The 57,155-nt window shown below is 64.9% G+C and carries 49 protein-coding genes, 1 other RNA gene and 1 pseudogene; 32 read left to right on the top strand and 19 right to left on the bottom strand.

From position 1 onward, the window contains the following. Window positions 1-66: 66 nt before the first annotated feature. The 5 genes from QA645_RS05640 to dapE all read left to right on the top strand — a co-directional run bounded on the left by QA645_RS05640 (window position 67) and on the right by dapE (window position 5,033). Entirely contained in the window at window positions 67-1,053 is a 987-nt protein-coding gene (locus QA645_RS05640) for a DUF1036 domain-containing protein (protein WP_283048783.1), read from the top strand. Between the two features lie 188 nt (window positions 1,054-1,241). After that, window positions 1,242-1,967 (top strand): pyrimidine 5'-nucleotidase, encoded by a 726-nt coding sequence (locus tag QA645_RS05635; RefSeq protein WP_283048781.1) that lies wholly within the window; start codon window positions 1,242-1,244, stop codon window positions 1,965-1,967. Window positions 1,968-2,139: 172 nt separating this feature from the next. Then, the gene (gene dapD, locus QA645_RS05630; protein WP_283048780.1) at window positions 2,140-2,985 is read left to right on the top strand and encodes a 2,3,4,5-tetrahydropyridine-2,6-dicarboxylate N-succinyltransferase; all 846 of its coding nucleotides are present in this window, start codon (window positions 2,140-2,142) and stop codon (window positions 2,983-2,985) included. Window positions 2,986-3,213: 228 nt separating this feature from the next. Next, a complete protein-coding gene (locus tag QA645_RS05625) occupies window positions 3,214-3,870 on the top strand; it encodes a DUF805 domain-containing protein (protein WP_283048778.1) in 657 nt (218 codons plus the stop codon). Beyond that, a complete protein-coding gene (dapE, locus tag QA645_RS05620; protein WP_283048776.1) occupies window positions 3,867-5,033 on the top strand; it encodes a succinyl-diaminopimelate desuccinylase in 1,167 nt (388 codons plus the stop codon). Before QA645_RS05625 ends, dapE begins: the two co-directional genes overlap by 4 nt. A 176-nt stretch (window positions 5,034-5,209) precedes the next feature. On the opposite strand, the gene truA is transcribed toward dapE, so the two are convergent. The 3 genes from truA to def all read right to left on the bottom strand — a co-directional run bounded on the left by truA (window position 5,210) and on the right by def (window position 7,599). Beyond that, window positions 5,210-5,947 carry a tRNA pseudouridine(38-40) synthase TruA gene (gene truA / locus QA645_RS05615; protein ID WP_283048774.1) on the bottom strand — a complete coding sequence of 246 codons (738 nt, stop codon included), beginning with the start codon at window positions 5,945-5,947 and terminating at the stop codon, window positions 5,210-5,212. Continuing rightward, window positions 5,947-6,870 carry a methionyl-tRNA formyltransferase gene (gene fmt / locus QA645_RS05610; RefSeq protein WP_283048772.1) on the bottom strand — a complete coding sequence of 308 codons (924 nt, stop codon included), beginning with the start codon at window positions 6,868-6,870 and terminating at the stop codon, window positions 5,947-5,949. The genes truA and fmt overlap by 1 nt, the downstream gene beginning before the upstream one ends. Before the next feature lie 204 nt (window positions 6,871-7,074). Then, a complete protein-coding gene (gene def / locus QA645_RS05605; protein ID WP_254191544.1) occupies window positions 7,075-7,599 on the bottom strand; it encodes a peptide deformylase in 525 nt (174 codons plus the stop codon). 171 nt (window positions 7,600-7,770) lie between these two features. On the opposite strand from def, the gene rmuC reads away from it, so the two are divergent. Together rmuC and QA645_RS05595 are read left to right on the top strand one after the other, a co-directional pair. Next, window positions 7,771-8,970 carry a DNA recombination protein RmuC gene (gene rmuC / locus QA645_RS05600; RefSeq protein ID WP_283048770.1) on the top strand — a complete coding sequence of 400 codons (1,200 nt, stop codon included), beginning with the start codon at window positions 7,771-7,773 and terminating at the stop codon, window positions 8,968-8,970. Between the two features lie 86 nt (window positions 8,971-9,056). Further along, a complete protein-coding gene (locus QA645_RS05595) occupies window positions 9,057-10,421 on the top strand; it encodes an MFS transporter (protein ID WP_283048769.1) in 1,365 nt (454 codons plus the stop codon). A gap of 103 nt (window positions 10,422-10,524) precedes the next feature. On the opposite strand, the gene QA645_RS05590 is transcribed toward QA645_RS05595, so the two are convergent. The 5 genes from QA645_RS05590 to ffs all read right to left on the bottom strand — a co-directional run bounded on the left by QA645_RS05590 (window position 10,525) and on the right by ffs (window position 14,035). Further along, on the bottom strand, window positions 10,525-10,962 hold the full coding sequence (locus QA645_RS05590) for a hypothetical protein (RefSeq protein ID WP_283048767.1): 438 nt from the start codon (window positions 10,960-10,962) through the stop codon (window positions 10,525-10,527). Window positions 10,963-11,050: 88 nt separating this feature from the next. After that, complete coding sequence (gene recR, locus QA645_RS05585) at window positions 11,051-11,653, bottom strand: recombination mediator RecR (protein WP_027561562.1); 603 nt, start codon at window positions 11,651-11,653, stop codon at window positions 11,051-11,053. 1 nt (window position 11,654) lies between these two features. Beyond that, on the bottom strand, window positions 11,655-11,975 hold the full coding sequence (locus QA645_RS05580; RefSeq protein ID WP_212303945.1) for a YbaB/EbfC family nucleoid-associated protein: 321 nt from the start codon (window positions 11,973-11,975) through the stop codon (window positions 11,655-11,657). Between the two features lie 27 nt (window positions 11,976-12,002). Continuing rightward, the gene (locus QA645_RS05575; protein WP_283048756.1) at window positions 12,003-13,844 is read right to left on the bottom strand and encodes a DNA polymerase III subunit gamma/tau; all 1,842 of its coding nucleotides are present in this window, start codon (window positions 13,842-13,844) and stop codon (window positions 12,003-12,005) included. A gap of 94 nt (window positions 13,845-13,938) precedes the next feature. Beyond that, window positions 13,939-14,035, bottom strand: an RNA gene (gene ffs, locus QA645_RS05570) — signal recognition particle sRNA small type. A 184-nt stretch (window positions 14,036-14,219) separates the two neighbouring features. Between ffs and QA645_RS05565 the strand changes: the two genes are divergently transcribed. The 10 genes from QA645_RS05565 to QA645_RS05515 all read left to right on the top strand — a co-directional run bounded on the left by QA645_RS05565 (window position 14,220) and on the right by QA645_RS05515 (window position 23,779). Then, the gene (locus QA645_RS05565; protein ID WP_283048754.1) at window positions 14,220-15,074 is read left to right on the top strand and encodes a transporter substrate-binding domain-containing protein; all 855 of its coding nucleotides are present in this window, start codon (window positions 14,220-14,222) and stop codon (window positions 15,072-15,074) included. A 192-nt stretch (window positions 15,075-15,266) separates the two neighbouring features. Continuing rightward, a complete protein-coding gene (locus QA645_RS05560) occupies window positions 15,267-15,929 on the top strand; it encodes an amino acid ABC transporter permease (protein ID WP_283048752.1) in 663 nt (220 codons plus the stop codon). Further along, window positions 15,926-16,720 (top strand): amino acid ABC transporter ATP-binding protein, encoded by a 795-nt coding sequence (locus QA645_RS05555; RefSeq protein WP_254128024.1) that lies wholly within the window; start codon window positions 15,926-15,928, stop codon window positions 16,718-16,720. Before QA645_RS05560 ends, QA645_RS05555 begins: the two co-directional genes overlap by 4 nt. Next, on the top strand, window positions 16,720-17,475 hold the full coding sequence (locus QA645_RS05550) for an SDR family oxidoreductase (protein WP_283048750.1): 756 nt from the start codon (window positions 16,720-16,722) through the stop codon (window positions 17,473-17,475). Before QA645_RS05555 ends, QA645_RS05550 begins: the two co-directional genes overlap by 1 nt. Further along, complete coding sequence (locus QA645_RS05545) at window positions 17,472-18,599, top strand: muconate cycloisomerase family protein (protein WP_283048748.1); 1,128 nt, start codon at window positions 17,472-17,474, stop codon at window positions 18,597-18,599. The genes QA645_RS05550 and QA645_RS05545 overlap by 4 nt, the downstream gene beginning before the upstream one ends. Window positions 18,600-18,877: 278 nt before the next feature. Next, window positions 18,878-19,297: an HIT family protein gene (locus QA645_RS05540; protein ID WP_148751635.1), complete on the top strand. Its 420-nt coding sequence runs from the start codon at window positions 18,878-18,880 to the stop codon at window positions 19,295-19,297. 11 nt (window positions 19,298-19,308) lie between these two features. Then, window positions 19,309-20,247: an NAD(+) diphosphatase gene (gene nudC / locus QA645_RS05535; protein WP_283048746.1), complete on the top strand. Its 939-nt coding sequence runs from the start codon at window positions 19,309-19,311 to the stop codon at window positions 20,245-20,247. 6 nt (window positions 20,248-20,253) lie between these two features. Continuing rightward, window positions 20,254-21,177 (top strand): sugar kinase, encoded by a 924-nt coding sequence (locus tag QA645_RS05530; protein WP_283048744.1) that lies wholly within the window; start codon window positions 20,254-20,256, stop codon window positions 21,175-21,177. A gap of 97 nt (window positions 21,178-21,274) precedes the next feature. Further along, window positions 21,275-21,784 carry an Lrp/AsnC family transcriptional regulator gene (locus QA645_RS05525; RefSeq protein ID WP_200470386.1) on the top strand — a complete coding sequence of 170 codons (510 nt, stop codon included), beginning with the start codon at window positions 21,275-21,277 and terminating at the stop codon, window positions 21,782-21,784. Window positions 21,785-22,309: 525 nt separating this feature from the next. Beyond that, entirely contained in the window at window positions 22,310-23,779 is a 1,470-nt protein-coding gene (locus tag QA645_RS05515) for a methyl-accepting chemotaxis protein (RefSeq protein ID WP_283048741.1), read from the top strand. Window positions 23,780-23,930: 151 nt separating this feature from the next. Here the strand turns inward: QA645_RS05515 and QA645_RS05510 are convergent, their stop codons facing one another. From QA645_RS05510 to QA645_RS05495, 4 genes are all read right to left on the bottom strand, one after another. Continuing rightward, window positions 23,931-25,430 (bottom strand): phosphomannomutase/phosphoglucomutase, encoded by a 1,500-nt coding sequence (locus tag QA645_RS05510; protein ID WP_283048739.1) that lies wholly within the window; start codon window positions 25,428-25,430, stop codon window positions 23,931-23,933. Window positions 25,431-25,631: 201 nt separating this feature from the next. Next, window positions 25,632-26,144: a TIGR02281 family clan AA aspartic protease gene (locus QA645_RS05505; protein WP_254128016.1), complete on the bottom strand. Its 513-nt coding sequence runs from the start codon at window positions 26,142-26,144 to the stop codon at window positions 25,632-25,634. 239 nt (window positions 26,145-26,383) lie between these two features. Beyond that, window positions 26,384-28,858, bottom strand: a complete 2,475-nt coding sequence (hrpB, locus tag QA645_RS05500) for an ATP-dependent helicase HrpB (protein WP_283048738.1) — start codon at window positions 28,856-28,858, stop codon at window positions 26,384-26,386. 142 nt (window positions 28,859-29,000) lie between these two features. Then, a complete protein-coding gene (locus QA645_RS05495; RefSeq protein ID WP_283048736.1) occupies window positions 29,001-30,317 on the bottom strand; it encodes a UDP-glucose/GDP-mannose dehydrogenase family protein in 1,317 nt (438 codons plus the stop codon). Between the two features lie 193 nt (window positions 30,318-30,510). On the opposite strand from QA645_RS05495, the gene QA645_RS05490 reads away from it, so the two are divergent. The 4 genes from QA645_RS05490 to QA645_RS05475 all read left to right on the top strand — a co-directional run bounded on the left by QA645_RS05490 (window position 30,511) and on the right by QA645_RS05475 (window position 36,108). Further along, complete coding sequence (locus QA645_RS05490) at window positions 30,511-31,578, top strand: acyltransferase family protein (protein ID WP_283048735.1); 1,068 nt, start codon at window positions 30,511-30,513, stop codon at window positions 31,576-31,578. Between the two features lie 210 nt (window positions 31,579-31,788). Then, window positions 31,789-34,827, top strand: coding sequence for a DNA polymerase I (gene polA / locus QA645_RS05485; protein ID WP_283048734.1), 3,039 nt, complete (start codon window positions 31,789-31,791; stop codon window positions 34,825-34,827). Window positions 34,828-34,838: 11 nt separating this feature from the next. Then, window positions 34,839-35,378, top strand: a complete 540-nt coding sequence (locus QA645_RS05480) for an NADPH-dependent FMN reductase (protein WP_283048732.1) — start codon at window positions 34,839-34,841, stop codon at window positions 35,376-35,378. Between the two features lie 94 nt (window positions 35,379-35,472). Further along, window positions 35,473-36,108, top strand: a complete 636-nt coding sequence (locus QA645_RS05475; RefSeq protein WP_283048729.1) for a LysE family translocator — start codon at window positions 35,473-35,475, stop codon at window positions 36,106-36,108. Window positions 36,109-36,285: 177 nt separating this feature from the next. Here QA645_RS05475 and QA645_RS05470 read toward each other — a convergent pair whose 3' ends face one another. Further along, window positions 36,286-36,912 carry a glutathione S-transferase family protein gene (locus QA645_RS05470; protein ID WP_254191531.1) on the bottom strand — a complete coding sequence of 209 codons (627 nt, stop codon included), beginning with the start codon at window positions 36,910-36,912 and terminating at the stop codon, window positions 36,286-36,288. A gap of 187 nt (window positions 36,913-37,099) precedes the next feature. Here QA645_RS05470 and pyrE point away from each other — a divergent pair, with 187 nt between their 5' ends. Next, the gene (pyrE, locus tag QA645_RS05465; RefSeq protein ID WP_283048727.1) at window positions 37,100-37,663 is read left to right on the top strand and encodes an orotate phosphoribosyltransferase; all 564 of its coding nucleotides are present in this window, start codon (window positions 37,100-37,102) and stop codon (window positions 37,661-37,663) included. A 151-nt stretch (window positions 37,664-37,814) separates the two neighbouring features. After that, complete coding sequence (locus QA645_RS05460; RefSeq protein WP_283048726.1) at window positions 37,815-38,594, top strand: DUF2865 domain-containing protein; 780 nt, start codon at window positions 37,815-37,817, stop codon at window positions 38,592-38,594. Between the two features lie 109 nt (window positions 38,595-38,703). Here QA645_RS05460 and QA645_RS05455 read toward each other — a convergent pair whose 3' ends face one another. Continuing rightward, the gene (locus QA645_RS05455) at window positions 38,704-39,135 is read right to left on the bottom strand and encodes a hypothetical protein (protein WP_254128006.1); all 432 of its coding nucleotides are present in this window, start codon (window positions 39,133-39,135) and stop codon (window positions 38,704-38,706) included. A 203-nt stretch (window positions 39,136-39,338) separates the two neighbouring features. On the opposite strand from QA645_RS05455, the gene QA645_RS05450 reads away from it, so the two are divergent. Continuing rightward, window positions 39,339-39,629 carry a GIY-YIG nuclease family protein gene (locus QA645_RS05450; RefSeq protein ID WP_283048724.1) on the top strand — a complete coding sequence of 97 codons (291 nt, stop codon included), beginning with the start codon at window positions 39,339-39,341 and terminating at the stop codon, window positions 39,627-39,629. Between the two features lie 62 nt (window positions 39,630-39,691). Here QA645_RS05450 and QA645_RS05445 read toward each other — a convergent pair whose 3' ends face one another. Continuing rightward, window positions 39,692-39,919 (bottom strand): hypothetical protein, encoded by a 228-nt coding sequence (locus QA645_RS05445; protein WP_283048723.1) that lies wholly within the window; start codon window positions 39,917-39,919, stop codon window positions 39,692-39,694. Window positions 39,920-40,126: 207 nt separating this feature from the next. On the opposite strand from QA645_RS05445, the gene QA645_RS05440 reads away from it, so the two are divergent. Beyond that, window positions 40,127-42,652 carry a glycogen/starch/alpha-glucan phosphorylase gene (locus tag QA645_RS05440; RefSeq protein WP_283048722.1) on the top strand — a complete coding sequence of 842 codons (2,526 nt, stop codon included), beginning with the start codon at window positions 40,127-40,129 and terminating at the stop codon, window positions 42,650-42,652. A gap of 150 nt (window positions 42,653-42,802) precedes the next feature. Beyond that, entirely contained in the window at window positions 42,803-43,618 is an 816-nt protein-coding gene (locus QA645_RS05435; RefSeq protein WP_254128001.1) for a thioesterase family protein, read from the top strand. A 240-nt stretch (window positions 43,619-43,858) separates the two neighbouring features. Here QA645_RS05435 and QA645_RS05430 read toward each other — a convergent pair whose 3' ends face one another. The 3 genes from QA645_RS05430 to QA645_RS05420 form a co-directional block, all read right to left on the bottom strand. Beyond that, a complete protein-coding gene (locus tag QA645_RS05430) occupies window positions 43,859-45,475 on the bottom strand; it encodes a phosphoenolpyruvate carboxykinase (protein WP_283048720.1) in 1,617 nt (538 codons plus the stop codon). 277 nt (window positions 45,476-45,752) lie between these two features. After that, window positions 45,753-48,347, bottom strand: coding sequence for a tetratricopeptide repeat protein (locus tag QA645_RS05425; protein ID WP_283048718.1), 2,595 nt, complete (start codon window positions 48,345-48,347; stop codon window positions 45,753-45,755). 69 nt (window positions 48,348-48,416) lie between these two features. Next, window positions 48,417-49,160, bottom strand: a complete 744-nt coding sequence (locus tag QA645_RS05420; RefSeq protein ID WP_283048716.1) for a DUF2470 domain-containing protein — start codon at window positions 49,158-49,160, stop codon at window positions 48,417-48,419. A gap of 240 nt (window positions 49,161-49,400) precedes the next feature. On the opposite strand from QA645_RS05420, the gene QA645_RS05415 reads away from it, so the two are divergent. From QA645_RS05415 to QA645_RS05395, 5 genes and pseudogenes are all read left to right on the top strand, one after another. Continuing rightward, a complete protein-coding gene (locus QA645_RS05415; RefSeq protein WP_027535781.1) occupies window positions 49,401-50,102 on the top strand; it encodes a response regulator transcription factor in 702 nt (233 codons plus the stop codon). A 194-nt stretch (window positions 50,103-50,296) separates the two neighbouring features. Beyond that, the gene (locus QA645_RS05410; protein WP_283048713.1) at window positions 50,297-52,087 is read left to right on the top strand and encodes a sensor histidine kinase; all 1,791 of its coding nucleotides are present in this window, start codon (window positions 50,297-50,299) and stop codon (window positions 52,085-52,087) included. Between the two features lie 11 nt (window positions 52,088-52,098). Next, window positions 52,099-52,623 (top strand): annotated as a pseudogene (locus QA645_RS05405) (HPr kinase/phosphatase C-terminal domain-containing protein). A gap of 132 nt (window positions 52,624-52,755) precedes the next feature. After that, the gene (locus tag QA645_RS05400) at window positions 52,756-53,157 is read left to right on the top strand and encodes a PTS sugar transporter subunit IIA (protein ID WP_007597752.1); all 402 of its coding nucleotides are present in this window, start codon (window positions 52,756-52,758) and stop codon (window positions 53,155-53,157) included. Further along, complete coding sequence (locus QA645_RS05395) at window positions 53,154-53,471, top strand: HPr family phosphocarrier protein (RefSeq protein WP_254191523.1); 318 nt, start codon at window positions 53,154-53,156, stop codon at window positions 53,469-53,471. The genes QA645_RS05400 and QA645_RS05395 overlap by 4 nt, the downstream gene beginning before the upstream one ends. Window positions 53,472-53,480: 9 nt before the next feature. Here the strand turns inward: QA645_RS05395 and QA645_RS05390 are convergent, their stop codons facing one another. Continuing rightward, window positions 53,481-55,106 carry a glycosyltransferase family 39 protein gene (locus tag QA645_RS05390; protein ID WP_283048711.1) on the bottom strand — a complete coding sequence of 542 codons (1,626 nt, stop codon included), beginning with the start codon at window positions 55,104-55,106 and terminating at the stop codon, window positions 53,481-53,483. Between the two features lie 113 nt (window positions 55,107-55,219). Here QA645_RS05390 and lepA point away from each other — a divergent pair, with 113 nt between their 5' ends. Beyond that, entirely contained in the window at window positions 55,220-57,031 is a 1,812-nt protein-coding gene (gene lepA, locus QA645_RS05385; protein WP_212445792.1) for a translation elongation factor 4, read from the top strand. Window positions 57,032-57,155: the final 124 nt, after the last annotated feature.

Below are 57,155 nucleotides of genomic sequence, written 5' to 3'. Positions count from 1 at the left end.
GACAAGCCCGGGCATGACGAGGTGAGAGTTCAGAGGCATCGCCGCTCGCCTCTGACGCGTTTGCTGATGACGCTGCCGGCGGCGGCCGTCTCGTTCTTCTTCTCCTCCGCGCCGGCCTTCGCCGATCTCAAGATCTGCAACCGCATGTCCTATGTCGTCGAGGCCGCGATCGGCATCGACGACAAGGCGGCGACTGCGACGCGCGGCTGGTTCAGGATCGATCCCGCCACCTGTCGCGTTGTGGTTCAGGGCACGCTGACCGCCGACCGCATCCTGCTCAATGCGCGGGCGCTCGGCGTCTATGGCGCCTCCCCGATCCCGCAGAACGGCAGCGACATGCTGTGCGTGGCGCAGGACAATTTCATCATCGCGGCCGCGCGGCAGTGCCGCACCGGACAGACCCAGGCCGCCTTCACCCAGATCACACCGACGCAGGGCGACGACGGCAATTTCGTCGCCTATCTCGCCGAGGATTCCGAATATGACGACGAGCAGGCGCGGCTCGCCGGCATCCAGCGGCTTTTGGTGATCGCGGGCTATGACATCGGCGCGATCGACGGCGTCGACGGACCGAAGACGCAGGCCGCGCTCGCTGCGTTCCTGAAGAGCCGCGGCCTGTCCACCGACGTGGTCTCATCGCCCAACTTGTTCAAGACCATGGTCGATGCGGCGCAGGCGCCGTCCCCGAGCGGTCTGACCTGGTGCAACGACACGCCGCACAAGGTGATGGCGGCGGTCGCGACCGACGACGGCAAGTCGGTGACGAGCCGCGGCTGGTACCGCATCGATCCAAAGACCTGCCTGCACCCTGATGTGACCGGGCAGCCGAAGCAGATCTACAGCTTCGCGGAAGCGGTTGATGCCGACAACCGCGCCATCAAGTTGAACGACAAGCCGCTGAACTGGGGCGGCGACAAGCAGATCTGCACCCGCGAGACCAAGTTCGAGACCAACGAGCAGACCGATTGTGGCGCGCGCGGATTTGCGGCGACCGGTTTTGGAGCGGTGGATATGAGCAGTGGCGGCAAGACGCTGCGGTTTGCGGTGCCGTGAGGTGATGATGGCTACTCTTGCTCATCCGTCGTCCTGGCGAAAGCCAGGACCCATTACCCCAGGATTGGGTTTGGCGAAGAACGATGACCGGAGTGCCCCATTGATGGGCTGCGGAGTATGGGTCCTGGCTTTCGCCAGGACGACAATTGAAGGCGGAGCTGCTACTTCGGCCCACAGAAGAGATTGAGATGACCCAACCCCGCACCTTCGCCCACGTCGACACCTGGGTGTTCGACCTCGACAACACGCTCTATCCGCATCACGTCAATCTGTGGCAGCAGGTCGATGCGCGGATCGGGGAGTTCGTGTGCAACTGGCTGCAGGTCGGCCCGGAAGAAGCGCGCAAGATCCAGAAGGACTATTACCAGCGCTTCGGCACCACCATGCGCGGCATGATGACCCTGCATGGCGTACGCGCCGACGACTACCTCGCTTACGTGCACAAGATCGACCATTCGCCGCTGGAGCCGAACCCGGCGCTCGGCGAGGCCATCGCAAAATTGCCGGGACGAAAGCTGATCCTGACCAACGGCTCGGTCGATCATGTCGATGCGGTGCTGGCGCGGCTCGGCCTCGGCTCGCATTTCGACGGCGTGTTCGACATCATCGCCGCCGAGTTCGAACCCAAGCCGGCGGCGCAGACCTATCAGAAATTTCTCGGCCTTCATGCCGTCGACCCGGCCAAGGCCGCCATGTTCGAAGACCTCGCCCGCAACCTCACCGTCCCGCATCAGCTCGGCATGACCACCGTGCTGGTGGTGCCTGACGGGACCAAGGAAGTGGTGCGCGAGGACTGGGAACTGGAGGGCCGCGACGCCGCCCATGTCGACCACGTCACGGATGATCTGGCGGGGTTTTTGGCCGGGCTCAGCATGCTCTCTCCATGTCGTCCCGGCGAAGGCCGGGACCCATAACCACGAAATGTGGTTTTAGGCGAAGCGGTAACTCCGAGTCCTCGCCAAACTCCTCCCTGTGGGTATGGGTCCCGGCCTTCGCCGGGACGACACCGGAGCCTTGACTCCGTCCCCTCAAATCCCGAAAAAGCGCCCAATCCCTCAAAATCCCCGATCCAAAGAGGAAATCCCGATGTCCCTGTCCGCCCTGGAATCCACCATCCACAGTGCCTTTGATGCACGCGACGGCATCTCGACCTCGACCAAGGGCGAAGTGCGCGAGGCCGTGAACCAGTCGCTGGAGATTCTCGACAAGGGCGAGGCGCGCGTTGCCGAGCGCGGGGCCGACGGCAAGTGGAAGGTCAATCAGTGGCTGAAGAAGGCCGTGCTGCTCTCCTTCCGCCTCAACGACATGGACGTCATTCCCGGCGGCCCGGGCCAGGCGAACTGGTGGGACAAGGTGCCCTCGAAGTTCGAAGGCTGGGGCCCGAACCGTTTTCGCGACGCCGGTTTTCGCGCGGTGCCCGGCGCCGTCGTGCGCCGCTCGGCCTTCATTGCCAAGAACGTCGTGCTGATGCCGTCCTTCGTCAATCTCGGCGCCTACGTCGATGAGAGCACCATGGTCGACACCTGGGCCACCGTCGGCTCCTGTGCGCAGATCGGCAAGCGCGTGCACATCTCCGGCGGCGCCGGCATCGGCGGCGTGCTCGAGCCGCTGCAGGCCGAGCCCGTGATCATCGAGGACGACTGCTTCATCGGCGCCCGCAGTGAGGTCGCCGAGGGCGTCATCGTGCGCAAGGGCGCGGTGCTGGCGATGGGCGTGTTTTTGGGTGCCTCGACCAAGGTCGTCGACCGCGAGACCGGCGAGGTCTTCATGGGCGAAGTTCCGGAATATTCGGTGGTGGTGCCCGGCGCACTGCCCGGCAAGCCCATGAAGAACGGCCAGATCGGCCCGAGCACGGCCTGCGCCGTGATCGTCAAGCGCGTCGACGAGCGCACGCGGTCGAAGACCAGCATCAACGAGCTGCTGCGGGATTAATCGCAGCGCGCCCTGCCTCTGCATGGTCGTCCCGGCGAAAGCCGGGACCCATAACCACAGGCAGTTATTTGGTGAAGACTGGTCGCTCGGTACTGCTATCGTTCACAATCGGTAGACCTTGCGGTATGGGTCCCGGCCTTCGCCGGGACGACACCGGGGGACGATCGAACCCACCCCTCCCCCATCGCGACCAATCTCCGGGCGCCTCTCCGGCCCGGAGCCTTTGCGATGAACTGGCGCTGGTATCTTTTTCGCTTCGACGGCCGCGTCAACCGTGCCCTGCTGTGGCAGGCGCTGCTGATCGTGGCCTTGCTGGCGGGCTTGCTGGAGATCGTCGGTCAAGTCATGCGGGCCGTCGAAGGCGGCACGACCCTCGCCCTCAAGCTCGGCTTCGACATCGATCTTGATTTCGCCCTCGACGACGTCTTCAAGGCTGTCGATCCCCGGACCTACCGTTCGCTGGCCTCAACGGATCGCGCGACACTGATCCTCAAGGCGCTGGGCACGTCGCTGTTCTTCTGGATCTTCCTCGCGACCGCCATCAAGCGACTGCACGACCGTGACAGGAGCGGATGGTGGATCATTCCCTTCGTATTCGTCCCGAGACTGTTCTTCCATTTCTCAGGCTTGCTTCCTGCCTCGCGCTGGTTCGTTCCGTTCGACTGGGCGATCTACGCGCTGTGGCTGTGGGGGCTCGTCGAATTGTTCATCGTGCCCGGCACCTCGGGCCACAACCGGTTCGGCCCCGACCCGCTCGCCGAGATCGAGGCCCCTTCCCCACCCGCAGCCTCCCCTGCGAAAAGCTGGGACCAGAGCCGCGAGCTCGAATTCGTGCCGCCGAGCGCTAGCCCACCCGGCGGCATGCATGTTAAGCGGGGCTCATGACCGATGCTCTTTCGATTGCCCGCGACCTCATCCGCTGCCCCTCGGTAACGCCGGCCGACGCCGGCGCGCTTGGCGTGCTTGAACAAGCGCTCAACGCAGCCGGCTTCACCTGCCACCGCGTGACCTTCAGCGAACCCGGCACCGCCGACGTCGACAATCTCTATGCGCGGATCGGCACTGAAGGGCCGCACATCACCTTCGCCGGCCATACCGACGTGGTGCCGCCCGGCGACGAGAGCGCCTGGAGCGTCGGTGCCTTTTCCGGCGAGGTGAAGGACGGTTTCCTACACGGCCGCGGCGCAGTCGACATGAAGGGCGGCATCGCCTGCTCGGTCGCCGCGGTGCTGGAGCATCTCGCCGCCAACGACGGCAAGCCGCGCACCGACGGGAAAGGTTCGATCTCGTTCCTGATCACCGGTGACGAGGAAGACGTCTCCATCAACGGCACCATCAAGCTGTTGAAGTGGGCCGCAGAGCGCGGCGAGAAGTTCGACCATTGCGTGCTCGGCGAGCCCTCGAATGTCGAGGCGCTCGGCGACACCATCAAGGTCGGCCGCCGCGGCTCGCAGTCGGGGACCCTTTATGTTGACGGCGTGCAGGGCCATGTCGCCTACCCGCATCGTGCGGCCAATCCGGTGCCGGATATTTCGCGACTGATCGTGGCGATCTCCGACGAGCCGCTCGACAATGGCAGCGCCCAGTTCCAGGCCTCCAATCTCGAATTCACCTCGGTGGACGTCGGCAACAAGGCGAACAACGTCATCCCCGGCGAGGCCCGCGCTAAATTCAACATCCGCTACAACGACAACCACACGCAGGCGAGCCTGCGCGAGCTGGTGGAGACGCGCCTGACCAAGGCGTGCGGCAACCGCATCAAGGCCCGCATCGTCTGGGAGCCTTCGAACTCCAACGTGTTCGTGACCAAGCCCGGCCCATTCACCGATCTCGCCGTGTCCGCGATCGAAGAGATCACGGGCCGCAAGCCGGAACTGTCGACGAGCGGCGGCACCTCGGATGCACGCTTCATCTCGAGCTATTGCCCCGTGATCGAGTTCGGCCTGGTCGGCCAGACCATGCACCAGGTCAACGAACGCGTGCCGGTGGTTGACCTGGAGAAGCTGACCAAGGTCTATCGCGGGATTTTGACGCGGTATTTTGGGTAGGCGCGTCGCCTCCACAAACACGGCTGTCATCGCCCGACTTGATCGGGCGATCCAGTATTCCAGAGATAGCAGTGATTGAGCCGGGAGGCCGCGGCGTACTGGATGCCCCGGTCAGGCCGGGGCATGACAGCGGCGGGGGTGGCGAGAGGGCGCGCGATCTCTACGGCTCACATCCCTCAATAATCCACCTTCATCAGATACAGCCCCTCCGGCGGCGCGACGATGCCGCAGGCGGCGCGGTTGCGGGCCTCCAGCGCTGCGGAGAGATCGTCCGCGGTCCAGCGGCCTTCGCCGACCCAGACCAGCGATCCCACCATCGAGCGCACCTGGCTGTGCAGGAACGAGCGCGCCGAGGTGACGATGACGATCTCGCGCCCATCGCGCAGCACGTCGAGCTGGTCGAGCGTCTTCTCCGGCGATTTGGCCTGGCACTCGGTGTCGCGAAACGTGGTGAAATCGTGCTTGCCGAGCAGGCGCTGCGCGGCCGCATGCATCGCATCCGCATCGAGCCGGCGCGGCACGCGCCAGGCATGGCCGACGTCGAGCGCGAGATTGGCGCGGGTGTTGACGACGCGGTAGCGGTAGTGCCGCTTCACGGCCGAGAAGCGCGCCTCGAACGTATCAGACACAATGTCGGCTTCGAGCACGGCGATCGGATGCGGGCGCAGATGCGCGTTGAGGCCATCGCGAAAGCGGCCCGGCGGAAACTGCTTCTCGATGTCGACATGCGCGACCTGGCCGCGCGCATGCACGCCGGCATCGGTGCGGCCCGCGCCATGGACCCGCAGGTCCGCGCCCGTCATCGCCTTCACCGCCGCTTCGAGCGCACCCTGCACCGAGGGCAGCGTCTCCTGCACCTGCCAGCCGAAAAACGGCGCGCCGTCGTATTCGATGGTGAGCTTGTAGCGGGGCATCAGGCCAGCCGCATCGGCGGCTTCACAGGCACGCCGCGCAGGAAGTCCGCGGCCTGCATCCGGCCCTTGCCCTCGCGCTGCAGCTCGATAATGCGGATCGCGCCTTCGCCGCAGGCAATCGTGAGCTGCTCGTCCAGCACCGCACCCGGCTCGCCCGAGCCTTTCGCCAGTTCGCAGCGCAAGATTTTGACACGCGCATTCTCAAGCTCGGCCCAGGCGCCGGGAAACGGCGACAGGCCGTGGATGTGGCGCAGCACCGCGCGCGCAGGCTTGCTCCAGTCGATCCGCGCCTCGGCCTTGTCGATCTTGGCGGCGTAGGTGACGCCGTCCTCGCTCTGCTTCTTGAGCTGGAGCCCGCCGCGATCGAGCGCGGCCATCGCGCGCACCATCAGATCGGCACCAAGCCGGGACAGGCGATCGTGCAGATCGATCGCGGTCATGCTGTCGGTAATGGCGAGACGCTCGGCCATGGCGACGTCGCCGGTGTCGAGGCCGACATCCATCTTCATCACCATCACGCCGCTCTCGGCGTCGCCCGCCATGATCGCGCGGTTGATGGGCGCGGCACCGCGCCAGCGCGGCAAGAGCGAAGCATGCAGATTGTAGCAGCCGAGCTTTGGCGCATCGAGGATCGCCTGCGGCAGGATCATGCCGTAGGCGACGACGACGGCGGCATCGGCATCAAAGGCGCTGAACTCGTCGAGCGCTTCCTGTGTCTTCAACGTCTTCGGCGTCAGCACGGGCACGCCGAGCTTTCGTGCGGCTTCCTCGACCGGAGTGGGCTGCATCTGCAGCCCGCGCCGCCCGCCCGGCTTCGGCGCGCGGGTATAGACGGCCACGATCTCGTGGCCATGCGCAACGAGCTCGAGCAGCGTCGGCACGGAGAAATCGGGCGTGCCCATGAAGATCAGGCGGAGGGGCATGACAAGGACTCGGTACGTTCCCTCCCCCCCTTGTGGGGGAGGGCTAGGGAGAGGGGTGCCACACGACGTGCTCTCTCGGTTTGAGCGCGGGCACTTTGCTTACGCTCCGCAAATCAAGAGCGCCTTTTGCTGGGCTACCCCTCTCCCCCACCCTCCCCCACAAGGGGGGAGGGAGCGCAGGGGAGTGTGGGGTAACACCAAAACTTACTCCGCGCGCTTGGCGGCTTTCTCGAACTTCTTGAGCACGCGGTCGCGCTTGAGCTTTGAGAGATAGTCGACGAACAGCACGCCGTTGAGATGGTCGATCTCGTGCTGGATGCAGGTGGCGTAGAGGCCTTCGGCGTCCTCTTCGTGCAGCTTGCCGTCGAGGTCGGTAAAGCGCACGCGCACCTTCGCCGGCCGTTCGACCTCCTCGTAATATTCGGGGATCGACAGACAGCCTTCCTCGTAGACCGACATATCCTCGGACGACGCGATGATCTCCGGATTGATGAAGACGCGCGGCTCCGGCTTGGTCTCGCCGTCCGGGTCGGGCTTGGCGAGGTCCATGGTGATCAGCCGCAGCGGCTGTGCGATCTGGATCGCCGCCAGGCCAATGCCGGGCGCGTCGTACATCGTCTCGAACATGTCGTCGGCAAGCTTGCGGATCTCCGGCGTGACCTTCTCGATCGGCTTGGAGACCAGACGCAGCTGCTTGTCGGGCAGGATGATGATTTCTCTGAGGGCCATGGCGGGCGATTTAAGCTGCGCGCGACAAGCGGTCAATGCGGCCGGGAACGCGTTAACGGTCCGCTAACCATAAAACTTCAGCTTTTGTTAACCATAAAAATCAGGGATCGGTTAACCACAAATGTTCGCTATTCGTTCGTGCACCCCGGCGAATCGGTTAGAAAGGCTGGCATGAACGAGATCATTTTCATGCTGGGCGACTGGCCGGTGCGCACCATTGATGCGCTGATCGGCTTCGGCGCCCTGGTCCTCATCCTGCTGATTGTCATTGCCATCGTGATCGCGCGCTCCGGACGGCGCGGCGCGGAACTCGCCATGGCCCATGCCATCCGTGCCGACGAGCTGGAGGAGCGCCTCAGTCAGGTCCTGCACGCCCAGAGCGAGGCCGCCGGCCGGGCCGACGCCATGACCCAGGCGCTGGCCGGCCGCCAGGCCGAGATGGCGCGGGCGGTCAACGAGCGGCTGGATTCGGTCACCCATCGGGTCGGCCAGTCCATGGAACATTCGACCCGCAACACCATGGAGAGCCTGCGCGCGCTGCACGAACGGCTCGGCATCATCGACAACGCGCACAAGAACCTCACCGACCTCACCACGCAGGTGACGACGTTGCGCGACGTGCTCGCCAACAAGCAGTCGCGCGGCGCGTTCGGGCAGGCTCGGATGGAGGCGATCGTCCAGGACGGCCTGCCGAAGGGGGCCTACGAATTCCAGTTCACGCTCTCGACCGGCAAGCGGCCCGATTGCGTCGTGTTCCTGCCCGACCAGCGGCCGCTCTGCATCGACGCGAAGTTTCCGCTGGAGGCGATGACCGCGCTGCACGATGCCCGCACCGACGAGGAGCGGCGAATGGCCACGCAGAGGCTGCGCGGCGACGTGATGAAGCATGTCAGCGACATCGCCGAAAAATACCTCGTCACCGGCGAGACCCAGGAGATGGCGCTGATGTTCGTGCCGTCGGAATCGGTCTACGCCGAGATCCACGACGGTTTCGACGACGTGATCCAGAAGGCCTATCGCGCCAAGGTCGTGCTGGTGTCGCCCTCGCTCTTGATGCTCGCGATCCAGGTGATGCAGCAGATCATGAAGGACGCGCGCATGCGCGATGCCGCCGACCAGATCCAGACCGAGGTGATCAAGCTCGGCGACGATCTGGGTCGTCTCAGGGATCGCGTGCTGAAATTGCAGAAGCATTTTGCCGACGCCAACGAGGACGTCCGCCAGATCCTGATCTCCGCCGACAAGATCGAAAAGCGCGCAGGCCGGATTGAGGAGCTCGATTTCAGCAAGACCGACGCGCCGGAAGGCCCGCGGCTGGTATCGACCGGCGCGCCGGAGCTGTTTCCAAGGAAGCTCCAGGCTGGGGAGTGATTCTGGGCCGTCATGGCCGGACTTGTCCCGGCCATGACGGCTTTTGTGGCCGAGGCATCGCCCCCAGAATCTGCTAACACCGTCCCATGACCGCACCCGACGCGACCTCGCCCGCCGCTGCATCCGCCCCTGCGACCTCCTGGCGCGACAGTCTGGCCGTTTACCTGCAACCGCGGGTGCTGATCGTGCTGTTCCTCGGCTTTTCGTCCGGGCTGCCGCTGGCGCTGTCGGGATCGACGCTCCTGGTGTGGATGCGCGAGGCAGGCGTCGATCTCAAGACCATCGGGCTGTTTGCGCTGGTCGGCACGCCCTACACGCTGAAATTCCTGTGGGCGCCGCTGGTGGACGCGCTGCATGTCCCGCTGTTCACGCAAGCCTTCGGGCGGCGGCGCGGCTGGCTGGTGTTTTCGCAGATACTGCTGATCATTTCGATCCTGCTGCTCGCGATGACCGATCCGGCACGTTCGCCGTTCTACGTCGCGCTCGGCGCCCTGCTGGTGGCGACGACGTCCTCGACGCAGGACATCGTGGTCGATGCCTTCCGCGTCGAGAGCCTGCCCGAGAGCGAGCAGGCCGCGGGCATGGCGGCCTATGTCGCGGCCTATCGCATCGGCATGCTGGTCTCGACCGCGGGTGCGCTGTTCATCGTCTCCGGCTTCGAGAGCACCGGCATCACGCGCACCTCGGCCTGGATGTGGGGCTATGTGGTCATGGCGGCGATGGTGCTGATCGGGACGATCACGGCATTGGTCGCGACCGAGCCCGAGCAATCGATGCGCGCGGAAGCTGCGACGCACGAAGAGACCGCGTTCACGCGCGTGCTCCACGCGGCAATCGGCGCCTTCTCGGAATTCCTGTCGCGCAAGGACGCGATCGCGGCGCTCGCCTTCGTCGTGCTGTTCAAGTTCACCGACGCGTTCTCCGGCACGATGACCGCGCCGTTCGTGATCGACCTCGGCTTCACCCGCAACGACTATGCGGCGATCGTGAAGGGCGTTGGCCTCGCTGCGACGCTGATCGGCGGCTTCGCCGGTGGTTTTGTCGCGCGGCGTTATTCGCTCGCGACCTCGCTCTGGATCGGCGGCGTGGTGCAGGCGCTGGCGAACCTCACCTTCTCCTGGCTCGCGATTGTCGGCACCAATCAGTGGGCACTGGCGCTCGCCATCTGCGCAGAGAATTTCACCAGCGCGATCGGCACCGTGATCTTCGTCGCCTATCTCTCGGCGCTGTGCCAGAACCCGCTGCACACGGCGACGCAATATGCGCTGCTCACCGCGCTTGCCGCGGTGGGGCGGACCTATCTGTCGTCAGGGGCGGGCTTCGTGGCGGCTGCGACCGGCTGGCCGCTGTTCTTCGTGATCTGCGTGCTGGTGGCGATCCCGAGCCTGGTGCTGCTCGTCTGGCTGCAGAAGCGCGGGCATTTTGAGGCGCTGGGGCCGGTGCGGATTTGACGGTCCCGTAGGGTGGGCAAAGCGAAGCGTGCCCACGGCATCCAAATCGTGGGCACGGCGCTTTGCGCCTTTGCCCACCTTACGGCACCTCGATTGCCGCTTCCTACTTCTTCACCAAGCTCCACTTCGTCACCACGGCCTCGCTCATCTGGCCGGGATCGCTGGCGCAGGCGATTTCGTCGACCTTGACCGAAATCTCCTTGCCGACGAACGATTTCAACTGCGTGGCCTGCGCGTCGTTGGAGGTGACGAGCTGGAAGGTTTCGGGTCCGGTTTCGAGATCGCACAGCCCGTTCGGCGCGGGCAGGCGGCGCGGCTCGGAGGTGATCTGGTACATCGCAACCCGCTTGCCGGCGTTCTTGGTGTCGCGAATCTTCATGGCGTTGAGTTCGCCCGAGAGCACCTCGCCGGCGCTGATCAGCTTGCCGGGCTTCGAGGGCGGCGGCGCCCCATCGTCCTCCTGCGGCGCGGCGATGGCCGGTGTCACCAGCAGCAGCATCGTCGCGACCAAAGCCGATCGTGTGGCGAAAAGTTTCGTCATGTCGTCCGTTCCGTCAAGTCTGGATGGAAATTCTCGTTTTGACGCGTTTTCTTCACGCGAACCGGTATCCACTTCGCTCGAAAACGCTCTAGAACAGGGTCCGCTGCCGCATGGCGGCCGATAGCGTGCCCTCATCGAGATAATCAAGCTCGCCACCGACCGGCACACCGTGCGCTAACCGGGTTACTTTTACGTTGGCGTCCTGAAGCAGGTCGGTGATGTAATGTGCGGTGGTCTGTCCGTCGACTGTCGCATTCAGCGCAAGAATGATCTCGTGCACCTCGGCCGCGTGGGCACGCGCGACCAGCGCATCGATGGTGAGGTCCTGCGGGCCGACGCCATCGAGCGGCGACAGGGTCGCGCCCAGCACGTGGTAGCGCCCCTGGGTCGCATTGGCCCGCTCCAGCGCCCAGAGATCGGCGACGTCGGCGACGACGACGATGATGGCGGGATCACGCTTCGGATCGGTGCAGACCGTGCAGGGATTCTGCGTGTCGATATTGCCGCAGGTCTTGCAGACCTGAACCTTGTCGAGCGCAACCTGCAGGGCTGACGACAGCGGCATCATCAGCGCTTCGCGCTTCTTGATCAGATGCAGCGCGGCGCGCCGCGCGGAGCGCGGGCCCAGACCCGGCAGCCGCGCGAGAAGCTGGACCAGCCGCTCGATTTCGGGACCTGCAACCGCGCCCATGTTACTGGCCGAACAGCCCCGGCGGCAGGCCGAGCCCGCCGGTGAGCGACTGCATCTTCTCCTGCATCGCGGTCTCCGCCTTGCGGCGGGCATCGCCGAGCGCGGTGACGAGCAGGTCTTCCAGCACCTCGCGCTCCTCGGCCTTCATCAGCGAGGGGTCGATCTTGATGCCCTTGACGTCCATCTTCGCGGTCATGCGCACGGCGACGAGGCCGCCGCCGGAGATGCCCTCGACCTCTACGTTGGCGAGTTGCTCCTGCATCTCCTGCATCTTGGATTGCAGCTGCGCTGCCTGCTTCATCATGCCGAGGAAATCAGCCATGGGTTTTCGTCCTTGGAAAAAATGGTTCTAGAGATCGTCGTCGGCGTCGGAACCGTCGGGCGGATCGTCAGAGCCATAGTCGGCGTTAATATTGGATTCCGGCGTCTCGGGGGCAAGCCTGCGGACCTCGACGACCTTCGCACCGGGGAAGCGCGACAGCACCTCCTGCACGCGCGGATCGGCCTCGGCGTTGCGTGCATGTTCCTGCTTGGCGGCCTGGCTCACCGAGCGCAGCGTCGCCTGGCCCTGCTCGTTGGACACGATGATGGTCCAGCGCCGCCCGGTCCACTGCTCGAACTTGCGCGCGAGCTCGGAGATCATCGTTTTCGACGCGTTCGGCTCGAGCGCGACCTCCAGCCGGCCCTCCTCGAAACGAACGAGGCGCATGTCGCCTTCGAGCGCGCCCTTGGTCATGAGGTCCCGCTTCTGCCCGGCAAGCGCGACGAGCTGGGTAAAGCTGGTGATGCGCAGCTGGGGTGCGGCCGCCTGCGGGTCCGGCGCGGGGGCCGCCATCTGCGGCCGGGCACCGCCGCCGAACGCAGTCGGCGACGAGGTCGGCATGCGAACCGGCGCAGCAGAGGTAACGGACGCCGCGGAGGCCATCGGGGCCGCCGGCGCGCCGCTGCGCGCAGCACCGCCGCCGCCCACGACCGGCGAACCGCCGCCGTTCTGCTCCAGCATCCTGATCGCCTCATCCGGCGTCGGCAGGTCGGCGACATAGGCGATGCGCACCAGCACCATCTCGGCGGCCGCAGCCGGCCGCGTCGCGGCCTGCACCTCGGTGATGCCCTTGAGCAGCATCTGCCACATCCGCGACAGCACGCGCATCGAGATCTTCGAGGCGAAATCCTTCGCGCGCACGCGCTCGGTCTCGCCATAGGCGACGTTGTCGGCGGTCGCCGGCACGATCTTCACGCGGGTGACGAAATTGACAAACTCGGCGAGGTCCGAGAGCACGACGATCGGGTCGGCACCGACATCGTACTGGTCGCGGAACTCCTTGAAGGCGCTCGCGATGTCACCACGCGCCAGCGAATCGAAGAGGTCGATGACGCGGGTGCGGTCGGCAAGGCCCAGCATCTGCCTGACCGCATCGGCCTTCACCTGGCCCGCCGCATGCGCGATGGCCTGGTCGAGCAGCGACAGCGAATCGCGCACCGAGCCTTCCGCGGCGCGCGCGATGATGCCGAGCGCCTCGGGCTCGATCTCGACGCTTTCCTTCGCGGCGATGTTGGCGAGATGCTTCATCAGCACATCGGCCTCGACGCGGCGAAGATCAAAACGCTGGCAGCGCGACAGCACCGTGACCGGAACCTTGCGGATCTCGGTCGTGGCGAACACGAACTTGGCGTGCTCCGGCGGTTCCTCCAGCGTCTTCAGGAAGGCGTTGAACGCCGCCGTCGACAGCATGTGGACTTCGTCGATGATGTAGACCTTGTAGCGGGCGCTGGCCGGCGCGTAGCGCACGCTGTCATTGATCTGGCGGACGTCGTCGACGCCGGTATGCGAGGCCGCGTCCATCTCCAGCACGTCCATGTGCCGGCTTTCCATGATCGCCTGGCAATGCACGCCGAGCGTCGGCATGTGGATGGTCGGGCCCTTCACCGAGCCGTCCGGCATCTCGTAGTTGAGCGCACGGGCCAGAATACGCGCAGTGGTGGTCTTGCCGACACCGCGGACGCCGGTGAGGATCCAGGCCTGCGGAATGCGCCCGGTCTCGAACGCATTGGAGACGGTGCGGACCACGGCCTCCTGGCCGATCAGATCGTCGAAAGAAGAGGGACGGTATTTGCGCGCCAGCACCCGGTACGGTGCGTTGCCGGCCTGGCCGGCGCTGTCGGGATTTGGAGGGTCGCCAGCGTCGGTCATCGGTCAATCCGCAATGGAATGTCTCTCGGCTGGCTTTTGCGGACAGGAGCGCGCTGGCGGGAAGCCCGCCGGCGCAATTCGCTCGAAAAAACAGGTAGGAGACTGACGAGCGACCCGATCCGGACCTCGTTAGGGCTGCTTCCTTCCGGACCTGACCCGGTTGGCGAGTGGCTCGTCCACCGCCAATCTCCCGGTCCCTATTTGGGGCCAAAAGGTCGGGAAAGCAAGCGGGTATCACTTTGACCAGCTTGATCTTGCCCAGCATCCGGGCAATTCCTGACCTGCCCAGCCGATAGGCTGTGCTTTCACAGCCTCCGTCGCCTTGGTAAGAACGCGTGGCGGAACTCCACCTAACCAGAAAAGCGATTGATCCCAATGGTTACACGTCGTGATGTTGCATCGATTGTCGGACTTGGTGCCCTTGGCGCGGCGACCGCGAGCGCGCTGGCGTCTCCGGCCGTGGCCCAGGCGGCCGATCCCAACGAATCGACCTTTGCCCGCATCCGCCGCACCAAGAAGATGCGGATCGGCGCGGTCGGCGGCGGCGCGCCCTATTACATGAAGGACCTCGCCAGCGGCCAGTGGAAGGGCTTTTACGTCGACATCGCCAAGGCGCTTGCCGACGACATGGAAGCCGAGCTCGAGATCACCGAAACCACCTGGGGCAATTCGGTGCTCGATCTGCAGTCCAACAAGATCGACATCTTCTTCGGCCTCAACCCGACCCCGAAGCGCGCGCTGGTGGTCGATTTCTCGGTGCCGGTCTTCAACAACGCCTTCGGCATCCTCTGCAAGAAGGACTTCAAGCCGAAGAGCTGGGCCGAGTTGAACTCGCCCGACGTCAAGATCGCGGTCGACCAGGGCTCCTCGCACGACCAGGTCGTCAGCCGCCTGACGCCGAAGGCGCAGATCTCGCGGCTGAAGACCGCCGACGACGCCACCGCCGCGCTGCAGACCGGCCGCGTCGATGCGCAGTGCCTGATCACCATGCTGTCGCTGACGGTGCTGAAGAAGAACCCCTCGCTCGGCCAGTTCGTGCTGCCGACGCCGATCTTCGCCACGACGTCGAATGCCGGCTTCCGCCGCGAGAACGACAAGACCTTCCGCGACTACGTCAACACCTGGATCGACTTCAACAAGGGCCTCGGCTTCATCCGCAACGCGATCATCACCAACATGGAGCTGGTGGGCGTGACCGAAGCGGACATTCCGCCGGGCGTTTCGCTGTAAGGCATGATGAGCTTGGGTCGAGCTCTGTCGGCGCGCTCCGCTTCTCTCCCTCTCCCGCTTGCGGGAGAGGGTCGGGGTGAGGGTGCCTCCGCTGGCAAGACTCCCCCAGAGGAAAGAGCCCTCACCCGCATCGCATCTTCGATGCGACGCGACCTCTCCCGCAAGCGGGAGAGGTGAAGCAAGAAAGCACGCATGTATCAGTGGGACTTCGGCATCCTCTGGAGCTATCGCTGGCTCTTTCTCAACGGGCTTGGCGTCACCGTCGGCTTCACGGTGGTCATCGTGCTGCTCGGCCTTGTGTTCGGCCTGTTCGGGGCGTTCGGCAGCCTGTCGCGGTTCAAGGCGGTGCGCCTGGTCGCCCTCACCTTCATCGAAGCGTTTCGCTGCACGCCGATCCTGGTGCAGTTGATCTGGTTCTACTACGCGCTGCCGATCCTCGCAGGTGTCGAGATGACGCCGATCACGGCCTCGGCGCTGGCGCTCTCGCTCTATGGCGGCTCGTTCTATTCGGAGATCATCCGCGGCGGCATTATCTCGATCGACAAGGGCCAGTCGGAAGCCGGCGCCGCGCTCGGCATGACGCCGGGGCAGAGCATGCGGCGCATCGTCCTGCCGCAGGCGATCAAGCGCATGATCCCCGCGCTGATGAACCAATCGATCATCCAGTTCAAGAACACCTCGCTGGTCTCGGTGCTCGCGGTGCCTGACCTCGTCTATCAGAGTCAGGTCGCGGCGCATGACAGCTACCGGCCGCTGGAAACCTACACCGCGGTTGCGATCGCCTATGCCGCGATCCTGATCCCGCTCACCATCATCGTCCGCCGCGGCGAGAAGCGACTGGCGGTCAGCGAATGAGCGACACCTCAAAAATCGAGATCCGTGGCCTGCGCAAGAGCTTTGGCAGCAACGAGGTCCTGAAGAACATCAATCTCGACGTCGCCAAGGGCGGTGTCGTGGCGCTGATCGGGCCATCCGGCTCGGGAAAATCGACGCTGCTCCGCTGCATCAATCTCCTGGTCGTGCCCGACGGCGGCAGCGTCCGCGTCGGCGACACGCGCTTTGCGTTCGGTGACGGCTCAAAGCTTCCCGACGTGAAGACACTGGCAAAATTCCGCGCCACCACCGGCATGGTGTTTCAGCACTTCAACCTGTTCCCGCATATGACGACGCTCCAGAACGTGATGGAGGGACCGGTCACGGTGCGGCGCATGGCCAAGGCCGACGCCGAGAAGCTCGCGCGGGCGCAGCTCGCCAAGGTCGGGCTTGCCGAGAAGGCCGACCAATATCCGGCGACGCTCTCCGGCGGCCAGAAGCAGCGCGTCGCGATCGCACGCGCGCTCGCGATGGAGCCGGATGTGATGCTGTTCGACGAGGCAACGTCGGCGCTCGATCCGGAGCTCGTCGGCGAGGTGCTGAACGTGATCCAGCAGCTGGCCTCCGAAGGCATGACCATGGTGATCGTGACCCACGAGATCGCCTTTGCCCGCGAAGTCGCCGACCGCCTGATCTTCATGCGCGACGGTGTCGTGGTCGAGGAAGGCCCGGCGCGGCAGGTGATCGACAATCCGCAGGAAGCCGCGACGCGCGCCTTCCTGAGCCATTTCCACCGCACCGGCGCGCTGCCGCCGGCCACCACAGCATCCTGATGCCTGATATTGACCGCGCCTATCTCGTCACCGGGGCCGCCAGCGGCATCGGTCGCGCCACGGCAAAATTGCTCGCGGCGCCGGGCGTCGCACTTCTGCTGCACACGCGCTCGAACGCGGAAGGTCTCGACGCCACGGCGGCGGAGGCGCAAGCGAACGGCGCTGTAGTCGCAAAATGTCTCGGCGATCTCGCCGAGGAAGCGGCTGTCACCGACGCGCTCGGCGCCACGCAACGCGCCTTTGGCCGGCTGGACGGATTGATCCTGGTCGGCGGCCACGCCCGCCGCGGCAGCGCGATCGGTACGCCGACGGATCAGTTTCGGCAAGCGATGGACGAGTCCGCATTGGCCTTCACGCGGATGGTCGATGCCGCGCTGCCACTGTTGCGCGCCGGGAATGATCCACGCATCGTTGCAGTGTCGTCGTTCGTCGCGCACGCGATCCGGCCCGAGTTCGCGCCCTTCGCGGCCACCGCTGCGAGCCGCTCCGCGCTGGAAGCACTCGTGCGCCTGACCGCCGTTGAGCTCGCCAGGGATGGCATCACCGTCAACGCAGTCGCGCCGGGCCTCATCGTCAAGGACAAGCCGAGCGAAAGCAGGCTGTCGCCCGAGCAGATCGCAGCGACCGAGGCGCTGATTCCGGTGCGTCGCCGCGGGCGGCCGGAGGAAGTCGCCGAGATCATCGCCTTCCTGGCGTCCCCGAAAGCATCCTACGTCACCGGCCAGGTCTGGCACGTCAATGGAGGCCTGACATGACCGAAGCAACCGTCGAACGTCTCCGCCTGTTCCTGATCGAGAGCCCGATCAAGATGGCGCGCCTGCAGGGCGTCGGCAACGTCAAGGGCACGGTGAAGCGCGTGCTGATCGAGCTCACCTCGAGCGACGGCGTGGTCGGCTGGGGTGAGGCGGCGCCGTGGGAGGTGTTCACGGGAACGCCGGAAGCGGCATTCGCCGCGCTCAATATCTATCTGCGGCCGATCCTGCTCGGCAAACCTGTGCGCCGCATCCGCGCGCTGATGACAGAGCTCGACCGCGCACTGGTCGGCCACGCAGAAGCAAAAGTCGCGATCGAGATGGCATTACTCGATATTGTCGGCAAATCCTCGGGCTTGTCGGTCGCCGATCTCCTCGGCGGCCGCGTGCGCGACACCATTCCGTTGTCGTTCTCGATCGCGGATCCGGATTTCGCCGCCGATCTGGAACGCATGCGCAAGATGGTTCCGGACGGGAACGTCATCTACAAGGTCAAGACCGGCGTAAAGCCACATCGCGAGGACCTCGATCATCTCGCGGCGATCCGCAAGGAGTTTGGCGACAAGGTCGACCTTCGCGTCGACTACAACCAGGCGCTGGCGCCGTTCGGCGCCATCAAGATCCTGCGTGACGTCGAGGAATTCTCGCCGACCTTCATCGAGCAGCCGGTGCCGCGCAAATTTCTCGACGTGATGGCGCAGCTCACCGCGGCACTGGAAACACCGGTGCTCGCCGACGAAAGCTGTTTCGACCGCCGCGACATGATGGAGGTGGTGCGCCGCGAGGCGGCCGATGCCGTCTCGATCAAGCTGATGAAGGCCGGCGGCCTGTTCGAGGCGCAGGCGATCATGGCGATCGCAGACATCGCCGGCCTGCCCGGCTATGGCGGCACACTATGGGAGGGCGGTATCGGTCTTGCCGCCGGCACGCAGCTGATCGCGGCGACACCGGGTATCTCGCTCGGCTGCGAGTTCTACATGCCGCATCATGTGCTGACCGAGGACGTGCTCGAGGAGCGCGTCGCCAACCGCGCAGGTCACGTTGTCGTGCCCGATGGCCCCGGCCTTGGCATCCGTGTCAGCGAAGCTTCGATCCGCGCCAATGCGCGGGTGCTGGCGGAGGCGTAAGACGGCGCCACAACCTCGCGTCGTCCCGGGCAAGCGTCAGCGCAGACCCGGGACCCATCACCACAGGGAGTGGTTGTGGCGCGAGCTGGTAACCGCGAGTCATCGCAAAACGTCTCCCTGTGGCTATGGGTCCCGGATCGGCGCTCCGCTTCGCTGCGCTTGTCCGGGACGACAGCGGAGCATGCCGCCCCCGCGGCTCCGATCCTTCCCCTCCGGGAATCGGTATCGTATGGTTCGGCCCAACACGCCCGACCTCATCGGGCATTCTGGAAACACCTATGTCCGATCCCGCCTGGTCGCTGCACTCCCGCCTGAAAGAGGACACCATCGATATCGGAGATCTGCCGCTGTCGAAGGTGCTCGTCATCAAGGACGCGCATTATCCTTGGCTGCTGCTGGTGCCGCGGCGCGCCGATGCGGTCGAGATCATCGATCTCGACGAGGTCCAGCAGGCGCAATTGATGACCGAGATCTCCCGCGTCTCGCGCGCGCTGAAGGAGATCACCAAATGCGACAAGCTCAATGTCGCCGCGCTCGGCAATCTCGTGCCGCAGCTTCACGTTCACATCATCGCGCGCCGCACCGGTGACGCCGCCTGGCCGCGGCCGGTCTGGGGTGTGATGCCGCCGCTCGCGCATGACGCCACTGAAGTACAGAATTTCATCAGCGCACTTCGCCGAAAAATCTGGTTGGGTTGAAAGAACAAGAAATGTCAGCATTCGACTCGTTTCCGCTCGGGCAGCCGGCCTTCGTCACCAACATCCTCGACCGCGCCGCGCATCTGCGCCGCGATGACGAAAAACTGTTCGCGATGGAGCAGAAGCCGTCGTCGCGCGCCTATGTCGTCTACCGCGACTCGCTGCTGGTGAAGCGCGACGGCGACAAGACCCGCGCGCTGCTGTCGATCGACGAGGCGCTGAAATGCGGCGCCAATCCCGGCACGATCTTTCTGGGGCTGCGCGACGACGCGGCGATCTTCGGCATGGGCCTCGCACAGGCCGCCGCCGAGAAGCTGATCGGCCGCGAGGACTTTACCGTCACCGAGTTGCGCGGCATGGCGATGCAGGGGGCGATTCCGCCCGAGGAGCTGTCGGCGATCGCGATGGCGAAGTCGATGGTCAGCTGGCACCAGCGCCACGGCTATTGCGCCAATTGCGGCACCCGCAGCGCGATGAAGGAAGGCGGTTGGAAGCGCGATTGCCCGGCCTGCAAGGCCGAGCATTTTCCGCGCACCGATCCCGTCGTGATCATGCTGGTGGCGTCCGGCGAAAAGTGTCTGCTCGGCCGCCAGAAGCAGTTTCCGCCGGGCATGTATTCCTGCCTGGCCGGCTTCGTCGAAGCCGCCGAGACCATCGAGGACGCGGTGCGCCGCGAGATCCTCGAGGAATCCGGCATTCGCTGCACCGACGTGCAGTATTACATGACGCAGCCCTGGCCCTATCCGTCGTCGCTGATGATCGGCTGCAGCGCACGTGCGCTGAACGAGGACGTCGTCGTCGATCATTCCGAGCTCGAGGATGCACGCTGGTTCACGCGCGAGGAGGCGGCGCTGATGCTGAAGCGCACGCATCCGGACGGGCTCGCCGGCCCGCACCCCTTCGCGATCGCGCATCATCTGCTCGGCCGCTGGGTGCACGACAAGAGCTGACCGCCGATGGCGCTCTCCGAGATCGCGCCGCGCATCCTCTGCATCGGCATTCCCGTGCGCGACCTGACCTTTCGGGTCGAGGCGGTGCCGGAGCGCGGCAGCAAGGCCAATGCCACGCATCTTGCCGAGATCTGCGGCGGCAATGCGCTCAATGCCGCGATCGCGATGGCGCGGCTCGGTGGTCGCATCGCGTTTGCCGGGCCGATGGGCGATGCGCGGGAGACGTCGAGCAGCTTCATCCTCGAGCGGATGGCCGCCGAGGGCATCGACGTCGGGCATATCGTGCGCATGAGGGATGCGGCCACGCCCGTCTCCGCGATCATCATCGACGCGACTGGCGAACGAACGCTGACGATCTATCGCGATCCCGCGCTGTGGGCCGTGACGCTATCGGATGCCGACGAACTCCTCGCCGATTGTCAGGCTGTCCTCGTCGAAAGCCGTTGCGGCACCTTCTGCATCGATCTCTGCATTGAAGCACGCCGGCGCGGCATTCCCGTCATCGTCGGCGTCGACCGCGCGATGGCGCTCACCGACGGTCTGCTCACGGCCGCCTCGCATCTCTTGTTTTCCAGCGAGCAGGTCCAGGAGACCGCGGGCGTCGCTGACGACGGCGAGGCCTTGAAGCGGCTGGCCGGGCTGACGCCTGCCTTCCTCGCCGCCACTCGCGGCCCGCGCGGCACGATCTGGCTGAACGAGGCGGGCACGCTGGAGGAAACCCCGGCTTTTCCGGTCGACGCCGTCGATACGCTCGGCGCCGGCGACGTCTTCCACGGCGCCTTCACGCTTGGGCTTGCCGAGGGCAGCGGCGTGCAGGAGGCGCTGCGATTCGCCGCGGCCGCCGCAGCCCTGAAATGCACCCGCCATGGCGGCGGCCCGGCCGCGCCGCAACGCATTGAAGTTGAAGGGTTTTTACGAGACAGGCATTAGAGCCATTCTGACTTCCCGCCGAGATTATGGGCTTGCGATAGAAGATTTTCCTCTATATGACGGAATTCAGCCCTCATATTGGAACAAAGTTCTTCAAATGACCGACGTCGCTGTCCAACTCCCCGAGACCAGCCGCCGCCTCGACGCCATCGACCGCAAGATCCTGATGGTACTCCAGGAGGATGCCTCCCTGTCCGTTGCCGAAATCGGCGACCGCGTCGGGCTGTCCTCGACTCCCTGCTGGAAGCGCATCCAGCGCCTGGAGGCCGATGGCGTCATCCTGAAGCGGGTGGCGCTGGTCGACCAGAACAAGATCGGGCTCGGCATCTCCGTGTTCGTCTCGGTGGAGAGCTCCGATCATTCCGACGCCTGGCTCAAGAAGTTCGCCGAGGCCGTCAGCGCCATGCCCGAGGTGATGGAATTCTACCGCATGGCCGGCGACGTCGATTACATGCTGCGCGTCGTGGTCGCGGACATGCAGGCCTATGACATCTTCTACAAGAAGCTGATCAGCGCCGTGCCGCTGAAGAACGTCACCTCGCGCTTCGCGATGGAGAAGATCAAGTCGGTCACCGCGCTGCCGATCCCGGCCGTGGTCGCGGCGTAAATCCGGCGTTCAGCTCCGGACCCCATCAATTCGAATCAGCGGCAAAGCGCCGCTGATTTCCGTTCGACTCCAATTCCTCGCCCGATTCGGCACCTCGGTAAGCAAGCATTTACCGAGAATTAGGTCCGTTCGCCTATTGTCGCGCCATGGAGGGGAGAACGGCGAATCCGTCCCGGCGGTGGCCCGCCTGGGCAAATGCGACTGCATTGCTGGTCGCAGGCTGGATCGCGCTGGCTATCCTCACCCTACAGGTTCGTCCGGGTGCGACTGTTGTCGCGGTTGCGTTTCCGCCCTGGTGGAGCACGCAACAGGTTTTTCAGGCTGCGGGATCCGCGCAAGCGGCGATCGTCGGGGCAACCGCCCTTCCCACTCTCCTCGTCGTCCGCCCGGATGACCATGACGGACTGACCCGCCTGCATGATGCCGGCGCATGGTTCGTGATGGACGCGCAAGCGGTCTCAGCATGTTTCGGTAGGTAGCCTTTTGGCGTGGAGCCATTCGGCTCGCAGTCCTGGAGAGGATGAGATGGTTGTCGAGAACGACGGACTGGAATCGCTGCGTCAGACCACCAGCAGAATTCTCGTCGCGGTGCTCTGGTTGCACGTGCCGATCAGCGTGACGGTCGGCCTTGCACTCGGCAAGGCCTGGCTCATCCCCGCAATCTTCATGGCGATCTTCGCGCTCGTCGCGACCCTGTCCTGGCGCATGTCGGGCAATGGCCTCTCCACGCGTCTGGTGTTCTCCGTCGCACTGATGAGCGGCGTGTCGATGTTCACCTGGCAGTTCGAGGGACATCCCTGGCAGATCGACATGCACATGTACTTCTTCGCGGCGCTGGCCTGCACGGTCGCCTATTGCGATTACCGGCCGATCGTCGCCGCAACGGTTGCGGTCGCGCTGCATCACATCGCGCTGAACTTCCTGCTGCCCGCGGCGATCTATCCCGGCGGCTCGGATTTCGGCCGCGTCGTGCTGCATGCGGTGATCCTGCTGATCGAGGCCGGCGTGCTGATCGCGCTGGCGCACAAGCTCCAGGAGTTGTTCGAGACGACGGCGGTGAAGACCGCCGAGGCGCAGACCGCGATGGCCGCGGAAGCGCGCGCCAACCAGGAGCGCGGCGAGGTCGAGCAGCGCGCCAAGCAGGACCGTGAAGCGGCCAAGCAGCGGCTTGCGACCAATTTCGAACGCAGCATCGGCGGCATCGTCGAAGCGGTGGCGATCGCAGCCGGCGAAGTCCAGCATCTGTCGTCCGCGATGAGCAGCAACAGCGCCGACACGGCACGTCAGACCGCAGCCGCGGCTGCAGCCTCGACCCGCGCCTCGGGCAACGTCGAGACGGTGGCCGCCGCGACCGAGGAATTGACCGCATCGGTCACCAGCATCACGCAGCAGGTCGCCCGCTCCGCCGAGATCGCCGCGCGTGCCGCGGACGAAGCGCGCCGCACCAATCAGGTGGTCGAGGGGCTCGCCAGCGGCACGCAGAAGATCGGCGAGGTCGTCACGCTGATCCAGAACATCGCGAGCCAGACCAATCTACTCGCGCTGAACGCCACCATCGAGGCGGCGCGCGCCGGCGAGCACGGCAAGGGTTTTGCTGTGGTCGCAAGCGAAGTGAAGGCGCTGGCGAACCAGACCGCAAAAGCCACCGAGGAAATCTCGGCGCAGGTGCAGAACATCCAGAGCGCCACCAGCGATGCCGTCAACGCCATCCAGGCGATCGGTGCGACCATCGCCGAGATCGACGAGATCTCCGGCCAGATCTCGACCGCAGTCGATCAGCAGGGCCTGGCAACGCGCGAGATCGCCGGCAGTCTGCAGCAGGCCGCCACCGGCACCCGTGAGGTCAACGACAACATCACGAGCGTCAGCAAGGCCTCCAACGAAACGGGCGCGGCCGCCTCGAAGATGCACCAGGCCGCCGCCGGACTGTCCTCGCAGTCCGAGCGCCTCAAGGCCGAAGTGGATGGTTTCCTGGGGTCGCTGCGGACGGCGTGAGTCTCGCTTGAAAAGCGCTGTCATCGCCCGGCTTGACCGGGCGATCCAGTACTCCGAGACGCCTGTGATTCACCGAGAAGCCGCGGCGTACTGGATTCCCCGCTTTCGCGGGGAATGACAGCGCAGCATACGGCAAGCGCAGACGCGCGCCTCAAATCTTCTGATTGTACTCGCCGACTTCGGGATGGGTGCGCAGCACGCTGTTCACCATCTCGAACATGTCGTGCATGCGCTGCTCGGAGACCGGGCTCTCGACCACGACCACGAGCTCCGGCTTGTTCGAGGACGCGCGCACCAGGCCCCAGCTGCCGTCCTCCACCGTGACGCGCACGCCGTTGACGGTGACGAGGTCGCGGATCGACTGTCCCCCGATCTTGGCGCCCTTGGCCTGCAGGCCTTCGAAGTGCTTCACCACCTGGTCGATGACGCCGTACTTGGTCTCGTCGGCGCAATGCGGCGACATGGTCGGCGAAGACCAGGTCTTCGGCAGCGCATCCTTCAGATCGGCCATCGACTTGCCGGGCGCGCGGTCGAGCATGTCGCAGATCGCGATCGCCGAGACGAGGCCATCGTCATAGCCGCGTCCATACGGCTTGTTGAAGAAGAAGTGGCCGGACTTCTCGAAACCCGCGAGCGCGCCGGTCTCGTTGGTGCGGCGCTTCATGTAGGAATGGCCGGTTTTCCAATAGGCGGTCCTGGCGCCCTGCTTCTGCAGAACGGGATCGGTGATGAACAGGCCGGTCGACTTCACGTCGACGATGAACTGCGCATCCTTGTGGATCGCCGACATGTCGCGCGCCAGCATCACGCCGACCTTGTCGGCGAAGATCTCCTCGCCGGTGTTGTCGACGACGCCGCAGCGATCGCCGTCACCGTCGAAGCCAAGGCCGACATCGGCCTTGTGATGCAGCACCGCGTCGCGGATCGCATGCAGCATCTCCATGTCTTCCGGATTCGGATTGTATTTCGGGAAGGTGTGATCGAGCTCGGTGTCGAGCGGGATCACCTCGCAACCGATCGCTTCCAGCACCTGCGGCGCGAATGCGCCGGCCGTGCCGTTGCCACAGGCCGCGACGACCTTGAGCTTGCGCTTGAGCTTCGGACGATTGGTGAGGTCGGCGATGTAGCGCGCGGGGTAATTCTCGTGGAACTGGTAGGCGCCGCCGGCCTTGTTCTTGAAATCGGCGTTGAGCACGATCTCCTTCAGCCGCGTCATCTCGTCGGGGCCGAAGGTCAGCGGGCGGTTGGCGCCCATCTTCACGCCGGTCCAGCCATTGTCGTTGTGCGAGGCCGTCACCATGGCGACGCAGGGCACGTCGAGATCGAACTGCGCGAAATAGGCCATCGGCGTCACCGCAAGGCCGATGTCGTGCACCTTGCAGCCCGCCGCCATCAGGCCGGAGATCAGCGCATATTTGATCGAAGCCGAATAGCCGCGGAAATCATGGCCGGTCACGATCTCCTGTTTGACGCCGAGCTCCGCGATCAGAGCGCCCAGCCCCATGCCGAGCGCCTGCACGCCCATGAGGTTGATTTCCTTCTGGAACAACCAGCGCGCGTCGTATTCGCGAAAACCGGTGGGCTTCACCATCGGCTCGGATTCGAAGGCGTAGGTGTTTGGCAACAAGACGGATTTCGGCTTGGGAAACATTGAGACAATCTCGTGAAAAGGGCAGGATTTGGTGCAGCCTTAGCGAATGCCGGGCCGCAGCGGAAGGCGGGAATGAAGGCTTATGGCCGATAATTGCGGCAGTTTGGTAACGGAAAAGCGCGGCCGGGCGCGCGACCTTCCGCTTGGGGCCGTCCCAGGAAATTCGTGCGAATGGCGGTTCGTCAGTGCGACAAGGCGCTTTTACTGCTGCAGCACCATCTGCCCGTTGGCGTATTCGAAACGCTTCAGGCGGGACAGGAAGGAGAGGCCAAGCAGATTCTCGGACAACGCTTCATCCGGCAGCACCATGGCATCGACGTCGCGCACGATGAGGCCGCCGACATCCAGCATGGCGATGCGGGTGCGCGCGGCCTTGATAGTGCCGTTGGCGGTGGTGACGGTGGCGTTGTAGTCGCTGCGCGAAGGACGCAGTCCGAAGCGGGCGGCCGAGGTTTCGTTCAGCGCCACCACGGAGGCGCCGGTGTCGACCATGAAGCCGATGCGCTGGCCGTCGATGCGGCCTTCGGTCTGGAAGTGGCCACGGCCATCGCGGGGAATGTTGAGGCTGCGGCCGCCGACCGGCGCCACGGTGGCAACCGCGACCGTCGTCTGCGGCGCCGACGTGGCGGAGGCGGAGCTCATCTTGTCCGCCATCTGCGCCATGAAAGTGCCGAGGCCGATCATGACGGCCGCGATGATCATAATATTACGCATCACACCACTTCCGAGCCGGAACGCTCGATTTCACCACGCGGCACGCCCGTTCGCGAGCGACGCCGCGGCCGAGCCGGTGCTATTTTGACGAAAAGGATGAGCGTACGGTTAATGCGACCCGTCCTCATCCTGAGGAGCCCGCTGAAAGCGGGCGTCTCGAAGGATGGCCACGGGCGAGAGCTGGGCCTGCATGGTTCGAGACGCGCGTTCCGCGCTCCTCACCATGAGGGTCGACACTTTCACGTCCCGCGCGGCTTGACCCGCCGGGTGGGCAGCGCGCTTGCCGGATCTTCGGGCCAGGGATGGCGGGGATAGCGGCCGCGCATGTCGGAGCGGACCGCAGCGTAACTGCCGCGCCAAAAACCGGGGAGATCGCGCGTCACCTGCACCGGGCGTTGCGCCGGCGACAGCAATTCCAGCACCAGCGGCACCTTGCCGGCAGCGATCGACGGATGGGTGTTGAGGCCGAACAATTCCTGGAGGCGCACCGCGATGGTCGGCCCCTGCTCGGCCTCGTAGTCGATCGCGAGCACGCTTCCCGTGGGCGCCTCGAAATGCGTCGGCGCCTCGCGGTCGAGCCGCGCGCGCATCTCCCACGGCAACAGCGCCATCAGCGCATCGGAGAGATCGCCGGCGGAGATATCCTTCAGCGCGATCTTGTCGTAGAGCGCCGGCACCAGCCAGTCGTCGCGCCGCGCGACCAACCCGTCGTTGGAGAGATCGGGCCAGCTGTCGCCTTCCGCCTTGCGCAGGAACATCACGCGGTCGCGCCATTGCTTTGCGGCCTTCGACCAGGGCAACCGATCGAGGCCGGCGGCGATCAGCCCGTCGGCGAAGATGCGCGCGGTGTCTTCGGAGGGCGACACGGCAAGCGTGGCCTCGGACAGCGTGATCGCATGCAGCACGCGCTTGCGCCGCGCGCGTAGCGCCATCGCGCCGCGGTCGAAGGAGATCTCGTCGGCCGTGTCGATATGCTCGGCAAAATGCCGCTCGATGTCGTCCTCGGCGATTTGGGCCGCGAGCAGGATGCGGCCGCTCGCAGCCGTCCCCGTCATCTCGCCGATCGCGATATAGGGCGCGCGGGCGAGCGAGGACGTCTGCTCCACCGCGGCGCCACGGCCGTTGGCAAGCACAAAGCTGCCATTGCCGCGGTTGCGCGCGACCCGATCCGGAAACGCATAGGCGAGCATCAAGCCGGTCGAGAGATCCTCCTGCTGTCCCGGCTTCTCGGACGCCGCGACCTGCGAGGCCCAGCGCCGCGCCAGATCGCGCGCGCTTGCCGCCCGCGGCGAACGGTCGCGGCGAAACTGGTCGCGCCGGTGCTCGAGATCGGCGCTGTCGCCGCCGAGTCCACGCTCGGTGAGAATGGCCGCGATCTCGGCGGCTTCTTCGCCGCTGCCTGCACGATGCGAATCCACGATCATGCGCGCCAGCCGCGGCGGCAGCGCCAGCGCGCGCAGGCTCCTGCCCTCCACCGTGATGCGGCCATCGCCATCGAGTGCGTTGAGCTCTTCGAGCAGGCTTTTGGCTTCCTTCCACGCAGGCTGCGGCGGCGGATCGAGAAACGACAACGCGGCAGGGTCCGCGACGCCCCATTGCGCGAGGTCGAGCACCAGCGAGGAGAGGTCGGCGCTCAGGATTTCCGGCTGGGTATAGGGCGCAAGCGACGCCGTCTGCGGCTCGTCCCAGAGCCGGTAGCATACGCCGGGCTCGGTACGGCCGGCGCGGCCGCGGCGCTGGTCGACGGCGGCGCGCGCGGCCCGCACGGTCTCGAGCCGGGTCAGGCCGATGTCGGGCTCGTAGCGCGGCACGCGGGCGAGACCGGAATCGACGACGATGCGCACGCCTTCGATCGTGAGCGACGTCTCCGCGATCGAGGTCGCGAGCACCACCTTGCGCGTCCCCTTCGGCGCCGGCGCGATGGCGCGGTCCTGCACGGCGGCATCGAGCGCGCCGAACAGCGGCACGATCTCGATGCTGGCATCCTGCACGCGCTCACCGAGGAAATTCTGGGTGCGGCGGATCTCGGCGGCACCTGGCAGGAAAGCCAGCACCGAACCGCTGTCGGCACGCAGGGCCGATGCGATCGCATCCGCCATCTGCCGCTCGATCGGCGCGTCCGCCTTGCGGCCGAGATAGCGCGTCTCGACAGGAAACGCGCGGCCCTCGCTCTCGACGACGGGCGCCTCGCCAAGCAGTTTTGCCACGCGCGCACCATCGAGCGTGGCCGACATCACGAGGATGCGGAGGTCTTCGCGCAGGCCCAGCTGCGCATCGCGCGCCAGCGCCAGGCCCATGTCGGCATCGAGCGAGCGTTCGTGGAATTCGTCGAACAGGATGGCGGCAACGCCCGAGAGCTCGGGATCGTCGAGGATCTGGCGCGTGAAAATGCCTTCGGTCACGACCTCGATGCGCGTGGCCCGCGAGATCTTCGAGCCGAAGCGGACGCGATAGCCCACGGTTTCGCCGGCGCGCTCGCCGAGCGACTTGGCCATGCGATCGGCGCTGGCGCGGGCCGCAATGCGCCGCGGCTCCAGCACGATGATCTTTTTGCCCTTGGCCCAGGGCGCATCGAGCAGCGCCAGCGGCACCCGCGTGGTCTTGCCGGCGCCGGGCGGGGCAACCAGCACAGCCGCGTTGTGCGCCTCCAGCGTGCGCGAGAGGTCGTCGAGCACGGCATCGATGGGGAGGGGCGTGTCGAAGGTGCGGGGCAAAAGTCTCGGTCCGTCATCGTCCGCCGTGTGCGCAATTATGCGCCGGGGCAGACGATCCAGTCATGTCGGATCCCGGCCATTCCGAAGATCCCAGCGTACTGGATACCCCGCCTTCGCGGGGTATGACAATCATATGTGGCTATCAGCCCTGAACCGACGGCCGGCCAACGCTCTCATAGGTGAAGCCGGCAGCAGCCATGTCTTCGGGGCTGAAGATGTTGCGGAGGTCGACCACGACGGGCTGCGCCATGACGCTCTTCAGCCGGTCGAGATCGAGACCTCGGAATTGCACCCATTCGGTGACGACGACCAGCGCATCGGCACCCTGGGCGCAGGAATAGGCGTCCTCGCTATAGGCGATGCTGGGCAGTTCGCCCTTGGCCTGCTCCATGCCGACCGGGTCGAACGCCTTCACCTTTGCGCCCATGTCGAGGAGGCCGGTGACCAGCGGAATCGACGGCGCATCGCGCATGTCGTCGGTGTCGGGCTTGAAGGTGAGGCCGAGCACGGCGATGGTCTTGCCGCGCAAGGAGCCGCCGAGCGCCTGGCTGACTTTCCGTGCCATCGCCCGCTTGCGGTTCTCGTTGACCGCCAGCACGGATTCGACGATGCGCAAGCTCACGTCGTAATCCTGCGCGATCTTGATCAGCGCCTTGGTGTCCTTCGGGAAGCAGGAGCCGCCGAAGCCCGGACCGGCATGCAGGAATTTTGTGCCGATGCGGTTATCGAGGCCGATGCCGCGCGCGACTTCCTGGACGTTGGCGCCGACCTTTTCCGAGAGGTCCGCGATCTCGTTGATGAAGGTGATCTTGGTCGCGAGGAACGCGTTGGCGGCGTATTTGATCATCTCGGCGGTGCGGCGCGCGGTGAACATCAGCGGCGCCTGGTTCAGCGACAACGGGCGATAGATGTCGCCCATCACCTTGCGGCCGCGCTCGTCGGACGTGCCGACCACGACGCGATCGGGGAACTTGAAGTCGCGGATCGCGGCGCCCTCGCGCAGGAACTCCGGATTGGAGGCGACGACGACGTCGGCCTTGGGATTGGCCTCGCGGATGATGCGCTCGACCTCGTCACCAGTGCCGACCGGAACGGTGGACTTCGTCACCACGACGGTGAAGCCGGACAGCGACTGCGCGATCTCCTTCGCGGCAGCGTAGACATAGGAAAGATCGGCGTGGCCATCGCCGCGACGCGACGGTGTGCCGACCGCGATGAACACGGCATCGGCATCCGCGACCGGCTTCGACAGGTCAGTGGTGAAGCTCAGGCGCCTGGCCTTGACGTTGTTCGCAACCAGCTCGTCGAGCCCAGGTTCGTAGATCGGGATCTCGCCGCGGTGAAGGCTGGCGATCTTCTTCTCGTCCTTGTCGACACAAATGACGTCGTGACCGAAATCAGCAAAGCAGGCTCCGGACACCAGTCCCACGTAACCCGTGCCGATCATCGTGATGCGCATAGAAGACCCTGTCTGTCTTGGTTAACGAAACCCCAATCCGGGGGCGGTTTAGCATTTTCCCGTCGGGAAGGAAGAGCCTGCGCTCAGAAACCGGCACGCGATTTGTACCGGTAAAGAAGTCGGAAACCACAAGGCCCCACACTGCCCCACGCCCACACAGGACCGGGCGGAACACGCCTCGAAACGGGACACCATGGCATCAACAGGCACAATCGCCGCGAGCGGGGGCACCAGGGGCCCGGCCGCTGCGCGTGTCGATTGGGTCGACTATGCCAAGGGCATCTGCATCGTCATGGTCGTGATGATGCATTCGGTGCTTGGGGTCGAACTCGCCGCCGGCGAGACCGGTTTCATGCATGTCCTGGTGGCCTTCGCAAAGCCGTTCCGGATGCCGGACTTCTTCCTGATTTCGGGCCTGTTCCTGCCGCTGGTGATCGATCGGGACTGGCGAACCTATCTCGATCGCAAGGTTGTGCATTTCGCTTATTTTTATGTCGTCTGGGTGACAATCCAGTTCGCCTTCAAGGCACCCGCTTTCGCGGCCGAATCCAGCTGGCGCGACGCTGGCCTGCTCTATCTCGAATCCTTCATCGAGCCGTTCGGCACGCTCTGGTTCATCTACCTGCTGCCGATCTTCTTCGTCGTCACAAAACTGACACGGCGAATCCCCGCACCCGCGATCTGGCTCGTGGCGGCCGCGCTGGAGACGGCGCGCGTCACGACCGGCTGGACCGCGATCGACGAGTTCTGCGCGCGCTTCGTCTATTTCTATTCGGGCTATCTGTTCGCGCCCTACGTGTTCGCATTGTCGGACCGCGCGCGCAGCCATCCCGCACGCGCGCTTGCGGCGCTCGCGAGTTGGGCGCTGGTCAATGCCGGCCTCGTCGCGTACGGCGCCAGCGAATGGAAGATCGTCTCGCTCGTGCTCGGCTTCGCCGGCGCATGTGCCATCATCACGTCGGGCACGCTGCTCGCCCGCATGCATTGGCTGAATGTCTTCCGCTTCTGTGGCGAGCATTCGATCGTGATCTATCTCGCCTTCTTCCTGCCGATGGCGGCGACACGCACGCTGCTGCTGCGCAGCGGCATCATCCCGGACATCGGCACGGTGTCGCTGATCGTCACCATCGTCGGCGTGCTCGGATCGCTCGCGATCTGGCGGCTGGCTCTGCGGTTCAATGCGCACTTCCTGTTCGAGCGGCCAGATGCATTCTGGATCGCGCCGAAGAAGGCCGGCGCGGTGTTGCAGGCGGCGGAGTAGCATTCTCGCTGTCGTCGCCCGGCCAGTGCGCAATTGCGCACTAGGACCGGGCGACCCAGTATTCCAGAGACAGTCGTTGTCGACCGATAGACCGCGGCGTACTGGATTCCCCGCTTTCGCGGGGAATGACAGTGGGGATAGCGGCTCCGGCAGGGCAAAAATCCCCCTCCCAAGGCTGTCTTTTGCCGCAAAAATTCATACATTGCGGCCATGCCAAAAACCTCCCCGAAGACCTCCGCCAAAGCCGACACCAAATCCTCTGCTGCGACAGCTGCTGCCAAACCGGTCGCGGCGAAGGCGGCCGGCAAGGGCGACCACATCTTCCTGGTCGACGGTTCCGGTTACATCTTCCGCGCCTATCACGCGCTGCCGCCGCTCAACCGCAAGTCCGACGGGCTGCAAGTCAATGCCGTGCTGGGTTTCTGCAACATGCTGTGGAAGCTGTTGCGCGACATGCCCGCCGACAACCGGCCGACACATCTCGCCATCGTGTTCGACAAGTCGGAAGTCACGTTCCGCAACAAGATCTACCCCGATTACAAGGCGCACCGGCCGCCGGCGCCTGACGATCTGATCCCGCAATTCGCCCTGATCCGCGAAGCCGTGCGCGCCTTCGACCTGCCCTGCCTGGAGCAAGGCGGTTTCGAGGCCGACGATCTCATCGCGACCTATGCGCGGCAGGCCAGCGACCGCGGCGCCCACACGACCATCGTGTCCTCCGACAAGGATCTGATGCAGCTCGTGAACGACAAGATCACGATGTACGACACCATGAAGGATCGCCGCATCGGGATTCCCGAGGTGATCGAGAAGTTCGGCGTGCCGCCGGAGAAGGTGGTCGAAGTCCAGGCGCTGGCCGGCGATTCCACCGACAATGTGCCGGGAGTGCCCGGGATCGGCATCAAGACCGCGGCGCAGCTGATCGTCGAATATGGCGACCTCGAACAGCTCCTGTTCCGCGCCACTGAGATCAAGCAGCCGAAGCGGCGCGAAGCGCTGATCGAGAATGCCGAGAAGGCGCGCGTCTCGCGCCAGCTCGTGCTGCTCGACGACAAGGTTGATCTCGAGGTGCCGCTCGATGACCTCGCCGTCCACGAACCGGATGCACGCAAGCTGATCGCCTTCCTCAAGGCGATGGAATTCACCACGCTCACGCGCCGCGTCGCCGACTATTCGCAGATCGATCCCGCCAATGTCGACGCGGATGCGTCGAACAGCAGCGGGGCGCGAGGCGGCGACAGCACGAAGGCAAAGTCGTCCGAGACGTCAGGCGATCTGTTCGCGGCTCCTGCGATCCCCGCGAAGGGTGGCGACAAGGGCGACAAATCGGCGAGCCTCAAGGGCGCGCCGATCTCGCTTGCCGCCGCGCGCGAAGAGGCGCTGCGCAAGCTTCCGGTCGATCGTACCAAGTACCAGGCGATCAAGTCGCTGAACGAGCTCAACGCCTTCATCGCGCGCATCCATGATGCCGGTCATGTCGCAATTGAGATCAAGGCGAACTCGATCGATCCCATGCAGGCCGATCTCTGCGGCATCGCGCTGGCGCTGGCGCCGAACGAGGCCTGCTATGTGCCGTTGGCGCACAAGCAGTCCGGCGGCGACGGCGGCCTGTTCGACGCGGGCCTTGCGCCGGATCAGGTCAAGCATGCAGATGCGATCGAAGCACTGCGCCCGGTGCTGGAATCGGCGGGCATCCTCAAGATCGGCTTCGACGTCAAATTCGCCGCCGTGATGCTGGCGCAACACGGCATCACCTTGCGCAACGCCGACGATGCGAAACTGATCTCCTACGTGCTGGACGCCGGTCGGGGCTCGCATGAGCTGGACTCGTTGTCCGAGCGCTGGTTCGGTCACGCCATGCTGAAGGAGAGCGAGCTGCTCGGCAGCGGCAAGGGCAAGATCACCTTCGACCAGGTGCCGATCGACAAGGCCGCGCCACTGTCGACCGAAGGCGCCGACATCGCCCTGCGTGTCTGGCGCGTGCTGAAGCCGCGCCTCACAGCCGAACACATGGCCACCGTCTACGAGACGCTGGAGCGGCCGCTGGTCTCCGTGCTTGCGCGGATGGAGCGGCGCGGCATCTCGATCGACCGCCAGGTGCTGTCGCGTCTGTCCGGGGACTTCGCCCAGACCGCGGCGCGCGTCGAGGCCGAGATCCAGGAGATCGCGGGCGAGCCCGTCAATGTCGGCAGCCCCAAGCAGATCGGCGACATCCTGTTCGGCAAGATGGGACTCTCCGGCGGCACCAAGACCAAGACCGGCGCGTGGTCGACCACGGCGCAGGTGCTGGACGAGCTCGCCGAGCAGGGCCACGATTTTCCGCGGAAGATTTTGGAGTGGCGCCAGGTCTCGAAACTGAAATCGACCTACACCGACGCGCTGCCGACCTATGTCAATCCGCAGACCCATCGCGTCCACACGACCTACGCGCTGGCCGCGACCACGACGGGCCGGCTGTCCTCGAACGAGCCGAACCTGCAGAACATCCCGGTGCGCACCGAGGACGGCCGAAAAATCCGCCGCGCCTTCATCGCGACGCCGGGGCACAAGCTCGTGTCCGCGGACTATTCGCAGATCGAGCTACGGCTGCTGGCGGAGATCGCCGACATTCCCGTGCTGAAGCAGGCGTTCCGCGATGGGCTCGACATTCACGCGATGACCGCGTCCGAAATGTTCGGCGTGCCGATCAAGGGCATGCCGAGCGAGATCCGCCGCCGCGCCAAGGCGATCAATTTCGGCATCATCTACGGCATCTCGGCGTTCGGCCTCGCCAACCAGCTCGGCATCGCCCGCGAGGAAGCCTCGGCCTACATCAAGAAGTACTTCGAGCGCTTCCCCGGCATCCGCGCCTATATGGACGAGACACGGGATTTCTGCCGGCAGCACGGCTACGTCACCACGCTGTTCGGCCGCAAATGCCACTATCCCGACATCAAGGCCTCCAACGCCTCGGTGCGCGCCTTCAACGAGCGCGCCGCGATCAACGCGCGTCTCCAGGGCACCGCCGCCGACATCATCCGCCGCGCCATGACGCGCGTGGAGGACGCGCTGGCCGAGAAGAAACTCTCGGCGCAGATGCTGCTCCAGGTGCATGACGAATTGATCTTCGAGGTGCCCGACGCGGAAGTCGAGAAGACGCTGCCCGTCGTGCAGCACGTCATGCAGGACGCGCCATTCCCGGCCGTGCTGCTGTCGGTGCCGCTGCATGTCGACGCGCGCGCGGCGAACAATTGGGACGAGGCGCACTGACGGTCGTCGCGATGAAGATCGCCACCATCTCCGGCAGCCTGCGTGCAGGTTCGAGCAATACCGCAGTCCTGCGCGCGGCCGCGCGGCTCGCGCCTGCTGGTGTCGAGGTGATCCTGTTCGAGGGAATTGCGGACCTGCCCTTCTTCAATCCGGATCTAGATGGCGATAATGTGCCTGCGCCGGTCGGAGCGATGCGCGCGCTGATCGGGAGCGTCGATGGCCTGCTGATCTCGAGCCCCGAATATGCCCGCGGCGTCGCGGGCGTGCTGAAGAACGCGCTCGACTGGCTGGTCGGCAGCCACGAATTTCCCGACAAGCCGGTTGCCTTGATCAACACGTCGCCACGGGCGACGCACGCGCTTGCCGCCCTGACGCTGACGCTGGAGACGATGTCGGTCCGGCTCGCCACGGAGGCCTGCGTGACGTTGCCGTTGCTCGGTGGCGCCTGGGACGAGCACAGCATCGTCGCCGATCCTACACTTGCCGAGCCGTTGCGTCTGGCAATGGAGAGCTTTGCTTCGTTCATCGCCACCGTGCAGGCAGAGGCGTAGGACCCGCGAACGCGAATTGTCCTCCGTGCAATTGCGCGATGGCCCCACGGCGTTGCGCGTATTAGAAGGCGTGCATCTCCCGCACCGGTTCATCATGCCCCACACCTCCGCCCTGCTCGGCTTCGCCCTCGTCTGCCTCGGTCTCGTGCTCACGCCCGGGCCGAACATGATCTATCTGATCTCGCGCTCGATCACGCAGGGGCCGGCGGCCGGCATCGTCTCGCTCGGCGGCGTCGCGCTGGGATTCGTGTTCTACATGCTGTGCGCGGCATTCGGCATCACCGCGCTGCTGCTCGCGATTCCCTTCGCTTATGATGCGCTGCGCTTCGCCGGCGCCGGCTACATGCTGTGGCTCGCCTGGCAGGCGGTGAAGCCGGGCGGGCGCTCGCCATTCCAGGTGAAGCAGCTGTCGGTCGACAGCCCGCGCAAATTGTTTGCGATGGGGCTCGTCACCAATCTGCTCAATCCGAAGATCGCGATGCTGTATCTGGCGCTGCTGCCGCAGTTCATCGACCCCACGGCCGGCAGCGTACTGACGCAGTCGGTGGTGCTGGGCGCGATCCAGATCGCGCTCAGTGTCAGCGTCAATGCGATCATCGCCCTCGGAGCCGGATCGATCGCGCTGTTCCTGGCGAGCCGGCCAAGCTGGATGCTGGTGCAGCGCTGGCTGATGGGCACCGTGCTGGCCGGGCTTGCGGTGCGGATGGCGGTGGAAGCGCGGAAGGTGTGAGGCCTTCTTCACCCTCCCCTGGAGGGGGAGGGTCGCTGCGCATGTAGCGAAGCGGAATGCGCAGCGGGGTGGGGTGATCTCTCCCCACGGGCGCTGTTCGACGCGGAGACACCTTCACCCCACCCCGCTCGCGCTGCGCGCGATCGACCCTCCCCCTCCAGGGGAGGGTAAGAGAGCTCAATCCAGCTTCGCCTCCATCCCCCGCTTCACGGCCGGGCGCGCCATCAGGGCGTCGTACCAGCGCTTGACGTTGGGGAAGTCGGCGAGTTCGACCTTGTGGCGAGGGTGGCGCCAGGCCCAGCCCAGAATGGCGAAATCGGCAACCGAAAGATCGCCGGCGACGAAGTCGCGGCCGTCGAGACGACGGTCCAGCACGCCGTAGAGCCTGCGCGTCTCCGCCATGTAGCGCTTCAACCCGTAGGCGCGGTCCTGCTCGTTCTCGAGCGCGATGAAATGGTGCACCTGGCCCGGCATCGGCCCGAAACCGCCCATCTGCCACATCAGCCATTCGTAGACGGGGATCCGGCCGGCCAGCGATGTCGGCAGGAATTTACCGGTCTTTTCGCCGAGATAGAGCAGGATCGCGCCGGACTCGAAGATGCTGACCGGCTTGCCGTCCGGCCCCTCGGGGTCGAGGATCGCGGGAATCTTGTTGTTCGGGGAGAGTTTCAGGAACCCCGGCGCCATCTGCTCGCCCTTGGAGATGTTCACCGGGACCACCTTGTAGGGCAGCCCCATTTCCTCCAGTGCGACCGAGATCTTGCGGCCGTTCGGCGTGTTCCAGGTGTGCAGCTCGATGGTCATTTTTGCCTGTTTCCTTGCCCAGTTTTCTGCCCGGGATATCGGGCATCCACCTACCCCAGAAAGTTGCAGCCCCACAACCGGCGTGCCGGGATGGCCGATCCCTGTTGACGGGGGACGCCCCCTCTGGAATGTCACCGCCGTCGCGGATAAATTCCGCCACCTCCAAGAACGCCCCCGAGGGACCGCCGTGTCGAAATCTGCCTCCCGCGCCCGCCTGTTCGAAATCATCCGCCGCCGCTCCTTCGGCCGGGGCGAGGTGACGCTCGCGTCGGGCCGCAAGAGCGATTTCTATTTCAACCTCAAGCCGACCATGATGGACCCGGAGGGCGCGACGCTGCTCGCCGAGCTCACTTTCGAGACGCTGAAGGACGACAATCTCGACTTCATCGGCGGGCTGGAGATGGGCGCGGTGCCGCTGGCCGGCGCGCTGGCACAGATCTCCTGGATCAAGGGCCATCCGATCGCGGCCTTCTTCGTGCGCAAGAAGCCGAAGGAGCATGGCGCGAGATTAGCAATCGAAGGCTTGCCGAAGGGCGAGACGCTTGCAGGCAAGCGCGTCGTGATCGTCGAGGACGTCACCACCACTGGCGGCTCGGCGATGAAGGCCGTGGAATCCGTGCGCGAGACCGGTGCCGAAGTGGTGCTGGTGCTGACCATGGTCGACCGCGAGGAAGGCGCCACCGACACCTTTGGTGCGGCCGGCCTGCCGTTCCGCTCGCTGTACAAGGCGTCGGAATTCTTGAGGGCGTAACGGCGCGCGGCGCCCCCTCAACCGCTCATTTACCATCCCGCCTTATGGTGAATCATGTGCTGAGACCTGATGGTCCCGGCCGGTTTGGTAGCGTTGGGTGGAGTAAGCGTTGCGTACAGAGTTGTCCCATGCGCGCCGGCGGCGTCGCGCGATGCTAGTGGCCGCTACCCTCGTTGCAGCACCGCTGCTTGCAGCTCCTGCCCCGGTTTCGGCCGAAGGCCTGTTCGATTTCTTCTTCGGCGGAGCCCAGCAACGCCCACAGCGCGACGTGCCGCAGCAGGCGAACTCCTTCGTCGATCCCTTCGCCAGTCAGCAGAACCCGGCCGGCCAGCCGCAATATGTGCCGCCAACCCGCTCGGCGGCCGCCGGCGGCTCGGGCCCGGCCTTCTGCGTGCGCAGTTGCGACGGCAAATATTTTCCGCTGATGCGCGGCCTCGCCTCGCCGGCACAGATGTGTCAGGCCTTCTGCCCTGCCAGCACCACAAAAGTCTTCTTCGGCTCCTCGATCGACGGTGCCTATAGCCAGAGCGGCGAGCGTTATGCCGACAGCGAGAACGCGTTCGCCTACCGCAAGGCGCTGCGCGCGGACTGCACCTGCAACGGCCGCGAGCCGGTCGGGCTCGCGCCGGTCGACCTCACGCTCGATTCGTCACTGAAGGCCGGCGACGTCATCGCCACCACCGACGGCCTGGTCGCCTATACCGGCGTCCGGCTCGGCATGGAGCAGACCGCCGAATTCACCCCCGTCGCCTCCTATCCCGGCCTCACCGCGCAGGTCCGTGCGCGGCTCGGCGAGATGAAGGTGGCCCCGGTGCGTGCAGAGACGGTGGCAGCAGATGCGCCGGCAGCCGAGATCGTGCGCGAGGCGCTGCCGGATGTCACGGTGCCGAAGACACAGCCGAAATCGGCGAAGCGTGCGGGGTTGGATTAAGACCAACTTTCAACCAAGCCGTCATTGCGAGCGCAGCGAAGCAATCCAGAGTCCGTCCGCGGAGACAGTCGGGATTGCTTCGCTGCGCTCGCAATGACGAGAGAGACCACTACCGCCCGATGATCACTCCGATCACGTTCGGCGCCGCCAGATATTTCTCCTCGATCGCCGCGCGTGCGGCAGCGCGATTTTCGGCCGTCAGCAGGCCGCGCTTCTCGGCCAGGATCATCCAGCAAAAGCCCCACCAGTCGGTCAGCATGCCCGTCTCGCTGACGAGGTCGTAGCCCTGCTCGGCCGCGAAGATGCGCGCATTCGCTTCGTCGAGTGTGTCGAGGAAATGATGATCCTCGGGCGCGAACAGATCGTCGCTGATGTCGTCGATGGTGTAGCCCCAGATCGACTGGCACACCGCGTTGAATTCGCGATCGAACTGGTCGTCGTCGACGGCATAGCGCCGCGCCGCCTGATGCAGCCGCGACAGCGATCGCGCGAAATCGGCGATCCGGGTGAGGGCAAATTGATCGAAGGCAATGGTGGACATGTAGTCCTCGCGACGGCTGTCAGACCCTAGATATTGTGTCGGCAATGCGCCGAATCACAATGATATATCAAAGACTTGCTAAAGTGTTCTTAATTTGTTCCGATGCTGAACAGTTGATTATCGAGGCCGTCGTTTGAGATCGTCGTCCTGGCGAAAGCCAGGACCCATTACCCCGGTCGGCGTTGCCTTTGCGGGCTTGAGCCATGAGCACCAGCAGCTACTTCGTCTACATCCTCGCAAGTCGTCATCACGGTACGCTGTACATTGGCGTCACCAACGACATCGGCGGTCGCCTTGAGCTACATCGCGCAGGAAGAGGCTCGAAGTTCGTTTACAGGTACAAGATCTTCCGTCTCGTGCATGTCGAAGCGTTCGCCACACCGCAAGAAGCGATCGCGCGCGAGAAGCAGCTAAAATTCTGGAAACGCGACTGGAAAATCAAGCTGATCGAGCAGGAAAATCCCGATTGGAGTGATCGATCGGGCCTCATTTGACGGTCGGGGTAATGGGTCCTGGCTTTCGCCAGGACGACGATGTGGATGCAGTTTCGCCCTACTCAATTCGCCGCCGATATCAACCGATCCCCGCACGCACTCGCATAAAACTTGCCGCCGCATTGGCGCTTGATGGCGGCGCAGCGGGCGGCGGGAGTTGCGTTTTGCGGGACGGTAAAGCCGCAGCTCAGGCCGTCGGCGCTGCGCGGGCCGGCGGCGAAGGCGGCGCTCGAGGTGGCGATGCAGATGACAAGGAGCGCTGCGGCAGCGATTTCGATCAGCAGTCTCATGGGGCGTCTCCTCCACAGTGATGGCTGAATCTGTGGTCAATCTAGCACCAAATCGGCGTTCCTCCGTGCTCGTCCGGGTTCCCAAACCGGCCCGTTCCTTGCATAATTTTACGCCAGCGCAGTGCACGGCCGCGCCAGCGATGGTTTCGGTGCAGGGGCAAGACGCGTAGGGTTCAGTGGTGTTCTCGCGACCAGGAAGTGACGGCCTTGCAAGATCAAACGTTCCAGCCAAATTTCCCCGCCCCGGGTCAGCCCATCGACGAACTCGCGTTGTCGGAGATCAAGGGCGCGATCCTGGCGAAGCTGCGCCTTGCCATCGGCAAGGATGCGGGCATGGCGACCAAGCACGACTGGTACCAGGCCGCGGCGCTGGCGCTGCGCGACCGCATCGTGCATCGCTGGCTCACGGCCGAGAAGCGCAGCTACGACGCAGGGCGCAAGCGCGTCTATTATCTCTCGCTCGAATTCCTGATCGGCCGCCTCTTCACCGATGCGCTCAACAACATGGGTCTGTTGAAGATCTTCGAGGTCGCGCTCGGCGATCTCGGCGTGTCGCTGCCTGAGCTGCGCAAATGCGAGCCGGATGCCGCGCTCGGCAATGGCGGTCTCGGCCGTCTCGCGGCCTGCTTCATGGAGAGCATGGCGACACTGTCGATCCCCGCAATCGGCTACGGCATCCGCTACGATTACGGCCTGTTCCGCCAGATCATCAATCAGGGCTGGCAGCAGGAATATCCGGACGAATGGCTCGGCTTCGGCAATCCCTGGGAATTGCAGCGGCCCGAAGTGATCTACGACGTGAATTTCGGCGGCGGCGTCGAGCATGTCGACGACAAGGGCCGCGACCGCGCGATCTGGCACGCGGGCGAGACGGTGCAGGCGATCGCCTACGACACGCCGATCGTCGGCTGGCGCGGCCAGCACGTCAACGCGCTGCGGCTGTGGTCGGCGCGCTCGCCCGATCCGTTGAAGCTCGACGCCTTCAACAAGGGCGACTATGTCAGCGCCAGCGCCGAGCAGTCGCGCGCCGAAGCGATCTGCAAATTCCTCTATCCGAACGACGAGAGCCCGGCGGGCCGCGAGTTACGGCTGCGCCAGGAATATTTCTTCGTCTCGGCCTCGCTGCAGGATCTCATCAAGCGGCATCTCGCTTCCGACGGCCAGCTGCGCAGCCTGTCGTCCAAGGTCGCGGTGCAGCTCAACGACACGCATCCGAGCCTCGCCGTCACCGAGCTGATGCGCATCCTCGTCGACCTCCACAATTTCCGCTGGGACGAGGCCTGGAAGATCACGGTCGCGACGCTGTCCTACACCAATCACACGCTGCTGCCGGAAGCGCTGGAGACGTGGCCGGTCGAGCTGTTCGAGAAGCTGTTGCCGCGCCATCTCGAGATCATCTATCGCATCAACGTGCAGCATCTCGCGCTGGCCGAAGCGCGCGCCCCCGGCGACATCGACTTCCGCGCCTCGGTCTCGCTGATCGACGAGAAGAGCGGCCGCCGCGTCCGCATGGGCCAGCTCGCCTTCGTCGGCTCGCACCGCATCAACGGCGTCTCGGCGATGCATTCGGACCTGATGCGCGAGACCGTGTTCCACGATCTCAACCATCTCTATCCCGGCCGCATCACCAACAAGACCAACGGCATCACCTTCCGCCGCTGGCTGATGCTGGCGAATCCGAAGCTCACCGACCTGCTGCGCGAGACGTGCGGCGAAGCCGTGCTCGACGACCCGACCCAGCTCTCGCTGATCGATGCGCGCGCCAGCGACGTCGAATTCCAGAAGAAATTCCGCGCCGTCAAGCTTCACAACAAGACCGCGCTGGCACGCCTGATCGGCGAGCGGCTCGGTATCAAGGTCGACCCGACCGCATTGTTCGACGTGCAGATCAAGCGCATCCACGAATACAAGCGCCAGCTGCTCAACGTCATCGAGACGGTTGCGCTGTATCAGTCGATCAAGGACGACCCCAACGGCAATTGGGTGCCGCGGGTGAAGATCTTTGCGGGCAAGGCGGCCGCGAGCTACCGCTACGCCAAGCTGATCATCAAGCTGATCAACGACGTTGCCGAGGTCGTCAACAATGATCCCGCCATCGGCGGCAAGCTGAAGGTCGTCTTCCTGCCCGACTACAATGTCAGCCTTGCCGAAGTGATCATTCCGGCGGCCGATCTGTCCGAGCAGATCTCCACCGCCGGCATGGAAGCCTCCGGCACCGGCAACATGAAGCTGGCGCTGAACGGCGCCATCACCATCGGCACGCTCGACGGCGCCAATATCGAGATCCGCGATCAGGTCGGCATCGAGAACATCGCGATCTTCGGCATGGAAGCCGGCGACGTCATGATCCGGCGCAAGCAGGGGCTGGACGCTTCCGACGTGATCCGCAATTCGCCAAAGCTCCAGCGCGCCATCAACGCGATCGGCGCCGGCGAATTCTCGCCCGGCGATCCCGGCCGCTTCGAATCCATCGCGCATGCGCTGCGCTATCTCGACCACTACATGGTCAGCGCCGACTTCGATTCCTATTACGAGGCGCAGCGCAGCGTCGACGCACGCTGGCAAGTGGCGCCGGCCTGGACCCGCGCCTCCATCCTCAACGTCGCGCGCATGGCGTGGTTCTCGTCCGACCGCACCATCCGCGAATACGCCGAGGAAATCTGGAACGTTCCGGTCAATCCGATCACGCCGCCCTTCCAGATGGCGGAGACCCTGCGCGACGCGGCGAGCTGATTTTCCGCAGCGTGAAATCGGCGTTACCTGCGGGGTTATTGCATCCCGCTGGGCGGATGATGATATGACTATCGTCATCCCCAAGCGCCGTCGATCTGCATTGCGTCGCTGCGCTCGCAATGACGACGGGGTCGGCATCGAGGACCAAGAATGCACGCCAAGCTCCCGCATCCCTTCGACGACGCCACCCGCATCACCGCCGGTGACTCGCACTGGCAGGGGCACACCAGCGACGACTACTGGGCGTTCGTCGGACCGTTCGGCGGCGTCACCGCCGCGACCATCCTGCGTGCGCTGATCGAGCATCCAGAACGCTCCGGCGATCCGCTGGCGCTGACCGTCAATTACTGCGCGCCGATCGCCAAGGGCCCGTTCGATCTCGACATCCGGCTGGTGAAGGCCAACCGCTCCAGCCAGCACTGGAGCGTCGAACTGTCGCAGGGCGGCGGCGAGGTCGCGACGCTCGCGACCGCCGTGTTCGCCGAACGCCGGCCGTCCTGGGAGCACCGGGTGGCGCAATATCCGGATACCAAGCCGTTCGAACAGACGCTGCCGTTCCCGAAGATCAAGGCGTCCTGGGCCAACCAGTATGAATTCCGTTTCGTCGAGGGCGAAATGCGGCTCGGCCCGCCGCAACCCGAGCTCGCCGGCACTTACTCAAAGCTCTGGATCAGCGATCGCGAGCCGCGCAAGCTCGACATGCCGTCGCTGATGTCGATGTCGGACGCCTTCTTCGGCCGCATCTTTCACGCAAGGCGCGAGCTGGTGCCGTTCGGCACGGTGTCGCTGACGACGTATTTCCACACCGACGTGGAGGAGCTCGCCGCAGAAGACATCACGCGCGTGCTCGCGACGGCCGATTCGAAGATCATGCACAAGAGCTACGCCGATCAGAACGCCGAGTTGTGGTCGCCGACCGGGCGGTTGCTCGCGACGACGACGCAGATTGCGTATTTCAAGGCCTAAGATCTCGCTCCGCTGTCGTCCCGGCGAAAGCCGGGACCCATAACCACAGGGCGTAGTTTGACGAAGACGCGCAGTGACCTCTTCTTCGCCGGTACTTGCACCGCACGCTATCGATAGATCACGCGGTATGGGTCCCGGCTTTCGCCGGGACGACACTGATTGTGTGGCTCGCGCCCATGTCCCGCACAAACAAACAGGGCGGCCCCACGGCCGCCCTTTCGCATTCCAACGAAGCGAAGATTACTCCGCCGCGAGCTTCACGTCCGGCGCAGCGGCGCGCACTTCGGCGTCCACCTGGGCCTCGAACTTGGCGAAGTTCTTCTGGAACATGCCGACCAGCGCGCGGGCGGTCTTGTCGAACTCGTCCTTGTCCTTCCAGGTATTGACCGGGTTGAGGATCTCGCTCGGCACGCCCGGCAGCGCGGTCGGGACCGCGAAGCCGAAATATTTGTCGGTGCGGAATTCGACGTTGCGAAGCGAGCCGTCGAGGGCTGCGGTCAGCAGCGCGCGCGTCACCTTGATCGGCATGCGCGAACCCGTGCCGTACTTGCCGCCGGTCCAGCCGGTGTTGACCAGCCAGCAGTCGACATTGTGCTGGGCGATCAGGTCACGCAGCATGTTGCCGTAGACGCTGGGGTCGAGCGGCAGGAAGGGTGAGCCGAAGCAGGTCGAGAATTCCGGCTGCGGCTCGTTGCCAAGGCCGCGCTCGGTGCCGGCGACCTTGGCGGTGTAGCCGGAGAGGAAGTGGTACATCGCCTGCGCCGGCGACAGCTTTGCGATTGGCGGCAGCACGCCGAAGGCGTCGGCGGCGAGCATCACCACGTTCTTCGGCTGCGGCGCGCGGCCGGTGCGCGAGGCGTTCGGGATGAAGTCGAGCGGATAGGCCGAGCGGGTATTCTCGGTCTTGGAGCCGTCGTCGAAATCGACGATGCGGGTGTCCTCGTCGAGGACGCAGTTCTCGAGCACCGCGCCGAAGCGGGTCGACGCCGCGTAGATCTGGGGCTCGGCTTCCTGCGAGAGCTTGATGCACTTGGCGTAGCAGCCGCCCTCGAAATTGAAGATGCCGTTCGGGCCCCAGCCGTGCTCGTCGTCACCGATCAGCGTGCGGTTGGGATCGGCCGACAGCGTGGTCTTGCCGGTGCCGGACAGGCCGAAGAAGATCGCAGAATCGCCATTGGCGCCGACATTGGCCGAGCAATGCATCGGCATCACGCCGCGCTCGGGCAGATAATAGTTCAGCGTGGTGAAGACCGACTTCTTCATTTCGCCGGCATAGTAGGAGCCGCCGATCAGCACGATCTTGCGGGCGAAGTCGATCGCGACGACGTTCTCCGACTTGCAGCCATGGCGCTTCGGATCGGCGCGGAAGCTCGGCATGTCGATGATGGTGAGCTCGGGTGTGAAGCTCGACAGCTCGATCGCCTCGGGGCGGATGAGAAGCGTGCGGATGAACAGCGAGTGCCAGGCGAGTTCGGTGAAGACGCGGGTCTTGATCCGGTAGGCCGGATCGGCGCCGCCATAGAGGTCTTGCGCGAACAGGCTCTTGCCTTCGGCGTGCTTGAGGAAATCCTGATAGAGCGTCTCGAACTGCTCCGCGGTGATCGACTGGTTGCCGGCCCACCACATCTTCTTGTCGGTGGTGGCGTCCCGCACCGTGAACTTGTCCTTCGGACTGCGGCCCGTGAACTCGCCGGTGTCGGCGCAGAGCGAACCGTCGGCGGACAGCACCGCCTCGCCCGCGGAGAGCGAGTATTGATAGAGCTGAGGTGCGCCCAGGTTCCAGTGAACCTGCTTGAGATTCTTTAAGCCGAATTTGTCGGCACCGAAAGCACCGTTGCGCACGCCCGTCTCTTGCACGAAAAACCCTCCTAGAACCCGCGACACATAGCGCGACCTAACCTGGCGCCGTCGCAGTCACCGTGAATTACAGGCCATCGGCCTCGGTTGGATGACCTAATACTGATGAACGCTGACGTTGCCAAGCTGATCCCGCAGGATTTGGTTTATTCAAGGACCGCGCCAAACGTCGCGCATGACAGCTCTGAGCGAGCCTACGCAAAAATCACGAATGATCGCGCAACCAAATGCGTGTTTCAGCGTTGATCGGAGTTTTGCGACGCACAAACGCGCGGGTCTATCGTACCGCACCTTCGCCGATCAGTGCGAACGGCCCCCACATCGCGGGGTAGGCGTTGCGGGGCGACGAGGCGTCATCAACGTACGTTAACATCGCGCGACGCAGAGCTTCGGCTCTGCCGATTGTTGGTTCGTTTTTGAGCAGATCGAAAGTCGAAGTGGTCAAGCGGGTAGCAGCCTCCGAATCGACTGCCCAATGCGAAACCAGCAGTGCGCGCGCACCTGCATAGAAGAAGGCGCGCGCCAATCCCGACAGGGCCTCGGCGCCGGGCTTGTCGCCGGCAATCGTGTTGCAGGCCGACAGCACGACCCAATCGGCATTGAGCTTGAGCTGGGCGACTTCGCTCGCCGTGAGCAGGCCATCATCGAGCTCCGAGGGCTGGTCGGGAATCGAGAGCGCAAGCGACGGCTCGCCCACACCCTTGACGTCGCCGGCGACGAGGCCGTGGGTCGCAAAGTAGATGATGCTGTATTGAGCAAGCGGTGCACGCTTGAGCGTCGCTTCGCTGGCATCGCGACCGAGATGAATGTCGGCGTCAGTCGCACCGACATCTTTCGCCACGGCACTCAGCTCGTCTGCAGTATCGGGCAGTTGCGGCAGCGCCTGCGCAAGCCGCGCACGATCGACGCCGGCACCGCGCCAGAAATCGGTATAGGCAATCGTTGCGATGCTACGCGCGGCAACCTTGCCGCTCGCGGCGCGACGATCGGCGGGGCCGCCCTCGGCGGGATTGAACACGGGATCGCCAAAGCCGGTCATCGGTTTGACGCCTTCGTCCTTGCGCGCAAAAGCACGCAGCGATTTCAGGCTGACCACCGATGGCAGCACCGAGACAGCCTGACGCCGCAGCAGCCAGGCGGCGCTGCGATAGCCTTCGAGCGTCTCCGGGATCGCAGATTGCGGTGTCTCCGTGACGAGCAAATGAAACGGCAACGCAGTGAGCGCGCCCGACGGCACCGTGAGCAGGCTGCGCTTGTCCCTGGTCAGCGCCTCGACCGGGCCGAGCAGCGTGACATAGAGTTCATTGGCGAGGGCGAGGTCGAACAAGCCCGATTTGCCGGAGCCATCGCGCGCCTTGCCGACATCGAGACCCCTGCGGAAAGCCGTGACCTTCTGCGCCAGCGCGTCCGCGCCAAGCGGAATTTCCTTCCAGTCGGCGCTCTCGCGCGTGATGGCAATGACGTAGCTGCGGTTGTCGACGACGGAATAAAGCACCATCGCCTCATCGGTCGACAGCAGCGGCTGGACGTCCTTGAGCGTCAGCGGCACCGGATTGGAGAGCGAGGCGTAATCTGGGAATTCGATGGCAAGCGTCTTTTGCAAGCCGGCACGCTCGCTTGCGATGGCTGCGATCCGCGAGCGGCTGCGCTGCTCGGAAGCGACGTCGCGCTGCGCCGACGGCTTCGACACGGCCGCGATGATCGCCTTGTCGAGCGATTCAGATTCAGCGCCGAGATCCTGGTCCTTACGCACCAGCTCGGCGAGACGGTCGCTGCCGGCGGCGAGCCGCACCGCGAGCTTGTTCACGGCCGATGCGGCGGAGGATTGCGTGCCGCGCTGGATCGCGGCGAGCGCCTCGTCCAGCGCCTTGTCTTGCGGCAGCAGCGATTGCTGGCGCGCCGCAAACAGGATCGGCAGCACCACGCGCAGCTGCGCGCGATCGTTCGCAAGCGTTCTTTCCGCGAGCGGCAACGCGTCCGCAATTCGCCCGGACACAAAGAGGAAATAAGCGAGATTGCCGGTGGATGTCGCGACGTCGGGATGATCCGGCCCAAGCGCACGCTCGCGGATGGCGAGCGCGCGGCGATACAGCGGCTCGGCATCGACATAGCGCTGCTGATGTTCGTAGAGGCCGGCGAGATTATTGAGGGAACGTGCGACGTCGGGATGATCCGGTCCCAGCGCTTTTTCGCGGATCACGAGCGAGCGCTTGATCGGCGCCTCGGCATCGGCGTCGCGGCCGAGATCGCGATCGACCTGGCCGATGTTGTTCAGGACCGTGGCGACCGCAGGATGCTCGGGCCCGGCGGCTTTCTGGTAGATCGCGAGCGCGCGCTGAAACAGCGGCTCGGCTTCGGCCTGGCGCTGCTGCCTGACATAGAGCGTGGCCAGATTGTTGAGGGCCTGGCCGACGTCGGGATGCTCGCGTGACAGGCTCCTCTCCCGGACGGCCAACGCGCGCTTGAACAGCGGCTCGGCCTCGGCGAAGCGGCTCTGCCGCTGATACAGCGCGGCGAGATTGGTCAGCTCGGCCGCGACCAGCGCGTTGTCGAGACCCAGCGACTTCTCCATCAGCGCGATCGAACGCTTGTAGAGCGGCTCGGCGAGGTCGTCCCGGCCCTGACCGGCATAGACCTGACCGAGATTGTTCAAGGCGGCCGCAAGTTCGCGACCGTTGTCGCTCTTCTCCAGGCTCGCGACCATCGCCTGCGCCAGGGGAAGCGCTTCCGAATATCTGCCGGCCTTGGTCAGCTCGTTGATCCTGGCGCTCTCCGTCGCGAGATTGCCCTTCTGGGCAAGGCCCGGCGTGGCCAGCGACGCAGCGATCGCGAGCGCCAACCCAGCGACCAGCATCAAACGACGGCGTGTCATGAACCCTCTCGCTGCGCGCCTTGCGACCATTACGGTCTTGGGTCGCAGCGATGGGCAGCAGCGTTCAAATCATTGCGCCTGGCCGGCCTTCGCGCGCGCCTCGCCGGCGAGGCGGACCAGCATCTTGCGCAGTGCCGTGCCATTCGTGACCCGCTCCGGAAAATCCAGCCGCAGCGCAGTCTGGCCGTCCTGCATGTCGAGGCCTTCAGGGTCGCATCCGGTGCAGCGCCAATCGCCCGCGGCCGCGCCAAGCAGTTGCGTCGCGTAAAGCCCCATGGCCTCGCGATGGTCGGCATTCATGTGCTCGACCGCCCCCTCCTCGGCCGCCAGCAGGTCCTCGGTGCCGGCGAGGTCCGTGAGGAACTGTTCCGGCTTGAGATCGACGATTCGGCCAAAGCCCGCGACCAGATGGGTTCCGGTCGGGCGGATCCGAAAGAACGAAAAATCCTTAAATGAGACAAAGGCTTCCGCCGACGGATGGGCATTGAGATACCGCCGCTTTAGCAAATCCTTCTCTCCCTCGGCCTGTTCGGCCCGGCCGGACAGCATGATCCGGGCGCCTTCCAGCGGATCGCCCGCGGCACGCTCGTCCAGCATCAGGGAGACCCGGCTGTCTGCGAGGATGTTCTTGGTATGAACCGCCAATCGGGAGATCAGCAGGATCGGCGAGCCGTCGGGATGGCTGGCCAGATTGACCAGGGAACAATAGGGATCGCCGCTGCCGGGCATGAGCGTCGCGAGCGCTCCCTGTCGCGACCGCCTGAGCAGCGATTTGGCGAGCGTTTGGGGAGCGAAATCAGGGGTCGGTTGCATGGGCTTTCTCGGCTCAGGTGGTTGCAAGGCAGGCCTTTTTTCGGGTAAACGAGGGTCTGGTTATGGGTCGAAACGCGGCGAATCTGCCGTGTTTCGTGGAACTTGGTCACACTTCAGCCCAGCTTGCATTGCTCGGTGACAAGGTTCGAATGCCAATTCGGCACCCATGTATGCGGCGCATCACTGGATTGCTCGCCGTTTTAAGCCACGACCCAAACGGAAAGCAGAAAGCAGAGGCTCATGCCCACAATCGCTTTGGTCGACGACGACCGCAACATTCTCACATCCGTCTCGATCGCGCTGGAAGCCGAAGGCTATCGCATCATGACCTACACCGACGGCGCCTCCGCGCTCGACGGTTTCCGCACGACCCAGCCTGATCTCGCCATCCTCGATATCAAGATGCCGCGCATGGACGGCATGGAGACGCTGCGCCGTCTCAGGCAGAAGTCCGACCTGCCGGTGATCTTCCTGACCTCCAAGGACGAGGAGATCGACGAATTGTTCGGCCTCAAGATGGGCGCCGACGATTTCATCCGCAAACCGTTCTCGCAGCGCCTGCTGGTCGAGCGCGTTAAGGCAGTGCTGCGCCGCTCGGCGCCGAAGGATCCGACCGTCGCGCCGAAGGAGAACGACGCCAAGGCGCTCGACCGCGGCCTGCTGCGCATGGACCCGGAACGGCATACCTGCACCTGGAAGAACGAGCCGGTGACGCTGACGGTCACCGAATTCCTGATCCTGCAGGCGCTGGCGACACGGCCCGGCGTGGTCAAGAGCCGCAACGCGCTGATGGACGCCGCCTATGACGACCAGGTCTACGTCGACGACCGCACCATCGACAGCCACATCAAGCGGCTGCGCAAGAAGTTCAAGGTGGTCGACAACGATTTCGAAATGATCGAGACGCTGTACGGCGTCGGCTACCGCTTCAAGGAAGCCTGAGGCGCACGCGCCTTCACGACAGATGAGGGCTGCGCCGGCTCTGATTCCATCGGAACCGGGCATGCTCTGAAGCGCAATCGCGCTTCAGGTTATTGTTTGTGCATGATCTTTCGGAAAACCGCTGCACACTTTTCCGGATCATGCTCTAGGATGCGGGGACCGTCACACGAGCTGTCCTAACGTGGGCGTAAGCATTGCTTGACCGAACGCAGCCTGATCCGAGTTCGAACGCCGAGGACGTTACCGCCCACGGCGCCTCGGAGCATGAGGACAAGCCGGTTACGCGCGGCTGGGGACCGCTGAACTGGCTCAAGCGCGCCGGCCAGTTCTTCTTCGCGCTGTCGTTCTCGAGCCTCACCCGCCGCATCGTCTCGCTCAATCTGGCGGGTCTCGTCGCCCTGGTCGCGAGCATCCTCTATCTGTCGCAATTCCGCGCCGGCCTGATCGACGCGCGCGCGCAGAGCCTGCTGGTGCAGGCCGAAATCATCGCCGGCGCCATCGGCGCCTCGGCGACGGTGCAAACCAACGCGATCACCGTCGACCCCGAACGGCTGCTCGACCTGAAACTGGGCGAGAGCTATGGCGGGCCCGACGATTCGCTGGATTTTCCGATCAATCCCGAGCGCGTGGCGCCAGTGTTGCGCACGCTGATCTCGCCGACCAAGACCCGCGCGCGGATCTTCGATCCCAACGGCTCGGTGTTGCTCGACAGCCGTGACCTCGACGTTCTCAGGGCCTTTCCGCTGCCGCCACCGTCCGAGAAACCCGGGCTGGTCGAGCGCGCCATGGTCGCGACCCGCACCTGGCTGAACCGCGGCGACCTGCCGCTCTATCGCGAACTCGGGCGCGAGAACGGCAACGGCTATGTTGAGGTCGCCGATGCGCTCCAGGGCCAGAAGCGCTCGATGGTGCGGGTCAATGCGCGCGGCGAGGTGATCGTCTCGGTCGCGGTCCCCGTGCAGCGCGCGCGCGCGATCCACGGCGCGCTGATGCTGTCGACCCAGGGCGACGAAATCGATCAGATGGTCACGGCCGAGCGCCTGGCGATCCTGAAGGTCGGCGGTGTCGCCGCCGCGGTCATGATCATGCTCTCGCTGCTGCTCGCGAGCACGATCGCAGGTCCGGTCCGCCGGCTCGCCGACAGCGCCGAGCGGGTCCGCCGCCGCATCAAGACCCGCGTCGAGATTCCCGATTTCACCCGCCGCCGCGACGAGATCGGCCATCTCTCCGGCGCGCTACGCGACATGACCAGCGCGCTCTACAAGCGCATCGAGGCGATCGAGATGTTCGCCGCCGACGTCGCCCACGAGCTGAAGAACCCGCTGACCTCGCTGCGCTCTGCGGTCGAGACGATGCCGCTGGCGCGCAACGAGAACAGCCGCGCCCGCCTGCTCGAGGTGATCGAGCACGACGTCAAGCGGCTCGACCGCCTGATCTCCGATATCTCCGATGCAAGCCGGCTCGATGCCGAATTGCAGCGGCAGGATGCGATCCCGGTCGATCTCAGGCGGCTCCTGGGCACGCTGGTTGCGGTCGCCAATGAAACCAAGCTCGGCCACGACGTCGCAGTCGAGGCCCGCTTCGAGGGCCGCAGCCCGACTGACACGTTCGCGGTCACCGGTCATGATTCGCGGCTCGGGCAGGTGGTCTCCAACCTGCTCTCCAACGCGCAGTCGTTCTCGGAGGCCGGCAGCAAGGTGCGCCTGACCTGCCGGCGCGTGCGCGGCGAGATCGAGATCGTGGTCGACGACGACGGTCCCGGCATCCGCGACGACGCGCTGGAGCGCATCTTCGAGCGCTTCTACACCGACCGGCCGCACCAGGGCTTTGGCCAGAATTCCGGCCTCGGCCTGTCGATCTCCAAGCAGATTGTCGACGCCCATGGCGGGCGCATCTGGGCGGAGAATCGCGCCGGCGCCGCTGACGAGGACGGGGCGCCGACCGTTGCCGGCGCGCGCTTCGTGGTGAGGCTGCCGGCGCTATGAGCCAAGGCAGCCTGGACGAAGGCGAGCGAAGCGTTCACGCCTCCGCGGTCAAGGTCGGCTCCCGGGCTGTGCTGATCCGCGGGCCCTCGGGCGCTGGCAAGTCGCGCCTTGCCTTCGATTTGATCATGGCGGGACGCTCAGGCGTGGTCGAAAGCGCCATCCTGGTCGGCGACGACCGTGTCCATCTGGCGACAGTCGGCGATGAAATTGCGGTCCGTCCCGCCCCCCTCCTGGCCGGCCTGATCGAGATTCGGGGACTGGGAATCCGCCGCTGCGACTTCGTGGAGCATGCGACGGTCGGCCTCGTGGTCGATCTGGACGCCGACGACGCTGAAAGGCTGCCGGCGCCGGAATCGCTGAAAACCACCATTTTTGGTGTCGAAATACCGCGAATCCCGGTCGGGCGCGGCTATTCGCCCCTCCCCTTGGTTGTCGCAGCCTTGACCACTACCAAGAGTTAACCTCCACCTAACCCTTGCGGCGATTGTTTGAAGGGAAATGGTAACCATATGAAACGCACACTCGCGACCGAATAGACCGGCGCAGCTCCCCTTATCCATCCGTCTAGATTCAGGGAGATACGCAACATCCCCCCTTGCGCGGGGGCTCTGGATGGTCAAAGTGGCGCGTTCGTGCGGTGCACCAAAAGCGCCCGCGGGAGTTTTCCGATGATTGGTCTAGTACTTGTGACCCACGGGCGCCTTGCCGACGAATTCAAGGCAGCGCTTGAGCATGTCATGGGCCCACAAAAGCAAATCGAAGCGATTACGATCGGCGCTGAAGACGATTCCGATCTGTGCCGAAGCGACATCATCGAGGCGGTTAACCGCGTCGATTCAGGCGACGGCGTTGCGATCCTCACCGACATGTTCGGCGGCACCCCGTCGAACCTCGCGATTTCCTGCATGAGCCGACCGAAGGTCGAAGTGCTCGCGGGCATCAACCTGCCCATGCTGGTGAAGCTCGCCAAGGTGCGCGAGGAGCGTCCGCTGCCCGACGCGATCGCGATGGCTCAGGAAGCCGGCCGCAAATACGTCACCATCGCCAGCCGCGTGCTCGCCGGCAAATGAGTGACGACGCACCACAAGCGGGGACAGGCGTGCCCGCGGGTGCGATCTCCAAAGAGCTCCTGATCATCAACAAGCGCGGCCTGCACGCCCGTGCCTCGGCGAAATTCGTCCAGGCGGTCGAGCGCTTCAACGCGCAGGTGTGGGTGACGCGTGGCGGCGAGACCGTCGGCGGCACCTCGATCATGGGCCTGATGATGCTCGCGGCAGGACCGGGTACGACGATCACGGTCGCCGCCGCCGGCACTGACGCAGAAGCCGCGCTCGCGGCGATCGCCGAGCTCGTTGAAAGCAAGTTCAACGAGGAAGGGGTCTAGGCCCCTCGGTCACTTCGCCGGCGGCGCGATGTAGACGTTCCACGTCATCGACGGGCCGGCCTTGCCATGGGTGAAGCGGCGCGTCGTCATCACGATGCGCTCGGCGTTCGGCGCGATCTCGGACACCCACTTCTCGAATGCCGGCAGGCGGCCATCCGTCGGATCGAACACGCCGATGAAGCCGTATTTCTTGACGTCATCCAGCGATGTCAGCCCGGAGCTCCAGGCCTCGTTCGGGATGAACGCAACCGGATGGTCGGGGCTGTAGAACACCATCGGCTGGATCGATTCCATCGTGCCGGCGACGATCGCCCAGCGCGAGGCGAAGCGCGAATGCCAGGCCTGGGTCAGCTCGCGCGCGAGCTCCGAGCGCGCGCCATAGGTCGCGGTGTTGCCGGCATTCGCAGCCATCTCACGCGCGGCGATCCAGGGTGAGGCGACGAGCGTCGCCACGCTGAGCACCAGCCAGATCGCGATGATGTTGAACAGCACGGCGCTCTGCACCCGCAGCGCCGGAATCGCGACCAGCGCAAGCGGTACCAGGAAGAACAGCGAGATGCCCCAATCGGTCTTCATGTAGATGCTGAAGGCGAGCGCGCCGAGCGGCGGCCCGGCTGCAACGATGATCTGGATGATCCAGATGTTCAGCGCCTGGGAAACATTGACGCCTGCGTTGGCGCCTCGCGCCCAGGCCCGCGTGACGATGCGCGAGGGCGCGCGCACGAGCAGCGTCAGCCACGGCGGCACCAGCGCCATCGCAAGGGCCGCGAGCGCCACCGGAAGCGCCAGCAGCGCGGCATTGTGCAGGACATAGCCGAACACGAGCTGATGCACGAGGCCGGCATCCTCGATGCTGTAGGTGTCGCCGGCATAGGTCAGCGGCACGAAATGCGCATCCGCCAGCCAGACGATGTGCGGGATCATCGCCACCAGCAGCGTCGCGATCGCGACCCAGGGCGCCGGCGACAGCAGGAATTTCATGCGCTCCGGGTGGATCAGTGCGGCGAGCCCGATGGCGCCGATCATGGTCAGCACCCAATATTTGGTCATCAGCGCCAGCGCGCCGGCGAGCCCGAGCCAGACGCCGGACTGCCAGCTCCGCTTCTCGAACGCGTTGAGGTAAGCGAGCACGACGAGCGGCAGGGTGACGAGCTGAAGCAGATCGGGGTTGTACTTGAAGCCCTTGAAATTGAAGATCGGGTAGAGCGCGACCATCACCACGACCAGGAACGCGCGGCGCGGATCGACGACGCGCAACGCGACCAGCCAGCAGATCACCATGCCGACGCCGACCGTCGCCATCGCCAGCGCATAGGTCGCCCAATCCGTCGCCGGGAACACCTTGAACCAGACGCCGGCGATCCAGCCCGACAGCGGCGGATGCTTGCCGTAGCCCCACAGGAATTTCTGCCCCCAGCCCCAGGCTTCTGCGACGTCCATGTGAACGTCCTGCGCCGCCTTGAGATTGATCAGGATGAGGGTCCAGATCACCGCATGCAGGATGGCGAACTGGATCACCAGCCAGAGCCGGGCCGAGGGATCGGTCGCGTAGGCGACCAGCCAGGCCCGGAAACGGTCAAAGCTCACCCGGGGTTTTACGCGGGCGCGGGCGGAGGGGATCGAGGTCGTTGACATGGCCGTTGCGTAGCGCGTTTTGGGCCATCGTGGAATCAGCTTGGCGTGAAGAAAGGCCCTGAAAATACAGCAATATGGTTGCCGCACGGGGATGTGAGTGGTATCCCGCGCCCATGACGACCGTCCCCATTTCCAACATCCGCAATTTCTCCATCGTCGCCCATATCGACCATGGCAAATCGACGCTGGCCGACCGTCTGATCCAGATGACCGGGGGCCTCTCCGACCGCGAAATGGCGGGCAAGGAGCAGGTGCTCGATTCCATGGACATCGAGCGCGAGCGCGGCATCACCATCAAGGCGCAGACGGTCCGCCTCGCCTACCGCGCCAAGGACGGCAAGGATTACGTGTTCAATTTGATGGACACGCCCGGCCATGTCGACTTCGCCTACGAGGTCTCGCGGTCGCTGGCGGCCTGCGAAGGTTCCCTGCTGGTGGTCGACGCCAGCCAGGGCGTCGAGGCGCAGACGCTCGCCAACGTCTACCAGGCGCTCGACAACAATCACGAGATCGTCCCGGTCCTGAACAAGGTCGACCTTCCGGCGGCCGAGCCGGAGAAGGTCAAGCAACAGATCGAGGACGTCATCGGCATCGACGCCTCCGATGCCGTGATGATCTCGGCCAAGACCGGCCTCGGCATCCCTGATGTGCTGGAAGCCATCGTCACCCGCCTGCCGCCGCCGAAGGGCGATCGCGACGCGACCTTGAAGGCGCTGCTGGTCGACAGCTGGTACGACGTCTATCTCGGCGTCGTCGTGCTGATTCGTGTTGTCGACGGCGTCATGAAGAAGGGCAGCCGCGTCCGCATGATGGGCACCGGTGCGGCCTACGACGTCGAGCGCGTCGGCTTCTTCACGCCGAAGATGCAGCAGGTCGACGAGCTCGGCCCCGGCGAGATCGGCTTCATCACCGCCGCGATCAAGGAAGTCGCCGACACCCGCGTCGGCGACACCATCACCGACGACCGCAAGCCGGTCACCGAGATGCTGCCGGGCTTCAAGCCCGCGATCCCCGTGGTGTTCTGCGGCCTGTTCCCGGTCGACGCCGACGACTTCGAAACGCTGCGCGCCGCGATGGGCAAGCTGCGCCTGAACGACGCCAGCTTCTCCTTCGAGATGGAAACCTCGGCCGCGCTCGGCTTCGGCTTCCGCTGCGGCTTCCTCGGGCTGCTGCATCTGGAGATCATCCAGGAGCGGCTGTCGCGCGAGTTCGATCTCAACCTGATCGCGACCGCGCCGAGCGTCATCTACAAGATGAAGCTCACCGACGGCACCGAGCTCGAGATCCACAATCCCGTCGACATGCCTGACGTGGTGAAGATCGAGGAGATTCAGGAGCCCTGGATCGAAGCCACGATCCTCACGCCCGACGAATATCTCGGCAGCGTGCTGAAGCTGTGCCAGGACCGCCGCGGCTCGCAGAAGGAGCTCACTTACGTCGGCGCCCGCGCGATGGTGAAATACGATCTTCCGCTCAACGAGGTCGTGTTCGACTTCTACGACCGGCTGAAGTCGGTCTCGAAGGGCTACGCCTCGTTCGACTATCATCTCACCGACTACAAGCCGGCCGATCTGGTCAAGATGCAGATCCTGGTCAACGCCGAGCCGGTCGATGCGCTCTCGATGCTGGTGCATCGCACCCGCGCCGAAGGCCGCGGCCGCGCCATGGTCGAGAAGATGAAGGAGCTGATCCCGCCGCACATGTTCCAGATCCCGATCCAGGCGGCGATCGGCGGCAAGGTGATCGCGCGCGAGACCGTGCGCGCGCTGCGCAAGGACGTCACCGCGAAGTGCTACGGCGGCGACATCACGCGTAAACGAAAACTTCTGGAGAAGCAGAAGGAAGGCAAGAAAAAGATGCGGCAGTTCGGCAAGGTCGACATCCCGCAGGAAGCTTTCATTGCCGCGCTGAAGGTCGACAGCTGAGGCGTATCGGGATCCGGCCCGGGATGTTCGGGGCCGGACAGCATAAATCTCGAAAACAACCCCATGCACAGTAGCTGACGTCTCGTCGGAACTGCGAAATTTCGATTTTTGCGAAAACTGTTTG

The organism is Bradyrhizobium sp. CIAT3101 (assembly GCF_029714945.1).
Lineage (GTDB): Bacteria > Pseudomonadota > Alphaproteobacteria > Rhizobiales > Xanthobacteraceae > Bradyrhizobium.
The sequence above is the reverse complement of the archived record's forward strand: the minus strand, read 5'-3'. Positions and strand labels throughout refer to the sequence as shown.

Bases quoted from the DNA above. Each gene is read 5' to 3' on its own strand.
- QA645_RS05435 (WP_254128001.1), top strand. From the start codon at position 42,803: ATGCACGCCAAGCTCCCGCATCCCTTCGACGACGCCACCCGCATCACC.
- QA645_RS05625 (WP_283048778.1), top strand. From the start codon at position 3,214: ATGAACTGGCGCTGGTATCTTTTTCGCTTCGACGGCCGCGTCAACCGT.
- QA645_RS05510 (WP_283048739.1), bottom strand. From the start codon at position 25,430: ATGTTTCCCAAGCCGAAATCCGTCTTGTTGCCAAACACCTACGCCTTC.
- QA645_RS05580 (WP_212303945.1), bottom strand. From the start codon at position 11,975: ATGGCTGATTTCCTCGGCATGATGAAGCAGGCAGCGCAGCTGCAATCC.
- QA645_RS05640 (WP_283048783.1), top strand. From the start codon at position 67: ATGACGCTGCCGGCGGCGGCCGTCTCGTTCTTCTTCTCCTCCGCGCCG.
- QA645_RS05555 (WP_254128024.1), top strand. From the start codon at position 15,926: ATGAGCGACACCTCAAAAATCGAGATCCGTGGCCTGCGCAAGAGCTTT.
- QA645_RS05525 (WP_200470386.1), top strand. From the start codon at position 21,275: ATGACCGACGTCGCTGTCCAACTCCCCGAGACCAGCCGCCGCCTCGAC.
- QA645_RS05490 (WP_283048735.1), top strand. From the start codon at position 30,511: ATGGCATCAACAGGCACAATCGCCGCGAGCGGGGGCACCAGGGGCCCG.
- fmt (WP_283048772.1), bottom strand. From the start codon at position 6,870: ATGCCCCTCCGCCTGATCTTCATGGGCACGCCCGATTTCTCCGTGCCG.
- rmuC (WP_283048770.1), top strand. From the start codon at position 7,771: ATGAACGAGATCATTTTCATGCTGGGCGACTGGCCGGTGCGCACCATT.
- QA645_RS05590 (WP_283048767.1), bottom strand. From the start codon at position 10,962: ATGACGAAACTTTTCGCCACACGATCGGCTTTGGTCGCGACGATGCTG.
- polA (WP_283048734.1), top strand. From the start codon at position 31,789: ATGCCAAAAACCTCCCCGAAGACCTCCGCCAAAGCCGACACCAAATCC.
- QA645_RS05460 (WP_283048726.1), top strand. From the start codon at position 37,815: ATGCTAGTGGCCGCTACCCTCGTTGCAGCACCGCTGCTTGCAGCTCCT.
- QA645_RS05455 (WP_254128006.1), bottom strand. From the start codon at position 39,135: ATGTCCACCATTGCCTTCGATCAATTTGCCCTCACCCGGATCGCCGAT.
- truA (WP_283048774.1), bottom strand. From the start codon at position 5,947: ATGCCCCGCTACAAGCTCACCATCGAATACGACGGCGCGCCGTTTTTC.
- QA645_RS05635 (WP_283048781.1), top strand. From the start codon at position 1,242: ATGACCCAACCCCGCACCTTCGCCCACGTCGACACCTGGGTGTTCGAC.
- QA645_RS05470 (WP_254191531.1), bottom strand. From the start codon at position 36,912: ATGACCATCGAGCTGCACACCTGGAACACGCCGAACGGCCGCAAGATC.
- def (WP_254191544.1), bottom strand. From the start codon at position 7,599: ATGGCCCTCAGAGAAATCATCATCCTGCCCGACAAGCAGCTGCGTCTG.
- QA645_RS05505 (WP_254128016.1), bottom strand. From the start codon at position 26,144: ATGCGTAATATTATGATCATCGCGGCCGTCATGATCGGCCTCGGCACT.
- recR (WP_027561562.1), bottom strand. From the start codon at position 11,653: ATGGGCGCGGTTGCAGGTCCCGAAATCGAGCGGCTGGTCCAGCTTCTC.
- QA645_RS05575 (WP_283048756.1), bottom strand. From the start codon at position 13,844: ATGACCGACGCTGGCGACCCTCCAAATCCCGACAGCGCCGGCCAGGCC.
- QA645_RS05450 (WP_283048724.1), top strand. From the start codon at position 39,339: ATGAGCACCAGCAGCTACTTCGTCTACATCCTCGCAAGTCGTCATCAC.
- QA645_RS05480 (WP_283048732.1), top strand. From the start codon at position 34,839: ATGAAGATCGCCACCATCTCCGGCAGCCTGCGTGCAGGTTCGAGCAAT.
- QA645_RS05540 (WP_148751635.1), top strand. From the start codon at position 18,878: ATGTCCGATCCCGCCTGGTCGCTGCACTCCCGCCTGAAAGAGGACACC.
- QA645_RS05565 (WP_283048754.1), top strand. From the start codon at position 14,220: ATGGTTACACGTCGTGATGTTGCATCGATTGTCGGACTTGGTGCCCTT.
- QA645_RS05415 (WP_027535781.1), top strand. From the start codon at position 49,401: ATGCCCACAATCGCTTTGGTCGACGACGACCGCAACATTCTCACATCC.
- nudC (WP_283048746.1), top strand. From the start codon at position 19,309: ATGTCAGCATTCGACTCGTTTCCGCTCGGGCAGCCGGCCTTCGTCACC.
- QA645_RS05595 (WP_283048769.1), top strand. From the start codon at position 9,057: ATGACCGCACCCGACGCGACCTCGCCCGCCGCTGCATCCGCCCCTGCG.
- lepA (WP_212445792.1), top strand. From the start codon at position 55,220: ATGACGACCGTCCCCATTTCCAACATCCGCAATTTCTCCATCGTCGCC.
- dapE (WP_283048776.1), top strand. From the start codon at position 3,867: ATGACCGATGCTCTTTCGATTGCCCGCGACCTCATCCGCTGCCCCTCG.
- QA645_RS05400 (WP_007597752.1), top strand. From the start codon at position 52,756: ATGATTGGTCTAGTACTTGTGACCCACGGGCGCCTTGCCGACGAATTC.
- QA645_RS05395 (WP_254191523.1), top strand. From the start codon at position 53,154: ATGAGTGACGACGCACCACAAGCGGGGACAGGCGTGCCCGCGGGTGCG.
- QA645_RS05515 (WP_283048741.1), top strand. From the start codon at position 22,310: ATGGTTGTCGAGAACGACGGACTGGAATCGCTGCGTCAGACCACCAGC.
- QA645_RS05545 (WP_283048748.1), top strand. From the start codon at position 17,472: ATGACCGAAGCAACCGTCGAACGTCTCCGCCTGTTCCTGATCGAGAGC.
- QA645_RS05420 (WP_283048716.1), bottom strand. From the start codon at position 49,160: ATGCAACCGACCCCTGATTTCGCTCCCCAAACGCTCGCCAAATCGCTG.
- QA645_RS05495 (WP_283048736.1), bottom strand. From the start codon at position 30,317: ATGCGCATCACGATGATCGGCACGGGTTACGTGGGACTGGTGTCCGGA.
- QA645_RS05550 (WP_283048750.1), top strand. From the start codon at position 16,720: ATGCCTGATATTGACCGCGCCTATCTCGTCACCGGGGCCGCCAGCGGC.
- QA645_RS05390 (WP_283048711.1), bottom strand. From the start codon at position 55,106: ATGTCAACGACCTCGATCCCCTCCGCCCGCGCCCGCGTAAAACCCCGG.
- QA645_RS05530 (WP_283048744.1), top strand. From the start codon at position 20,254: ATGGCGCTCTCCGAGATCGCGCCGCGCATCCTCTGCATCGGCATTCCC.
- dapD (WP_283048780.1), top strand. From the start codon at position 2,140: ATGTCCCTGTCCGCCCTGGAATCCACCATCCACAGTGCCTTTGATGCA.
- QA645_RS05425 (WP_283048718.1), bottom strand. From the start codon at position 48,347: ATGACACGCCGTCGTTTGATGCTGGTCGCTGGGTTGGCGCTCGCGATC.
- QA645_RS05560 (WP_283048752.1), top strand. From the start codon at position 15,267: ATGTATCAGTGGGACTTCGGCATCCTCTGGAGCTATCGCTGGCTCTTT.
- QA645_RS05475 (WP_283048729.1), top strand. From the start codon at position 35,473: ATGCCCCACACCTCCGCCCTGCTCGGCTTCGCCCTCGTCTGCCTCGGT.
- QA645_RS05445 (WP_283048723.1), bottom strand. From the start codon at position 39,919: ATGAGACTGCTGATCGAAATCGCTGCCGCAGCGCTCCTTGTCATCTGC.